Origin of the sequence: Alishewanella jeotgali KCTC 22429, assembly GCF_000245735.1 — a bacterium.
Classification (GTDB): Bacteria; Pseudomonadota; Gammaproteobacteria; order Enterobacterales; family Alteromonadaceae; genus Alishewanella; species Alishewanella jeotgali.
This window is the reverse complement of the sequence record NZ_AHTH01000041.1, coordinates 1-42,182: the sequence shown is the minus strand read 5'-3', so window position 1 is coordinate 42,182 and position 42,182 is coordinate 1. Positions and strand designations below refer to the sequence as shown.

Below are 42,182 nucleotides of genomic sequence, written 5' to 3'. Positions count from 1 at the left end.
CTACTGCGTTATCGCTTGTTCATGTAGAATAACTACACATCACAAGCTCTGCCTTGTATAAACACCAGCCAAACGGCTGCAAAAACAAGAAGCAAATGTCAACACGCCCTAGTGAAAAAAATAACAGGCTGGCAGCTGCAGCCAGCCTGAAGCAAGCAATAGCAAGCATTCGTTTCTGTGACAACCGTGACGACAACCGTGACAAAGAGAACCCGCTGATGAATACACTTCGCCCTGTGCGCCGCGCTTTATTAAGCGTATCTGATAAAACCGGTATTGTAGAATTTGCCAAAGCCCTGGCCGCAATGCAGGTTGAGATCCTGTCTACTGGTGGTACTGCCAAACTGTTGGCCGAGCAAGGTATCGCCGTGATTGAAGTATCAGACTACACCGGTCATCCGGAAATTATGGATGGCCGGGTAAAGACCCTGCACCCGAAAATTCACGGCGGTATTCTGGCGCGCCGCGGCACCGACGAAGCGGTAATGGCAGCCAACCATATTGGCGCTATTGATCTGGTAGTGGTGAACCTGTATCCCTTTGCCAATACGGTCGCTAAACCGGGTTGCACCTTAGCCGATGCGGTAGAAAATATCGATATCGGTGGCCCGACTATGGTACGTGCCGCAGCGAAAAACCATCAGGACGTTACCATTATCGTCAATGCCAGTGATTATCCGAAAGTACTGGCTGAGCTTAACGCTAATAATGGCGCTACCACCTTAGAAACCCGTTTTAGCCTGGCGATCAGCGCCTTTGAGCATACGGCACAGTACGATGGCATGATTGCCAATTACTTTGGTGCCATGTTACCGGCTTATGGCAGCGAAGAAGCCGCCAGCCGTTTCCCACGCACCTTTAACAGCCAGTTTGTGAAAAAACAGGACTTACGTTACGGCGAAAACAGCCACCAGCAAGCCGCATTCTATGTTGATGCCAACGCCACTGAGGCTTGCGTCGCCACCGCGACGCAGCTGCAGGGTAAAGCACTGTCTTACAATAATATCGCCGATACCGATGCGGCGCTGGAATGTGTTAAAGAGTTTGCCGAGCCAGCCTGTGTCATTGTCAAACATGCTAACCCTTGCGGTGTAGCGATTGGCGAGAGTATTTTAGAAGCCTATAACCGCGCTTACAGCACGGATCCGACCTCGGCTTTCGGTGGCATTATTGCCTTTAACCGTGAACTGGATGCGACTACCGCCCAAGAAATTGTTAGCCGTCAGTTTGTCGAAGTGATTATTGCCCCTAGCGCCAGCGCTGAAGCCGTTGCCGTAGTGGCGAGCAAGCCGAATGTCCGCTTATTGGTGTGTGGCGACTTTGCCGCTGCGGCACCGGCGCTGGATATTAAACAGGTTAATGGTGGCATTTTACTGCAAGATCGCGATCAGCACCGCATCAGCGAGTCGGATCTGAAAGTGGTGACCAAACGGCAACCGACAGCGCAAGAACTAAAAGATCTGCTGTTCTGCTGGAAGGTCGCTAAGTTTGTGAAATCCAATGCCATTGTTTATGTGAAAGACAGCATGACCATTGGTGTCGGCGCTGGCCAGATGAGCCGCGTTTACAGCGCAAAAATTGCTGGTATTAAAGCGGCAGACGAGAAACTGGAAGTGAAAGGGTCAGTAATGGCCTCCGATGCCTTCTTCCCGTTCCGCGATGGTATTGATGCCGCTGCCGCTGCCGGTATTACCGCAGTGATTCAGCCAGGTGGCTCAATGCGCGATGCAGAAGTGATTGCCGCCGCCGACGAGCATGGTATGGCGATGGTGTTTACCGGCGTGCGGCATTTCCGCCACTAAGCCTGGGTTTAGATACAAAAATGGCCGCAATTGCGGCCATTTTTATTGCTGTCTCTGTCACTGCAATTCAGCTGCTTGCTTTGCGCGGCACCGGTAATAACGCCAGCTGATAGCCCGACTCACCACCGACTTCCGTCAAAGCCCGGCCGCTGACCAACATCTCTAACTGATGGCCGTTTTGCTTGCGAAAATGCAGGTAGCAGGCACTCAGCTTACCGTATTGCTGAATGGCCGGCAGCACATGCGCCAGAAACAGCACCCGGCTGGCCGGTGGCAATAACTGGTAGATATCCTGCTGTAATAAAAACTGCTCGGAATACCCCAGCCAACTGCGGAGCGGTAAATTGATCGCAAGAATTTTTTGTCTGGCCGATAAGGTCAGAATACCGCACGGCAGCTGATCTAATTCAAACAAGGCCATAACCGAGCTCCCGCATCAGTTGCTGCGCGACTAAATCCGGGTGTGTCAGCTGCGGATAATGACCGCGGGCCGCCAGAGGCACAGCACGAGCCTGCGGCAAATGCGCGACTAAATAGTCAATCGCCTGCTGCGGCACAATCATATCGGCCTGAGTATAGAAAATACTGACCGGTACCGGCACTAATGGCAAACTGGCCCGAATATCAGCATAAAATACCAGGCGGGCAAAATGCCGGCTAAATGCCGGATTGTTGTGCAGGAAACTCTGGGTGAGCTGCTCAGTCACGGCGCTGGGTTCAGTTTGTGCCAACACCTGCGGCGCTAATAGTCCGGCCCAGCCAAACTGATTTTGTGCCATTAGCTGCAGCAGCTGTTCAATATCTGCCGCCTCAAAGCCCCCGAAATAATCCGGCGCTGCATTTTGATAGCGCGCCGAGGGTGTTATCGCCAGAATATGCCGAAAACGCTGTGGCGCCTGAATAGCCGCTAGCATCCCGATAGCACAGCCAATCGAGTGCGCCAACAATGTCACTGCTGACAGCTCCAGCTCAGCCAGCAAAGCCAGCAAATCATCAGCAAAGGCCTGTAACGTGGGATATTCCGCGATCGCCTCTTCACTAACCCGGCTGTTGCCACAACCAGGCAAATCGAGCAACACCAGCTTAACTGGCAACAACTGTAATAGCGGGATTAGCTTCTGCCAGATTTGCTGATCACAACCAAAACCATGCACCAGCACTAAAGTTTGCTCACCGCTGCCCAGCACGCGGACATTTAACTTGTGCATCATCGGAACTAAAGCCTGACCCACACTCATCTACGCCTCCTCCACTACAAGTTATTTGCTGAGTGTAACACAGCCATAGCGCCGCTCCAGCGCAAGTTGTCGCCACACCAAAACTGCTCATTTTTTGATCCAAATCATGCTATCAACACCCGCTACGACTACACTTTTTCTGCTGTTACCGTGCAACTTACTTCAAGGAGATTTATCATGGGCCTGTTATCTCGTCCCCACTTTGATTTTGACTCTCTATTCGATAATTTTTTTGCACCAGCCAATTGGAAAGCCCAAGGCGAAAACTTTTTTAGCCCGAAAGTTGATATTAAAGATAAGCAAGATCACTACCTGATCCAGGCAGAGTTACCTGGAGTCAGTAAAGACGATATTCATATAACGCTGCAAGACGGCGTGCTGTCACTGGAAGCAGAAGTAAAACAGGAAGATAAAGAAGAAAAAGATGGCAAACTTATCCGTCAGGAGAGGCGCTATGGCAGGATCCAACGTAGCTTTACAGTGGGCAATACTGTGCAAGAACATGACATCAGCGCTAGCTTTAAAGATGGTATCCTGACCATCAAGGCACCGAAAAAGGCCGACACCGGCCGCGAGCGCAAACAAATCCGTATCAGTTAAGCCATCGCACTGGGATCGACCACTGCAAGCAGGCGCTGTCCTGCTGTAGGCTAACGCAGCTTAACGAGGCCTTGCGTACCTTTAGCAGTGGTTGCTCAGCGCCAAGCAAAGCACTGATTAACGCCGAGAAGTCCGGTTCATGGCCAACTAACAACACTTGCTGCGGCCAGGTCACGCTGGCCTGCTGCAGTGCGGTTAGCGCCTGATTGGTCGGCGTTTCCAGTGCCAGCCAATCCAGTTCCTCTGCCTGCGGTAACCGGGCCACCTTACTGACAATGGCCGCCGTTTGGCTGGCTCTGGGGTAAGGGCTGCTTAGCACCAACTGCGGTGTCAGGTCGTACTTCAACATAAAGTTAGCCACCTTGCGTGCCTGCAGCCGGCCTTTTTCAATTAAACAGCGGTCAATATCCAGCTGGCCGGGGCGGATCACTTCGGCGGTGGCATGGCGTAAAAAATACAGGGTTTTCATAGCAGGTCCGGGATGCATAACTAAGCGCTATTTAACGCGCTATTAATGACATTTTTATGACGAGGTAGCAATGCGGGCGCTTAATTGCCGGATAAACCCCTCTTTCTCTCTATTATAAGCCAGACGGTCATTGGCAAAACGCTGGGCGGCAGTGCGCTTAAGATCAGCATAGCGTGCCGCTTCATCCGGATGCTGCTGCAGATAGCGGCAAAATGCCAGCTTCTGCCAATGCTCCGAGTCTGGCGTTAGCATATGCAGATGATGGCTGCGCTGACCATCAGCGTTACGTTTAATAAACCACAGGTAATCAATCTGCTGCTCGCCTTTGATCTTCGGCCGCCAAAAGAGCTGATAGCCCTCTGCCGCCATCAGTGGTGCGGCCTGGTCGCGGATCTGCGTCAGACTCGCCACTTCCACTAACAGATCGATAATGGGTTTGGCCGGCATCCCCGGGATGGCAGTACTGCCAAAGTGCTCGATGCGGCCGGAAAAGAATTGCGGCCAGCGTTGTTTTAACCACGCGGCCTCGGCAGCAGCCTGAGCTGGCCAGTCGGGCTGCCAGTCCGACAGCCTCACCGGCTCAGTGCTGGCCTGCCGCCAATACTGGCTCATTTAAAAGATCCCGGATAACGAACGGAGTAAGCCCTGATGTAAAGACGGTTCCGCTTCCTGCCAGGTCAGATTAGCCTTATTGGCAAAACCGAGCAATTTGACCTGGTATTTACGCCGATCTGTCATATTTTCCCACATCTGCTCTAGCTGGCCGCTATCGCCCTGTAGTAACCGATGTTCGCTTTGCTCCAGCACTAACGCCGGTGCCGATGGATCCAGACGCTCTGCCACCTGAATATCCGCCAACAGGGTATAGTACTTGTCTTTGACCATTTGATTTCCGACATATTCAGCACCGGCAATCACAGCGACTGCTGCCAGTACCCGCACTACATCTCGGCCACTAACATCAGTACCTAACTGAGTATCAGCATAAATTACCGCCGGGGTCACACCACGCTGCCGCGGTGCTTTTGGCTCGGGCGGTGCCATACCCGGATGCATAAAGGCTGCAATTTCTTGCTCAGTCATCGCATACTGCTCACGCAACACCTGTTGTGGTGGCTGATTGAGCACAGTACGGATATTTACCTGCAACCAGTACTGCGCCGCTGCCGGAGAATTTACCAGCTGATAGCCGCGCTCGGTTAATAAGGCTGCCACATCGCGCATCAAAGGTTGCTGGTACTCGGCGGCGGTTTGCCGGATATCGAGAAACACCGTGCGCTGCTCTGGTTCCACCGGGTCCAGATAGATGGTCTGACTCATCCGCATCTGTACGTCCAGCTTCCCCTTACTGATCGAGGTATGCATGGCCGTGCAACCAGTAAGCAGCCACAATGCTGGTAGAAGCAGCACCAGCAAACGCATTTAGAACAATCCAGCCAGAGCGCGCGCCAGACCGTCGGTTAATAACGGTGCGGCCTCTTCCCACTTCAGGTTAGCCTGATTGGCTGAGCTGACCACCCGGGTCTGGTATTTACGCATATTGGTCTGTTGGGAAAAAGTACTGCGGGTACTGCCGCTATCACCTTGCAATAACGTATGCTCAGAGCGCTCCTGCACCTTGCCATCAAAGCGCTCCATAATCTGGATATCAGTGATCACGCTGTAGTACACGTCCTGCACCATGGCATCCACTATGGTGCCCACCGCCGCACCGGCTACCGCGGCACCAGCCGTACCCCCTACAGAGCCACCGGTAGAACGATGGATCACCGCCCCTGTTACCGCGCCACCGACGGCACCAGGTCCGGCAGCCAGCGCGCCCTGCGTTTCGCGGGCATTACTACGCCCTACCTGTAGCACATTGGCTTGTAGCCAGTAGTGCGCCCGTGACGGACTGTCAATCACCTGATAACCCCGGCTACGCAGGCTGGCAACCACCTGTGAACGTAAATCAAATTCCGGTTTATCCGAGGTATTGCGGATATCAACAAAGACGGTGCGTTGCTCCGGCTCTACCGGCTCGAGGAAAATTGACGAACTCATCTTGGTTTGCACATCAAGATTACGTTTCGCAACTGAGGTATGCAAAGCACCACAGGCGGTTAAACTGAGCATGGCACTGACGGCCAGCAGTAAGGTAATTTTTCTGATCATGTTTGGGCTCATCCATTCGGGCGGGTTGACTAGTGCTACTTTAGCTTATTCTGACCAGCGAAACTGAATTGGTTCTGAATAAATTAACGACCGCAAAAATATCGTTTAGCTTTACTTTTTTATTGTAGCCGCTACAATACGCGCCGCTCTTTTGATTGTTCTTTATACAGCTCTTTACAAATAAGGTAATCGCTATGCATCCGATGTTAAACATCGCAATCCGTGCTGCGCGCAGCGCAGGTAATGTTATCGCCCGGGCCTGTGGCCAGCTGGACATGGTTCAGAAACTACAGAAAGGCACTAACGACTTCGTCACCAACGTTGATCGTGAAGCTGAACAGGCCATCGTTGCTGTATTAAAGAAATCCTTCCCAACCCACGGTATTGTTGGCGAAGAGCATGGCGATTACGGTAATAATGACAGCGAATTCCAATGGATTATTGATCCGCTGGATGGCACCACCAACTTTATCAAAGGCATCCCGCACTTCGCGGTCTCCATCGCCTTAAAACATCAGGGTAAATTAGACCAGGCCGTGATCTTCGATCCGCTGCGCGGCGAGCTGTTTACTGCTTCACGTGGCCGTGGCGCCCAGTTAAATGGTACCCGCATCCGGGTTAATAATTTACCGGATTTGGAAGGTACTATCCTGGCCACCGGTTTTCCGTTTAAAGCCAAACACCATTTAGACAGCTACAGCAAAATCTTTAACAGCTTCTTTGCCGATTGCGCCGATATGCGCCGTACCGGCTCGGCCGCACTGGATTTAGCCTATGTTGCAGCCGGCCGTTTTGATGGCTTCTGGGAAATCGGCTTAAAGCCATGGGATATCGCTGCCGGTGAACTGATTGTGCGTGAAGCCGGTGGTATGGTATGTGACTTTGCCGGTGGTAATAACCATATGAAGAGCGGCAATATCGTCGCTGCCAGCCCGAAAGTGCTGCAGGCAATGGTTAAAGGCATGCGTCCACATCTGTCAGAGACCCTGGCCAAGTAATAAGCGCCCGTATTGATTTGGAAAATCCGGCTCAGGCCGGATTTTTTTTTGCCGCCATTTCAGGCACACTTGGATACTATTGTCGTGTTGACGCTGGCAGTTTCGTCACATCAGGAGGAATAAATGCAAGAGCAAATGGCGTTGCTAGATAGCTGGTCGGCGGCGCATGGCCAGCTTGCCATGTGGCTGGGGCTAGTTATTTTACTTAGCCTGTCATGGCTGGCTAATTTTATTGTTAAGCATATTCTACTGCGCTCCGTGTTCAAACTGTTAGGCTTGCAAAAGTCCCAGTGCGAACAACGTGGTCTGGATTTTAGCTTTATCAGCCGCCTGGCCAATGTGGTACCGGCGCTGGTGATCTCCACCTTAATTCATAAGATCCCGCTATTACCGACGCTGCTGGTGCAGGTGGTGGTCAATGTTACCAATGCTTTTGTCGTGCTAACCATCGCCATGGCACTGAGTAAGCTGCTGACGCTGGTCAATAGCCTGTACTCAAGGCGCGAAGATGCCAAAAGCAAACCGATTAAGGGTTATATCCAACTGCTGAAGATTGTGATCTATGCGGTGGCGGTGATCCTGATGATTGCCGCACTGTTTGATCGCTCACCGTTAATACTGCTCTCCGGGCTGGGTGCCATGGCGGCAGTACTAATGCTGATCTTTCAGGACACTCTGCTTTCGCTGGTTGCCAGCGTGCAGATCTCCTCCAATGATGTGATCCGGGTCGGTGACTGGGTAGAAATGCCGCAGTTGAACGCCGATGGTGACGTTATCGATATCGCATTGCATACCGTTAAAATCCAGAACTGGGACAGAACCATTACCACCATTCCAACCCGCCGCTTTATGACGGACCCCTTTAAAAACTGGCGCGGTATGCAGCAATCCGGCGGCCGGCGGATTAAACGCAGCTTACAACTGGATCAGCAAAGTGTGCGCTTTTTAACAACTGATGAGATTAACCGCCTGAAACGCTTTCGTTTACTGAAGCAATATCTGGATGAGAAAGAAGCCGAGATCCGTGACTGGAACCAGCAACTGGCGGAGCAAGGTCAGGAGCCGGTGAATACTCGCCGCATTACCAATCTGGGCACGTTCCGCGCTTATGTGCTGCGCTACCTGCAAAGTCACGCCGGCGTACATCAGGGCATGATTCAGATGGTGCGGCAACTGGCACCCTCTGCCGATGGCTTGCCGCTGGAGATCTACTGCTTTACCAATACTACGGCCTGGGTCAATTACGAGGGTATTCAGTCGGATATTTTTGACCACCTGCTGGCGATCCTGCCGGAGTTTGGCTTACAGGTATATCAGCATCCCAGTGGTATGGATATGCGCAGCTGGCAAAATGCACTGAGCGCGCCCTAGGGCGCGTGTCAGGCCAGAGTGCCGCCGGAGCCTACTGCGGCTTGACCAGCGGCAGCTGGCGTTCACACCACTCGCGGTAGCCGCCAGCTAAGCTTAACACCTGCTGATAACCCATTTGCTGCAAGGTTTGTGCTGATAAGGCCGAGCGATAGCCACCGCCGCAGTACAGCACTATCTTCTGTTTTTTATCCGCTACCGTCTGCTCGATATCGCGTTCAATAATGCCCTTACCCAGATGCATCGCCTCTGGCAAGTGGCCTTGCTGCCATTCGTGATCTTCACGAATATCCAGTAGCACATAAGGCTCGCGATGTTGTAACAGCTCGTCAATGCTGATCTCTTTGATCTGGGCTTTGGCCGCCTCAACTAAGGCCAGAAAGCCCGGTGCATGCTGCTTACTCATCTGTTACTCCAAAAAAATGCCAGTCGTTGACTGGCATTTTTAGCATATTTCAGCTGGAATTACAGCAGCGGCTCAGTGCCTTCGCCTTCTTTTTCCGGCGGTGGCGGTGGCAGCATATCTTCGCGGTTCAGACCCAGCTGCACCGCAATACCACTAGCCACGAACACTGACGAGTAGGTACCAATCGCAATACCGAATAACAGAGCAGTAGCAAAATTATGAATTAACGCACCGCCCATAGTGAACAGTACTATTAATACAATAATGGTCGTTAAGGAGGTGACCACCGTCCGGTTCAGGGTTGAGGTGACGGCATCATTCACGGTTTCTTCCGGTGTGGAGTCGCGTAGTTTACGGAAGCTCTCACGAATACGGTCAAAAACCACTATGGTATCGTTAATCGAGTAACCGATAAGTGCCAGAATTGCCGCCAGTACCGTCAGGTCAAACTCCAGTTGCAATAACGAGAACAGACCCAGGGTAATGATCACATCGTGGCCCAGCGCCAGTACTGCGCCCAGCGATAAGCGCCACTCAAAGCGCATACCGACGTACAACAAAATACCCAGTAAGGCGACCAGCATCGCCAGGCCACCCTGCTCGCGCAGTTCAGCACCGACCGAAGGACCAACAAACTCAATCCGGCGCATCTCAATCTGGCTGTCACTGGTTTTCGCCAACGCAGCCATAATCTCGTTTGAGATCCGGCTTTGTTCTACACCGTCCCGGGGGGCGATACGGATCGCCACATCCTGGCTGGAACCAAAGTACTGCACCACCGCATCCGGATAGCCACTTTCAGCCAGCACAGTGCGGATCTGGCTCAGATCGGCGCTTTGGCTAAAGCCCGCTTCAATCACGGTACCACCGGTAAAGTCCAGCCCCCAGTTAATGCCTTTTACTGCCAGTAAACCGAGTGACCCCAGTACCAGCAAGGCCGACAGCATTAATGCCGGCCATTTAAAACGCATAAAGTTGATCGCTTGTTGGAAACGGAAAATTCTCACTGTGCCTCCTTACATCGGCAACGACTGTACACGACGGCCGCCCCAGAACAGATTCACCAGTAAGCGGGTACCCACTACAGCGGTGAAGATTGAGGTTAAAATACCGATGGCCAACGTAATAGCAAAACCTTTCACCGGGCCGGTACCGATACCGAACAGGATCAGCGCGACCAGTAAGGTGGTAATGTTAGAGTCAGCGATAGTCGCGAAGGCCCGGTCGTAACCCTGATGGATCGCCTGCTGCACCGAGCGGCCTTCTGCCAGCTCTTCCCGGATCCGCTCAAAAATTAGCACGTTGGCATCAACCGCCATCCCCACTGTTAATACGATACCTGCCATACCCGGTAAGGTTAGCGTGGCCCCTGGGATCATCGACATAATACCGACGATTAACACCAGGTTCGCGACCAGTGCGACGTTGGCAATCAGACCAAACACCTTGTAGTAGATCACCATAAACACTAACACGACCACCATACCCCACATAATGGCGGTCATACCCAGATCGATATTTTCCTGCCCCAGGCTTGGACCTATGGTGCGTTCTTCAATAATCTGGGTTGGTGCAATCAGCGCACCGGCGCGTAGTAACAGTGCCAGATTCTGTGCTTCGGCCGGATTACCAATACCGGTAATACGGAAACTACGACCCAGGCGGGCCTGAATAGTCGCCGCGTTAATCACTTCTTCCTGCTTGATCAGCACCGGGGTGCCGTCTGCCTGCAGCTCTTCACCCGGCTTATACTCGATAAAGACTGTTGCCATCCGCCGGCCAATCGAATCACGGGTCGCTTGCGACAGCTGGTTACCGCCCTGGGCATCCAGTGAAATATTGACCTGCGGCTGACCATATTCGTCGTAACTGGAACTGGCGTTAGTGATATGCTCGCCAGTAAGCATAATGCGGTTTTCCAGCAAATATGGCTGGCCGTTGCGATCGTAGTACAGACTTGAGCCTGGTGGCAGGCGGCCATTTAGCGCTGCGGCTAAATCGCCCTGGTCATCCACTAAGCGAAACTCCAGCGTAGCGGTTGCCCCCAGAATTTCTTTCGCTTGCGCCGGGTCTTGCACGCCGGGTAGCTGCACGATAATGCGATCCGCACCCTGACGCTGTACCAGCGGCTCAGCCACACCGATTTCGTTTACCCGGTTGCGGATAATAGTAATGTTCTGATTCAGCGCATATTCGCGGATTTCACGGATGCGGTTTTCACTCAGGCTTACATTCAGGCTAAACTCAGCCGCACCATCGGTAAACACATACTCGCGATCCAGACGCGCCAATGCTGCACGGGCAGCGGCAACATCTTCGGCCGAGCGCAGCAAAATTTGTACCTGCCCCCGTTCAGTGTCAGCGGTGACCGAGCGATAACGCACCCGGGCCTCACGTAAATCGGCACGAAACGCCTGCGTCAGATCGTTGATATTCTTATCCAGCGCAGCTTTCATATCGACCGCCATCAGGAAATGCACACCACCGCGCAAGTCCAGACCCAGCTTCATTGGGCTGGCACCGATAGCAGCCAGCCAATCCGGCGTAGTCGGCACCAGGTTTAACGCCGTCACATAATTAACATTGCCCAGTAGCTCAGTGGCAACCTGACGGGCGCGCAACTGATCTTCCGCGCTGGCAAAACGGGCCAATACCTGCCCGGCTTCCAGGGTCACAGCTTTGGGCGTAATGCCTGCACTTACAAAAGATTGCTCTAACTGCTGCCGGGTGGTTTCTGAAACGGCACCACCACGGGTCGCATTAATATTCAGCGCCGGATCTTCCGGGTATAAGTTTGGCATGGCATACACCAGTGCCAACAGCAGCACCCCTACGACCAGGAGGTACCGCCAGAGCGGGTTTTGGTTTAACACTAAAAATTCCTTATCTATCCGAAGCGCAACTCAGCGCTGCAGCCAGTGCCGGGCAGTGGCTGCAGTGCTGTCTTACAGTGACTTTAAGGTGCCTTTGGGTAATACCGCCGCTACCGCTGACTTTTGCACTGTCACTTCAGTGCTGTCATTCAGCGCAATGGCGATAAAATCCTTGTCTTCGGCAATCTTGGTAATACGGCCGACTAAACCACCCTGCGTCAGCACTTCATCACCTTTGCCCAAAGCAGACATCAGGTTACGATGTTCCTTTACCCGCTTGGCTTGTGGCCGGTAAATCAGGAAATAAAAAATCAGACCAAAGGCCAGCAGCATAATGATCAGATCCCAGCCACCACCCTGAGGTGCGGCAGCAGTGTCAGCATAAGCCTGGCTAATAAATAAACTCATTTGTATCCCCTTAGTATTGTAATGCGTTATTGGTTTGTTTCGTCGGCCAGTGCCGGCACCGGCAGGCCGCGTTTGGCATAGAAATCTGCCACAAAGTCGTCCAACTTACCAGCGGCAATAGCTGCCCGCAATCCCTGCATCAGCTTCTGATAATGGTGCAGGTTATGGATGGTATTCAGCCGCGCGCCCAGGATCTCGTTACAACGGTCCAGATGGTGTAAATATGCACGGGAATAATTTTTACAAGTGTAGCAATCACATTCTTTATCCAGAGGCGCCGTATCGTCCTTGTGCTTGGCGTTACGGATCTTGACCACACCGTCAGACACAAACAGATGGCCGTTGCGGGCATTACGGGTTGGCATCACACAATCAAACATGTCCACGCCGCGGCGTACCGCCTCAACAATATCCTCCGGCTTACCCACGCCCATCAGATAGCGTGGCTTATGCGCCGGCATCTTATCGGTAGTGTGATTCAGGATATTGATCATATCGGCTTTCGGCTCACCTACTGACAGGCCACCAATGGCGTAGCCATCAAAGCCAATCTCTTCCAGACCTTGCAGCGAAATATCACGCAGGTGTGGATACATGCCACCCTGAATAATACCAAACAAGGCTGACGGGTTATCGCCATGCGCGTCTTTCGAGCGTTTGGCCCAGCGTAATGATAACTCCATCGACTTACGCGCCTGCGGCTCAGTCGCCGGATAGGGTGTGCATTCATCAAAAATCATCACGATATCGGAGCCAAGCGCGCGCTGCACTTCCATTGAGCGCTCCGGCGTCAGCATAATTTTTTCGCCGTTAAGCGGTGAGCGGAACTTCACACCCTCTTCGGTAATTTTTCTCAGCTCGCCCAGGCTAAATACCTGAAAACCGCCCGAATCGGTCAGGATAGGCTTATGCCAGTGCATAAAGTCATGCAGATCGCCGTGCTTACGGATAATCTCGGTACCCGGACGCAGCATCAGATGGAAGGTGTTGCCCAGACAGATTTGGGCGCCGGTCGCATCCAGCTCTTCCGGCGTCATACCTTTTACGGTGCCGTAGGTCCCTACCGGCATAAAGGCCGGCGTATCCACCACACCCCGCTCAAAAATCAATTGGCCGCGACGGGCTTTGCCATCAGTTGCCAGCAGTTCAAATTTCACGTTCTAACCTCTTCTGGCCGGAAAAACAGTCCGGCCTTAGCTACTCTGTTAGGGCCGGCAGCACAACGCCACCGCCCGGTGTTGCAGTATACCAGAAGACGCGTGCTAACTGATAAACATGGCATCGCCATAGGAGTAAAAGCGATACCGCTCGGCGATCGCCGTCTGATAAGCCGCCATAATATGTTCGCGCTGGCTAAATGCAGAGACCAGCATAATCAGCGTTGATTCCGGCAGGTGGAAATTGGTGATTAACGCATCCACCACCTTAAACTGATAGCCGGGGTAGATAAAGATCGCGGTATCGCCGCTATAAGGGGCGAGGATGCCGCCATGTTGCATCGCTGCTGACTCCAGCGAGCGTACTGAAGTGGTGCCGACTGCCACCACCCGGTTACCACGAGCCTTACAGGCAGCAATGGCATCCACCACCTGCTGCTCAACCTCAAAATATTCGCTGTGCATCTTATGCTCGGTCACGCTATCAACCCGCACCGGTTGAAAGGTGCCAGCCCCGACGTGCAAGGTCACGTACGCAAATTCGATACCTTTTTGCTGTAACGCTGCCAGCAGCGGCTCGTCAAAATGTAACCCGGCAGTCGGCGCCGCCACAGCACCGGGCTTTTGGTTATATACCGTTTGATAGCGTGCCTTATCCGCTTCGGTATCCGGTCGCGCAATATAAGGCGGTAACGGCATATGACCCAGCCGCTCCAGCATAGTCAAAACCGGCTCTACTGACTGGTATTCCAGTTCAAACAAACTGTCATGCCGCGCCACCATCGTTACCCGGGCGTCATTTTCCAGTATCAGCTCAGTGCCAACTTTGGGCGCCTTGCTGGCGCGGATATGCGCCAGAAAACGTGGACCAGACAACATCCGCTCAACTAAAACTTCCACCTTGCCACCCGAGGCTTTCTGGCCAAACAGTCGCGCCGGGATCACGCGGGTATTATTAAACACCAGCAGATCGCCCGGGTTTAGCAGCGCCAGAATATCTTTAAAAATGTGATGTGACAGCGCCCCGCTGTGCTTATTCATACAGAGCAGGCGGCTGGCAGAACGTTCGGCTTGGGGTTCACTGGCGATCAGCTGCTCTGGCAGCTCGAAACTAAAATCTTTTACTAACATAGTGCACTCTCTGGCTTTACCGGCCAATCCGGCGGGCGCTATGGTAGCAGAATTACCGTGCGGCAGCGCGTTTTTGCGTTATGCCGGCCGAGGTTTAAGCTTAGGGCATGTTAACGTTTGCTGCTTGTTTACTTGCCTTCGCGGCATTTGCTTTGCAGCACTTCGGCGATCAGGGCTGTCATTAGCTGGTAACTGCGCGCCTTACTGGAGGTCGGTCGCCAGGCTACGCCAATATCACGGTAGGCATTGCCGGTTGCGGCCGGCTGACTAATCAGTTCGGTGCCTTCCAGTACACCACTGTTAATCGCCATCTGTGGCATAAAGGTGACGCCAAGTTTGTTATTCACCATCTGGGTCAGCGTATGCAGGCTGGTGGCAAAGAACGGATTCACCTTGCGGCTATCTTCCAGCTCACAGGCCTTTACCGCATGCCCGGTTAAACAGTGTTCACGCTCCAGCAGGAAAATACTTTCATCCGGCCACTGGTTAATATCCTGATTAAAGCCACGGTCCTGCCAGTCACGGTGTAGTACCAGATTAAACTGATCCTGTGCCAGTACTTCAGTATGCAGGGCACCGGTTTCATACGGCAGCGCTAATAGCACCATATCCAGCCGGCCTTCACTTAACGCATGCAAGGAATTATCCGAGGTATCCTCGCGCAGTAACAGCTGCAGCTGGGGATAGCGCTCGCGACACAGCGTCATCACTTCGCCCAGCACAAAGGGCGCGATAGTCGGGATACACCCCAGCCGGAACGGTCCGGTCATCGGCTTACCCTGAGAGCGGGCAAAATCTGCCAGCTCTTCGCATTGCTCGATAATATGCCGCGCCTGACGCACCACATCCTCACCCAGCGGGGTAAAAATAAAGGTTTTATGGTCCCGCTCCAGCAATTGCGCATCCATGGTTTCTTCCAAGTTAGCAATAGCAGCACTTAAGGTGGACTGTCCGATATAGCAGGCGTCGGCAGCACGGCCAAAATGCTGATGCTCATGCAGTGCCAGCAAATACTGCAGCTGTTTAATACTAGGCAGGCGTTTCATGCGATATTCCGATTAGTAAGTTGCTAATTCAGAGATTATTGCGATTAAAATACGGCAATTAGCCAACAGAGGCAAGAGGAATCAGGTACAACGTGGAGTAACGACGGGCAGCTGAAATAACAGAAGCGCCCTAAGGCGCTCCTGTGAGGATGCATTGCTGAGAACCAGGCTTAGCTTTTTAGCGGCGCAGCGCCTTCAATCCGTAAGGCCTTTAAACGACGGCCAGAAGCTGACTCGTTAACATTCAGAATATGGTCACCGATCCGCTCCAGCCGGTTTAGCATATCGATAAAGATCACGCCGGCCCGCGGTGCATAATCGCCCTGCTCCAGCCGCAGGTAATGATTATCGCGGAACTGGTCGCGGTACTTATCAATAGCATCTTCACGTAGCAGAGCGTCTTTCATGCTAACTGCGGCCGGATCTCTGGCCACATTATCCTGCATCGTGGTGATGGCAGCTTTTAATGCCTGCATCATCTGCTGCATTTCAGCCGTCGCTGCTTCAGGCCATACCGATTCGGTTTCAACCATCCGCTCGCAGAGTTTCGCTACCTGATAATAGATATCGGCTACCCGCTCCATATCATTTATCGCCGTCTGCATAAAGCGAATGCGCTCGGTCATCCAGTGTTCCAGGTTAGTATGCTCACTGACCCGCACTAAATAATCCGAAATCTCAATTTCCAGTACGTCAGTGGCATCTTCATATTTGCGCACTTTTTCGATCAGTTTCGGCTTGTCGGCAGTGGGATCAAACAGCAACTCAGTCACCGAGTCGTGCATCTTGTCAATCACCGCAGCAAACTGCTGGATCTCTTTTTGTGCCTGAGTAATGGCCAGGCCTGGCGAAGTCATCACACCGGCACTGATATATTGCAGGTGAAACTCTTCATCCTTGCCGCCCCGATCCGGCTGGATATACTCAACAAAGCGCACCAGATACGGAATAAAGGCAAACAGGATAATCACATTCAGCACATTAAAGGAGGTATGGAATAATGACAGGCCAAGCGTCGCATTAGCACGACTTTCCGCACTACCAGCCATCAAGGACACTGGATTTTCGGTAAAGTACTGTACAGTAAAATCAATCGCATGCAATACCGGATAAATCAGTGCCATCATCCATAGCACACCGACCACATTAAAGAAGAAGTGGAAGCGGGCTGCCCGTTTTGCGTGCACGTTTCCGACCAGAGCCGCGATATTAGCGGTAACGGTAGTGCCGATATTCTCACCCAAAATCATCGCCGCCGCGATCGGGAAGGAAATCCAGCCTTCAAAAACCATCACCAGCGTAATTGCCGTTGCTGCAGAGGAGGACTGGGTTAACAGTGTCAGAACAGTACCTACCAAAACAAACAAGATCAATGACCAGTAGCCGTAGTTGGTAAAGGCATCTAAAAAGGCAAAAATTTGCGGGTTACTGTTAATATCCGGCACTGCACCCTTAATAAAATCCAGGCCGATAAACAGAATACCAAAACCGACCATCGCTTCAGCGATATTACGTAAACGGTTATTTTTCGAGAACAAAAAAGCGAAAAAGACACCGATTACCGCTACTGCTATGGTCGTAATTTTAAATTTAAAGCCAAATAGCGCCACCATCCAGGCGGTAATAGTAGTACCGATATTGGCTCCCATTATTACACCTGTAGACTGCACAAAGGTCAGTAAACCGGCGTTAACAAAGGTCACCGCCATTACGGTGGTGGTGGTAGAGGATTGTGTAATAGCGGTCGTAGCAAAACCTGTTACCACGCCGGTCAGGCGGGTGCGGGTCATACCACTTAAAATTCCTTTTAAACGATTACCGGCGATTTTCTGCAAGCCTTCGCTGAAAATCTTCATGCCGAAGATAAAAATCCCTAACGAACCAATAAGTTGCAGGAAATCAAAAAACGAATAATTCATAAATTATGCCCTGAACAGTACCAGACAACTGAAAGTCTCTTGCTCAGACAGGAGCTTTTCAGTTAGCGGGAACCACGTTTTGCAAGGTTGTGTTTCGCCGCGCATTATACTCAAAGCCCACTGTAATAAGAATGAAATATCTCTGAAATATTAGGGGTATCGAAAAAAAGCCTTTTACTTTATAACTTTAGACGCTATTTTTTGAATATTCATCAGCTGAGCACTATTTTCTGGCGCCAGCACAAACAACAATATCGGATACTAACTGAGCAGGGCAGCAAAAACCAAGGTGACAGACTAAGCTTGAGCTGGCCTAAGACAAGGGAACGAGCAGATGATCGACCTACATCAACTTTTTGATATTAGCCCTTTTCGCTGGCAGGAGATCCTTACTGCTATTGCCTGTGGTTTCGTGATTGGACTGGAGCGGCAACTGCGCGGCAAACCTGCCGGGATCCGCACCTCCATCCTTATTGTACTGGGCACTTATGTGTTTATCGCCGCCTCGATGTCGACCAATACCGAAATGACCGATCCATCCCGGATAATTGGCCAGGTAATTACCGGAGTTGGCTTTTTGGGGGCCGGCGTGATGCTAACACGGGATGGTATGGTGTTAGGCGTCACCTCTGCTGCCACTATCTGGATGTTAGCAGCGATCGGAGTTTGTATTGGCATCGGGCAAGACGTTGCGGCCATTAAGCTGTCAGTGCTGTCGGTGGTGATGCTGATTGGTATTGATATACTGGAGAACTCCAGCTCGGCACTGCGCCGGGGGGTTCATCGCAAGTACAGTGAGTGGGCTACCCGTAATGGAGGTCTATTATTTGGCCGCCGCCATGACGATAGCAGCGCAAACCGGCCAGATCCAGATGATCCGCATTAGCCGGGGCAGTTTACTATGACGAGCTGGCATTTAAGATAAGCCAACTCGTCAAAGCTTAGAGTACTTTAATTAATCACCGCGTAGTTGCTCTTCAAGCTTCTCGTGGCTGACATGACGCACTACCTTACCTTTAACAAAGAAGATAATGTATTCAGCTAAGTTCTTGCAGCGATCACCGATCCGCTCCAGCGAGCGTGCTGACCACAATACGTTCATCACTTTTGGAATTGAGCGCGGATCTTCAATCATATAGGTCATCAGCTGCCGGGTGATAGCCTCATATTCGCGGTCAATTTTCTTATCTTCCTTGTGCACCGCTAACGCCGCTTCCACGTCCATCCGGGCGAAGGCATCCAGCACATCGTGTAACATCTGCCCAACATGGCGCCCCATATTTTCCAGATTTACCAGCAAATCCTGCTGATCGCTGTTAAAGGATTCTAAGGCAACCTTAGCAATACGTTTGGTTTCATCGCCGATCCGCTCCAGATCAGAGATGCTTTTTAAAATCGACATAATTAAACGCAGATCACTGGCCGCCGGCTGGCGTTTCGCAATCATCCGGGTACATTCTTTGTCAATCTGAATTTCCCAGTCATCCACTTTCAAATCGTTGGCCATCACTTCCTGAGCCAGGTCGCTGTCGCCATTGGCGATGGCGTTCAGCGCATCAAATAACTGCCGCTCAATCAGACCACCCATTGACATCACATGGTTACGGATCTGCTCCAGTTCTTCGTTAAACTGGCTGGAAATGTGCTTTGATAAGTTCAGTTTATCCATGTGTATCATCCCCTTGTGGTCTGCTTGACCCGGTAACGCTTTAACCAAAGCGGCCGGTGATATAATCTTCCGTTTGCGCTTGCTGCGGATCGGTAAAAATCTTATTGGTGGCATCAAACTCCACCACCCGCCCCATATTCATAAAGGCAGTAAAATCGGACACCCGCGCTGCCTGCTGCATATTATGAGTCACTATCACTATAGTGTAGTGTTGTTTCAGTTCGTAGATCAGTTCTTCAATTTTCAGTGTTGAAATCGGATCCAGTGCCGATGCCGGTTCATCCAGCAGTAACACCTCCGGCTCGATGGCGATAGCGCGGGCGATCACCAGCCGTTGCTGCTGGCCACCCGACAAGGTCAGCGCATTTTCGTAGAGCCGATCTTTTACTTCCTGCCATAAGGCTGCCTTTACCAGCGCCGCCTCGACCAATTCGTCCAGCTGCCGCGGGCTATTCACCCCCTGCAAGCGTAAACCAAAGGCGACATTTTCATACACTGACTGCGGAAACGGATTCGGCTTTTGAAACACTATGCCGACCCGGCGCCGTAACTCAGCCAGGTCTATGCCATCCTGGTAGATATTTAACTGATCCAGCCAGACTTCACCCCGGGTTTCCGTGTCATCCAGCAACTCGTTCATGCGATTAAAACTGCGCAATAAACTTGACTTGCCACAACCGGACGGACCAATCAGTGCTGTCACCTTATGAGTCGGGATCTGCAGGTTGACCTGGTCCAATACCACTTTTCCAGCCAGCCTGACTGATAAATCCTGCACCGAAATTTTCACAACCCACTCCTGTTCAGAGTTTAACAAGCAATCATTACAGTTTTATGACGAGCGCTGCTGTAACTGCCGATAGTGACGGCGTAAGCGCATTGCCAGCAGATTAAGCGCGCCGATCAGCAGCAGTAACACCAGCGCAATAGCAAATACTCTGGGCTCAGCCGCATCCGCATTGGAGCTTTTCAAACCCACATCGTAAATCTGGAAGCCCAAGGTCATAATCTGTTGCTCCAGATGCAAATAGGGCCAGCTGGCGGAGACTGGTAATACTGGCGCATACTTCACGACCCCGACAAAAATCAGCGGCGCAACCTCGCCGGCCGCCCGCGATACTGCCAGGATCAAGCCGGTTAGCATCGCCGGCCGCGCCTGGGGCAAGATCAGTTTGTATAATACCTCAGCTTTGGTTGCACCCAGCGCATAGCCACCCAGCCGCAGACTTTGCGGGATCCGGGATAAGCCTTCTTCAGTGGCGACGATGACTACCGGTAAGGTTAGCAGCGCCAAAGTCAAAGACACCCAAAGTAAGCCGGGGGAGCCAAAGGTTGGTTGTGGCAACTGCCCGGCATAAAACAACTTATCAATACTGCCACCGAGTACATAGACAAAAAATCCCAGGCCAAAGACACCAAACACCACTGAGGGTACGCCGGCCAGATTATGTACGCTGAGCCGGACCAAACGTACCAGCCGGCTATCGCGGGCATACTCATGCAAATAGATGCCGGCCATAATGCCGATAGGTGCTACCAGCAGTGCCATCAACAGTACCGACAGCACAGTGCCCACTATCGCCGGCAGGATACCACCGGCGCTGTTTGCTTCCCGTGGTTCAGTGCTTAAGAATTGCCACCACTGCTTAAGATAAAGCTTTAGCTTGGCCGGCCAACTAAGCTGATTAGTCGGCAGCAGTAACAACAACTGGTTGGCCGCGACATTAAGCTGATGCCCATCGGCCAGCAGCAACTGGTAACCGTCGGCCGTCGCTGCCAGCTGCAACGCATACAGATCCCCCAACTGCTGCTCCCGCACCAGGGTCAGTTGCGGCGGTTGCTGCCATTCGGAAATCTGCGCCTGCCAGAACCAACGATAGCCGCCCTGCCCTGACGGTAAATAGCCTTGTCTTACCAGAATTCGCTCTGCCGGCGCGCTGGCATCCAAACCAGCAGCGGCCAATTGCGCAACCGACACCTGCTGCCGGCTAATCACCTCACCGGCAATCAGCCGGTTTTCGCCAGCTTGCTGATAACGGAATTGCACCAAATCCTGTGGCCAGAATAGTCCCAACCCACGCTGTAGCATCAGCCAGGACAATAACAGTACCAGCAGCAGAATCAGGGCACTGGTGAGTGCTGACAGCCAGAACCAGGCGTTGGTGTGTAGCCGCGGTTTGGTCATCCGTCTAGCCTCTGAAAGTTTCGCCGCAGTCGCTGCCGAAGCAAATCGGCCAGGGTGTTAGCGGTAAAGGTAAACACAAACAGCAGGATAGCAACCAGAAACAGCACCCGGTAATGGCTGCTATCCACTGCGGCTTCCGGTAGCTCGATGGTCAGCGCCGCGGTCAGACTGCGCAGCCCTTCAAACAGATTAAAATTAGTAATCGGCGTATTACCGGTTGCCATCAGAATAATCATGGTCTCGCCAATGGCCCGACTTAAGCCCAACATCACTGCCGCCAGAATACCGGGCACCGACAGCGGCAGGATCACCCGCTGAATAATTTGCCACGGCGTGGCACCGAGCGCTGAAGCGCCCAGCGTCAATGAACGCGGGATCTGGCTCATCACATCAAAGCAAACGCTGTAAACCAGCGGCATCACCGCCAATCCCATCGCCAAACCAACCAGTAGCGCATTACGTTGCTGATAATCAATGCCCTGGCTGTTTAGCCAAAAACGGAAACTGCCATCAAACAGACTCAGTTGCAGCGCATGCCCCAGGTATAGCGCCAGCAAGCCAACAGCTGCCAGTAACGCCAGCAGCAACAGTAATTCCCAGCCGCTGCCCGGTAATTTTTGTAATGACAGCGGCAACCTGGGCCAGAGCCAGCTTAAACCGAATACCAGCAGCGGCAGCAAGCCAAAAAAGCAAAGTAACGCCAGTAAATGTTGCTCCAACGCCGGAGCCAGCCAGATCGCTGCCAAAAAGCCAATAATTACCGTTGGAAACAACGCCAGCAACTCAATCAGCTGACTTAGCCGGCTGCGCAGTGGTTCAGGTAAAAAGCAGCAGGTGTAAAGTGCAGCCAGCACCGCCAGCGGCACCGCCACCAACATCGCATAAAAGGCTGCCTTAAGGGTACCCAGTGTCAAGGGCACCAGTGAGTATTTACCCTGTACCGCGGCACTGGCACTGCCGGTTTGCCAGACATATTCCGGTTGCTGCCAGCCCTCATACCACACTTGCTGCCACAAGGTGCGCCAGGAGATCTCCGGGTGCCGGTTATCGATAAGCCACTGTTGTTGCCCGCTGGCGTTACTGAACAGCAGGCGCTGATTGCCGGGTAAAAAATGCAGCTCACCTGGCTGGGTGTCTACTGCAGCCGGGCCCTGCCATAATGGCTTAGTCAGATTGGCATAAAACAAACTCAGATTACCGGCGCTATCCAGTACCGCAAAACCACTGCGCCCCTGCTCGGCAGCAATGGTCTGGATTGCGGCAGCGCGGCGGCTAAATGGCTTAACCCAGCTTAAACGTAACTGTCCCTGCTGATCTGGCAGTAAAAACCACTGTTTTAGCTGACCACTGCTGTCGCCACTGATCAAACTGCGCTGGCCGGCTAACCAGACTAACGCGGTCAGATCGACAGTGCGATCGGTCAGACTTAAGCGCTGCACGCAGCCTTGTTCCGCTCGCGTCCGATCCAGCAGGCAGGCTTCGCCATGACGGGCGGCTAACAGCAGATAGCGTTGCTGCGGCTCCGATAACACAAAAACCGGTTCAAACTCCGGCAACAGGGCGTGATCCGGCAGCACCACCCTGGGCGTCGTTGCCACCGGCAGCGGTTCGGCTAGCGCCTGCGGCGTACTGATGCTGACCGGTTTAAACAGTGGCAGCACTTCTGAACCCAGGTAAAAGAAGATCGCCAGTAAGGCAACGATAACACTACTGCCGGCACTGGTGATCAGCAAATACCAGAGTCGGTCCAACCAACGCCGGCGGCTAGCCCGCTGCTTATTTGTGGTTAATCGATTGTCCTGCGCTGGTATTGGCGAGTTCTGGCGCGTCATAGCTCCAGCTCCTGCCGGATCGACGCCAGCACTGAGGATGGCACCGGCACCATGCCTTCCGTTGCCAGCAGGGCCTGGCCCTCTGTGGATAATACAAAGCGTAAGAATTCGCGCTCTGCCGCTGGCAGGGCTTTGTCGGGCGCCTTGTTCAGGTAAATATACAGCATACGCGCCAGCGGGTAAGCACCGGAGGCAGCATGTTCGGCCAGCGGTAACACCGCGGCATCTTCAGTTGTTGGGCGCACAGCCAGCCATTTTACCCCGGCGATCTGTTGCCCCACTCCCGAGTAGCCAATGGCATTTATGCTCTGACTCACTGCCCGCACTACAGCCGCAGCCCCTGGCAATTGCTGAACCTGAGAGCGGAAATCGCCGTCACACAGCACTTGCTGGCGGAAAAAAGTGTAGGTTCCCGACGCCTGGTTACGGCCATAAGCCACCACTGGCCGTTGCTGCCAGACACCACTTAAACCGAGCTGTTGCCAGTTCAGAATGGGCGGCGTTGCGGCACACCAGCCATTTTTGGCATAGATCCCTTCCAGCTGCGCCATACTAATGCTGTTTAGCGGATTGTCCTGATGCACATAGATGGCCAGCATATCCAGCGCGACCGGCACTGCGGTTGGCAAATAGCCAAAGCGGCGTTCAAAGCGGGCCAGTTCAGCAGGGATCATCAGACGGCTCATCGGCCCCAGACTGGCAGTGCCTTCACTGAGCGCGACAGCGGCGGTCGCAGAGCCACTGCTCTGAATTTGCAAATTCAGTTGCGGATGACGAGCAACGAAGTGACGGCGCCAGATCATCATCATATTATGCAGCGTATCTGAACCGGCACTGGACAGGGTGCCGCTAAGCGGCGCAGCAGCAGGAGCGGCAGGCTCGCTCAGGTCGTCGCCAGCCAGGCAAGCAACTGACGCCAGCAGCAAGCCACAGCGGATTAGCCCACGCGATATAATCTGAAAAACAGCCATCTTAGAATATCTGCTCCAAAAGTCGCCTTATCTTACCCCAGAGCGCAAAAACCACCTAGGGCGTGTTGACGTTTGCTGCTTGTTTTTGCAGCCGTTTGGCTGGTGTTTATACAAGGCAGAGCTTGTGATGTGTAGTTATTCTACATGAACAAGCGATAACGCAGTAGAAACGCCAGCCAAACACTGCCCGAAGGGTTCGCGCTGGCGACGCTTTGCTCTTTGTGGCCTGCATGGATGCAGGTCAGGGGCGAGAGCAGGACGCGGTAGCTTCTCTCGTCACTTATTTAGAATAACTAAACCGGGTACCGCGTACTGCGCTCCTCGTTTCGCGATCAAAGCGCCGCCAGTGCGAACAAAATCTAAGCAGCAAGCGTCACACGCCCTCAAGCAGTAAATAAAAATTCACAGCTGGCTTTAAAAACAAAAAGTTGCCGCTACACTCTATACAACAATCAGGAACAAAGGCGTTGTCATTCAGAGGAAGCAGTATGAAGCAGTTGGTATTAACTATCATTGGTAAAGATAAGGCCGGCTTAGTTGAACAGTTGTCGCGCGTGATTAACGAGCATAAAGGCAACTGGATGGCCAGCAACCTGAGCCATCTGGCGGGCTTTTTTGCCGGTATAGTGCAGATTGAAGTCGCCGAGCAGGATCTTGATACCCTAACCTCGGCGTTGGCAGGCATCAAAGATCTGGATATCCGGGTGCAGCAAGGTGAAGACAGTACCCTGGACAAAGGTCAGCAGTTACGTTTGGTGATTACCGGCAATGATCGTCCCGGCATTGTCAGAGAACTATCAACTATTCTCAGCCATAAAGGCGCCAATATTGTTGCCTTTGAAAGTAGCAAACAAAGTGCGCCCAACTGGGGCTCGCCATTATTTCATGCCCTGGCCACCATTCAGTTACCGGCTGGCATCGAACGGGATGAAGTGACGGCCGCGCTGGAAGCCATTGCTACTGATATCGTTGTCGATTTGGAGTAAAAAACTGCGCCACGGGAATGCCCTGTCATCGCTCTGTCATAAAACTGACATAGAGTGAAATCCAGGCTGTAAGCAGGAGCACACTATATGGAATCGTCCTCACCACAAACAGCGGCAATCGAATACCCGCTGTTTCCGCGTGAACTCAGTTGGCTGGCGTTTAACGGCCGGGTATTGCAGGAAGCTGCCGACACCCGCAATCCACCGATTGAACGTTTGCGTTTTCTGGGTATTTACTCTAATAACCTCGATGAGTTTTTCCGGGTGCGGGTGGCAGACGTTAAGCGCCGTATCCTGCTGAAGAAATACCAAACCTACGAGCACGAAGATGCTGAGTTGCTACTGATTGAAATCCAGAATCAGGTGCTGCAACTGGGTAAGCAATTTAATAAAATTTATCTCGATATTCAGTTAGAACTGCGCAAGCATAATATTGAGCTGATTGACGACAGTAAGCTAACTGAGCTGCAGTCGGCCTGGGTGCGGGCCTTTTTCAATAATGAAGTAAAGAAGCATATCTCGCCTATCATCCTCTCCAGTACCGATGCCTCGCTGGGTAAAATTCTGGAAGATAACACCACCTATCTGATGGTGGAAATGACCGGTAGCCACAAACCGGAATATGCGATAGTGCAGGTACCGACCGATGAAGTATCACGCTTTATTGAATTGCCACTGCATCTGAATACCCGTAAGAAAAACGGCCATTACCGGCGCCAGATTTTGCTGTTGGACGATATTATCAACCATTGTGTCGCCGATTTATTCCAGGGTTTCTTTGAGTTCGACAGTATTTGCGCCTTCTCACTGAAGCTGACGCGGGATGCGGAATACAATATCAGTGATACGCTGGATCAAAGCTTAATCGACAAGATGTCCAAGGGGATCCGGCAACGGCTGAAGTCAGAACCGACCCGGCTGGTTTACGATGCCGCCATGCCAGAGCAAATGCTGAAGGTGCTGACCAAACAGCTGGGCACCGGCTCAATGGATGCACTGATTGCCGGTAGCCGCTACCGTAACTTTAAAGACTTTATCGGCTTTCCGAATCTGGGACACCAGAGTATGGAATTTCCGCCGCTGCCGCCTTTACCCAGCCCGGACTTTGAGCAGCACCCTACCACCTTCGATGCCATTCGTAACAGTGATATCCTGTTATATTACCCGTACCACAGCTTTGGTTATTTTACTGAGTGGGTACGTCAGGCTTCGTTCGACCCTAAAGTCACCCATATCCGCATCACTATGTACCGGGTCGCCAAACAATCGCGGGTGATCCATGCCTTACTGGATGCGGTGCGCAACGGTAAAAAGGTCACCGTCGTGGTCGAGCTGAAAGCGCGCTTTGACGAAGAAAACAATATCAACTGGGCACGTAAGATGACCGATGCCGGTATTGAAGTGATCTTCGGCCAGACCACACTGAAAATTCACTCCAAGATTTGCTTAATCACCCGGCTGGAAAAGGGCAAGCCGGTGCGCTACGGCCATATTGGCAGCGGCAACTTTAATGAGAAAACCGCCCGTATTTACACCGATATGAGCCTCTTTACCTGCCATCCTGACATCACCGCCGAAATTGAGCAGGTATTTGAGTTTATCCAGTACTCGTACCGGCCCTTTACCTTTAACCATCTTATTGTCTCGCCCACCTGGAGCCGGCCCAAGTTACAACAGCTGATCCAGCGCGAAATAAACTTTGCGACCAGTGGCCGCAAGGCTGAAATCTTTCTGAAGGTCAATAACCTGGTAGACGAAGACATTGTGCAGTTACTGTACAAAGCCAGTCAGGCTGGGGTAAAGATCCGGATGATTATCCGTGGCATGTGCTCACTGGTGCCTGGTATTCCGGGTAAGAGTCAGAATATTAAGGTGCTGAGTATCCTCGACCGCTTTCTGGAGCACGCCCGGGTTTATGTGTTTCACAATGGCGGTGATACTGATCTCTATATCTCATCTGCCGACTGGATGACCCGTAATATCGACCAGCGGGTGGAAGTGGGGGTACCGATCCTGGATGCAAAAATCAAACAAACCGTACTAACCACGCTGGATATTCAGTGGCGGGATAACGTGAAAGCCCGTATTATTGATGCTAAGCAAAGCAATCCATACGTCAAGCGTGGCAATAAACGGAACATCCGTTCGCAGCAAAGTATTTATGAATTCTTTGCCAGCCAGAGCCAACTAACGCAGCAACAGGCAGAACCAGAATTTTGACAAACACCCCACAACAGGACAACGCCGCCAGTGCCTATATGGCGGCAGTGGACCTGGGCTCGAACAGCTTTCATATGGTGATCGCCCGCATAGTGCAGGGCGATATTCAACTGCTACATCGCGAAAAACAAAAGGTACAACTGGCCGAAGGTTTAAACGACGATCTGGTACTAAGTGAAGAGGCCATTGAACGCGGCCTGACGGTATTACGGCAATTTGCCGATACGCTGCAACCCTTCGCGCCGCAATCGGTGCGGGTCATCGCAACCTATACCCTGCGCCGGGCAAAGAATGCAGCAACGTTTTTACGCCGCGCCAAAACCTTATTTCCGTTCCCAATCGAAGTGATTTCCGGGCAGGAAGAAGCCCGCTTTATCTATCAGGGCGTGGCGCATTTTGAACATTTCGATGGCAAGCGTCTGGTAATGGATATCGGTGGCGGTAGTACCGAGTTTGCCATTGGTGAAGGCAGTCAGCCATTACGGCTGGCCAGTCGTAATATGGGTTGTGTCAGCTATGCCAAAACCCATTTCGGGGCCGGAAAAATCAGTAGCCGCCGTTTTCAGCGCGCTATTGTTCAGGCCGAGCAAGAATTAGAACCTATTGTCAGCAGCTTCCGCGCCAGCGGTTGGCAGCAAGCGGTGGGTACCTCAGGCACCATCAAAACCATTCGCGATATTGTGGTCGGGCTGGGCTGGAGTCAGGGAGCGCTGGAGCTGACACAGCTGTTACAGCTAAAAGACTATCTGCAGAAGTTTGACAGCTGTGATGAACTGCAGCTCACCGGCCTAACCGAGGATCGGAAGCTGTTAATCTGCTCCGGCTTAAGTATCCTGATCGCCGCTTTCCAAATGCTGCAAATTGAGCAACTGGTTTACGTCGATGCCGCGCTGCGCGAAGGCGTGCTGTATGAAATGACCGATAGGTTACAGCATCTGGATATCCGGGAGCAGAGTATCCAGAGCCTGGTGCAGCGCTATGCTATCGATCAGGCGCAGGCCGAGCGGGTAAAACAGACCGCCTTGCAGCTGCTGGCACAGGTAAAAGACAGCTGGCAACTGACCGACGAAGCCGCGCTACTGCTCGGCTTTGCCGCCACTGTATACGAAATTGGCTTACAGATTAACTCCTCTGGTGTGCAGAAACACTCGGCCTATATTCTGCAAAACGCTAACCTGCCTGGCTTTAACCAGGAACAGCAACAATTGTTGGCCTGCCTGGTACGGTTTCATCGCCGGAAAATCCGGGCTGATGAAATCCCCTATTTCAGCCTGTATGAATTGCCGCTGGTGATGAACCTGCTGGTACTGCTGCGTTTGGCGGTACTGCTGAATCAGAAACGCCGGGATGAGTTTTTACCCGACTTACAGGCTAGCGCTCGGGTACAGTCATTGCAGCTGCAGCTGCCACTGAGCTGGTTGCAACAACAAACCGTGCTGGCAGCCGATCTGCAGCAGGAGCAGAAAAGCCTGAAGAAAATTGCCTTTAAACTGGACATCCCGGCGCTGCAGGATCTGAACGATGCCCAGCTCAATCAGGACGCGGTCTGATGTGCCGCTGCCCCTGGCTGGACCAAAGTAAGCCAGACTATGTCGCCTACCATGATACGGAATGGGGCGTGCCTGTGCTTGATGATAATACCTTGTTCGAGTATCTGACGCTGGAAGCGGCTCAGGCCGGCCTGAGTTGGTATACAGTACTAAAGAAGCGGCAACATTACCGTCAGGCCTTTGCGGGTTTTGATCCGGTGCAAGTCGCCGCCTTTACTGAGCAGGACGCCGCGCGTTTATTGCAAAACCCGGGCTTGATCCGCAACCGCCTAAAAATTGCCGCCGCCATCAATAACGCCGCCCGTTTTCTGGAAGTGCAGCAGGAGTTTGGCAGCTTTGCCCGTTATCAGTGGCAATTTGTCAATTATCAGCCGCTGTTAAATCAACGCCAGACCCTGGCCGATTATCCGGCGCGCACGGCCGAGTCCGATGCGTTTAGCGCTGATTTAAAACGCCGCGGCTTTAAGTTTGTTGGCTCGACCATTATTTACGCCCATATGCAGGCCTGTGGTATGGTCAATGACCACAGTATTGATTGTTTCCGCTACCCGCAGCTGATACAACAGGTCGCTAGTCTGGACCTGCGCTCAGCCCTCGGCCTTACTTCACCTTAAATTTAGCGCGCTTTTTCGGCGTCTGAGCACCCAGCACCAATTCGGGTGGCAAGGCAAAGGAAAAGGTACTGCCTTGGCCGGGTTCAGAGAAAATCAGCAGCTGGCTGTTATGGCGGGATAACACATGTTTGACAATCGATAAGCCAAGGCCGGTACCGCCGGTATTGCGCGCCCGAGCCTGATCAACGCGATAAAAGCGTTCCGTTAAGCGTTTTAAATGCTGCGGCGCTATGCCCTCGCCATTATCGGTGACGGTAAAGAGTGCGCGCTGGCCATCACGCTGCCAGCTAACCTGGATCACGCCGCCCGGCGGCGTATATTTAATGGCATTGGTCACCAGATTAGAGAAGGCACTGCGTAGCTCCTCTGGCGCACCGGTCACTTTAAGCTCAGGATCAATCTCAAACTGCAGGCTATGTTGCTTATCACGGTTCAGCGTCTCCGCTTCCTGCTGGATCAGTGCCAGCATCGCCGGTACATCCACTTCCTGATCAAATTGCACCCGGGCCGCGGCTTCAATCCGTGACAGCGTCAATAGTTGCTGCACCAGACTATCCATGCGCCGCGTTTGTTCCAGCATCACGCCATGGGCCTTTTGCCAGATCGGTGCTGCCGGCTGGGCACTGCCATCCATCATTTCCAGATAGCCCTGCAGCACCGTCAGCGGCGTGCGCAATTCGTGCGAGACATTGGCGACAAAGTCTTTGCGGATCTGTTCCAGCTGCTTCAACTGGGTAATATCGCGGACAATCAACAGAAACTGCGCCTTGCCATAAGGCATCATTTTACATTCCAGCATAATGCTGGACGTGGTCGGTGACATCACTTCCAGCGGCTGCTGAAAGTTGCGCTGCTTCAGATACTGATGAAACTCCGGTGAGCGGATCAGGTTATCAATCCGCTGTCCTTCGTCGCTGGGCCAACGCAGACCAACCAGCAGCTGGGCTAACTTATTACACCAGATAATATTCCAGTCTTCATTCAGCACCACCACGGCCTCCGGCAGTGCTTCCGCGCCATCACGAAAGCGCCGTACCAGAGTGCGTAATTCTTTGCGTTTACGCCGCTCCCGCCGCTGCTGGAAATAAATGCCGTCGAAGATTTGCTGCCAGCTGCCATCACCAGCCGGTGGCGTCAGTTTACGATCGCGCCACAGCCACTTATCAAGCAGAAAGATATGTTTGTATTGCCACAGCAGGTGGCCGAGGGTCATTAGCAACAATGCCAATAACAGATGACCAAACAACAGGCCGACAAAGGCGGCGGCACCATAATACAGCGACACCTTGGCCAGGATCTGTCGCTTTGACAGCAACAGGCGCATCAGAGATTACTTCGCAGAGAAGCGGTAACCAGAGCCGCGTACCGTTTGCACCAGCCGGTCATGGCCACTGGGCGAAATGGCTTTGCGTAAGCGGCGGATATGCACATCAACGGTCCGATCCTCAACGTAGACATTGGTACCCCAGACATGATCCAATAATTGCTCGCGGCTGTAAACCCGTTCCGGATGCGTCATAAAGAAATGTAATAAGCGGAATTCTGTCGGCCCCATATCCAGAGCTTGATCGGCAGCACTGACCCGGTGTGATACCGGATCCAGTTTTAAACCCTGAACTTCGATCACATCGTCCAGGCTGGTCGGCGCCACGCGGCGGATCACCGCTTTAATCCGCGCCATTAGCTCTTTCGGTGAGAAAGGCTTGGTCACATAATCATCAGCGCCCACTTCCAGACCGCGCACCTTGTCTTCTTCTTCGCCACGGGCGGTGATCATAATAATCGGTATATTACGGGTTACTTCGTGCTGCTTAATTTTTTTGGCGATTTGGATACCACTGCCGCCAGGCAACATCCAATCTAACAACACTAAATCAGGATAGGGTTCAACCAATTGATTGAGCGCCGCATCAAAGCTGTCGGCGGTGTAAGGCTGATAGCCGTTTTGCTCAAGTACAAAACACAGCATATCGCGGATTGGGGCTTCATCTTCAACAACCAGTATTCGTCTTGACATAGTTCGCTAGCCTGTTAATAAAACTTTGCCCTATTATCAAAGCATAATATGACAGTTTTATGAAAACCGCGAATAAAGCCGCCAGAAACAGCTGAATAATCAGTAGTTATCTGCTGCCTATAAACAAAAAAACCCCGCCAACGGCCTGTCTCTTATACACAAATCCCCCGGTTTTTACTGGGGGATTTTTTGAACTCTCCGCACGCTTTCCGATCAGATCTTTCACTTAATCTAAAGGTGAATACTGATGAACAATGCACAATGGGCAAAAAGTACTTTTGGTCAGGCCGACTTAGGGGATCCCCGCCGAACCACACGTCTGGTAAAGTTAGCGGAAACCTTAGCAAACGATCCAGGAAAGCCATTCGTGTCTATTACACAATCCCCCGCCGATATGGAAGGCGCTTATCGTTTTATCCGTAATGAGCACGTCAATGCTGACGCGATAGCAAAAGCAGGCTATCTGGTCACAGCAGCGCAAGCCGCCAAACATAATTTATTACTGGCTTTAGAGGATACCACTGCCATCACTTACAGCCATCGTTCCGTGCGAGATGAGCTTGGTCATGTCAATCAAGGAAATAACTATCGGGGCATACTTGCGCACAGCGTTTTGTTATTCGCTCCTGAGCAACAAGAGCTTGTTGGATTAATTGAACAATCCCGCTGGACACGGGATATCAGCACGCGCGGAAAGAAACATGTGCGAACACAAACACCTTATGAAGAGAAAGAAAGCTTCAAGTGGCAGTCTGCTTCGGTCAATCTATCGGCACGATTAGGCGCTAAAATGGCCGATGTGATATCCGTCTGCGACCGCGAAGCTGATATCTATGAGTACTTGCAGTATAAGCTCTCAAAGCAACATCGCTTCGTGGTTCGTTCCATGCAGAGTCGCCATATTGAGCAGTCTGAACAGAAGCTCTACGACTATGCTGCAGGTCTTGAAAGCGCCGGACAAAAGCAAATCCATATAGCGCAAAAAGGTGGACGTAAAGCACGTACAGCAACAGTAGACATTGTCTTTGCGCCAGTCACGTTGCAAGTGCCGGCAAATAAGCGTGGCGAATCACTATCGCTTTATTATGTCGGGTGCGAAGAGCGAGCCGATGACAAAAACGCGTTAAATTGGCATTTGCTGACTACCGAACCAGTCCAGAGCAAAGCAGATGCACTGAACATCATCCGTTATTACGAGCATCGCTGGTTAGTAGAAGAATATCACAAAGCCTGGAAAACGGATGGTACAGATATTGAGAATGCCCGCTTACAAAGTAAAGATAACATTGAGCGGCTTGTGACCATCAGCGCCTTTATTGCTGTAAGAATAGTGCAGCTGAAGTTTGCGCGCGAACAACCAGACGAGATAAGTTGTGAACAGGTGCTGTCGCCAAAAGCCTGGAAATTGTTATGGATAAAACGGGTCAGCAGGACCTTACCTGACACCGTCCCCTCGATGAAGTGGGCTTATACCGAGCTTGCAAAGCTCGGTGGGTGGAAAGATACAAAACAAACCGGCAAGGCCTCGGTCAAGGTATTGTGGCAAGGATGGTTCAAACTACAAACCATCCTTGAAGGTTATGACCTAGCAAAGTCTCTTGAGGCTGACTTGTGATCAAGAGACAGGCCAACGGCGGGGTAAGATAATGCTAGGGCTTGTTGACGTTTGCTGGTTAGATTTTGTTCGTCTGGCGGTGTTTTGATCGCGAAACGAGGAGTGCGGTTTAGTTATTCTAAATAAACGACGAGTGACAAAGAGCAAAGCGCCGCCAGACGAACCCTTCGGGCAGCGTGTGGCTGGCATTTCTACTGCGTTATCGCTTGTTCATGTAGAATAACTACACATCACAAGCTCTGCCTTGTATAAATACCAGCCACTCAGCTGCAAAAACAACCAGCAAACGTCAACAAGCCCTACTGAACAGCAGATTAGAAATTGTACACCACGCCCAGTGACAGCGCTTTAGCGTCCTGACCAGTAACGGTATTCAGCTGGGTATCACGGCCACCGGCAGTAACGCGGAAGTTTGCATTGTCGTCATTTGACGTCACGGCATAAGCTGCATACAGCGTTAAAGCACGCCCGAAGTTACGATCAACACCAAACACAAACATATTGGCACCTGATTCGGCTACGTCATTCTTACCGGCAACATAGTACTGGCCACGCAGAGTGTAATCACCCATCTTGTAGCTGGTACCCAGACCGTAAACATTGCGGTCACCGCCAGGTACATCGCTGGCAGTTTGATACATACCTGAAACGCGCAGATCTGAGGTCAGGTCATAGTACAGACCAACCCGAACCGCGTTTGGATCTAAACCGTTAGCACCTTCAAAGGTCTCGTAAGCCACAGCTGCATAGAAGCCTTTTACTTCGTAGGCTACTGACATGCTGTAAGATTCCTGAATGTTGTCTACAGTAGCGCCAGTGTTGTTATGTGGCGTGTAGTGGAAATCAAATACGAAGTCACCAAATTTTGGTGAAGTATAGGCCACGCCGTTTCTGTAACGCTCGTCAAAGACGTTACCGATGTTAGCGTTGGTTGCGCCAGCAGTAGAAGTACGGGTCAGGTTACGGATATCACCTACGCGGTCACCGAACATATCCACTTTACCACGCACGTTTTTCAGTGGGGTGTCAAACTGACCGATACGCACAGTACCAAAACCGCCTTTTAAGCCGACGAAAGAATCGCGTGAAGCCCAGTTACCTGAACCTTCGTCAAAACGGATATTCTGTTCAATTTGCATAAAGGCTTCTAAACCGCCATCCAGCTCATGCTTGGCACGGAAACCTAAACGGCTGGAGTTGCTTGATACGTTAGTACCGCTGTCTACACCGTTATCCAGTGAATCAACTGACAGGTGAGCGCGGCCGTAGATCTGTACCGTGTTAGCCAGAGCCGGGGTCGCCATTACTGAACACAGTGCGGCGGCAACTAAACTTAATTTGATGGTTTTCATGGAACTCTCCTGATTAGCTTTTTATTGGTATGCTGAACACGGGACTTATTATCAGTAACAAAGATGTCAGTAATGTGGCTCTTGCATGAAGATTTTATGACAAAGGCCGGATAACCGGCCTTTGGAGATAGCGAGATAAAACAAAAACTTAACCGTAACGACCGGTAATATAGTCTTCGGTTCTTTTCTGTGTCGGGTTGGTGAAGACGTCGTTGGTGCCACCAATTTCAATCAGATTACCCAGGTGGAAGAACGCAGTACGGTCTGATACCCGCGCCGCCTGTTGCATATTGTGCGTCACAATCACGATAGTAAAGTTCTGCTTTAACTCGGTGATCAGCTCTTCGATAATCGAGGTCGCAATAGGATCCAGCGCTGAACACGGCTCATCCATTAAAATCACTTCCGGGCTGACCGCGATAGTGCGGGCGATACACAGACGCTGCTGCTGACCACCTGACAAACCGGTACCCGGTTGATTTAAACGATCTTTAACTTCATCCCATAAACCGGCACGGCGCAGACTGGACTCAACCACATCATCCAGATCCGATTTTTTGCTGGCCAAGCCATGTAACTTCGGGCCATAAGCAATATTTTCATAAATCGACTTCGGGAAAGGGTTAGGCTTTTGGAACACCATACCGACCTGAGCCCGCAGCTGCACCACATCCAGTGACGGCGCATAAATATCCTGGCCATCCAGTGCAATTTCTCCGGTTACCCGGCAGCTGTCGATAGTGTCGTTCATCCGGTTTAAACAGCGTAAAAAGGTCGATTTACCACAGCCTGACGGGCCGATAAAGGCAATCACTTCATTCTCCACAATATCCATATCCACGCCGTGGATGGCCTGGTTGCTGCCGTAAAATACTTTGACATCACGGGCCGTCATTTTAATTTTTTGGCCGGCTTCATTAACTTTTGCAGTAGTCATACTTAATTCCTGTATTCAAAAACGGTTAGGCGGGCCAACTGTTACCAACGCACTTCAAAACGACGACGTAACCAGATTGCCAGACCATTTAAGGTCAGCATTAATCCCAGTAACACAATAATGGCGGCTGAAGTTCTGGCTTCAAAGAAATTCCGCAGCTCATTACCCTGCCATAAATAAATCTGTACCGGTAGCGCCGTAGACTGTTCCATCGCGCTGGACGGCACTGAAGCGACGAAGGATTTCATGCCAATTAGCAGTAAAGGTGCACTTTCACCCAGCGCCTGGGCGACACCGATAATGGCACCGGTGAGGATGCCCGGAATCGCCAGCGGTAACACATGGTGAAATACCGCCTGAGTTTTTGACGCCCCCAGGCCTAAAGCTGCCTGACGAATTGACGGCGGAATAGCTTTTAACGTCGAGCGGGTCGCAATAATCACCGTGGGTAAGGTCATCAAACTCAATACCAGGCCACCAACAAAGGGGGCTGACATCGGCAGATTAAACCAGCCGATAAAGATCGAGGCACCCAGTAAACCAAATACAATAGAAGGTACTGCAGCCAGGTTGTTAATATTCACTTCCACCAAATCGGTAAACTTATTTTTCGGTGCAAATTCTTCCAGATAAATCGCAGCTGCCACGCCCATTGGCACCGCCAGCAGGATCACTATCAGCATCATATACAGCGAGCCCATAAAGGCACCGGCCAGGCCGGCCGAGGCCAGTGAGCTGCGTGAATCAGGGTTCATAAACAGGGCCCAGCTAAAGCGATTCTGAATCACGCCTTCCGCTTTCAGACTTTCAACCCACTCCCGCATCTTTGGACTTAACTGCTGCTTCTCATCCGGTAAGCTGCGATCGATATTGCCTTTTAACCAGACATCAATATTGGCATCGGTTAATAAAAACAGCTTTTGGGTTTGCCCGATAATAGCGGGGTTAGCAATAACTCTATCCCGCAGCGCAAAACGCTCGCCTGAGGTCACAATACGCGCCAAATCCCGCCGATGCTGCGCGCCGTCCGGAATCACCTTTAGCAGGGCATCCTGAATTAAGCGGTTAAAATTGACCATCCCGACTTCAGAGCGCCAGGCCAGATGCCGTTGCTCAAAAGCCTGTGGCGATTCGCCGGCCTGCAGCACCGGTTGTTCACTGATCTTGACCACTGCCGGGTCAAAGTGGATCTCCAGCTCAATACCATGCTGCCAGAACGCCGGTAAGCCTTTAGAGAAGATATTGATAAAGAGTAAGGCGACTAACAGTAAGCTGATGCCTACCGCCGTCATACCGGCAAAACGAAATAGCTTTTCCTGACGGTGCCTTTTCTTTAATGAGCGCACTACCTGCTGCTGTACCGGGCTGGCGCTATAAGTTGAAGACGCAGAAGTCTGCACAGTTTTCATAAGCTATTACTCGTATTGTTCACGGTATTTACGGACGATCACCAAAGCGACGATATTCAGTAACAGGGTAATCACAAACAAGGTTAAACCGAGCGCAAAGGCCACTAATGATTGCGGGCTGGCAAAATCATTATCACCTGTTAACTGGTTCACAATAGTTACGGTTACCGTCGATACGGCTTCAAAGGGGTTCGCAGTTAACGACGGGCTGTTACCTGCCGCCAGCACTACTATCATAGTTTCACCAATGGCGCGGCTGGCTGCCAGTAATACGGCGCCAACGATCCCAGGCAATGCTGCAGGTAGTACTACCTTGCGGATAGTTTCGGACTTAGTCGCACCCAAACCTAAGGAGCCGTCGCGCAGCGCTTTGGGTACCTGAGTAATAATGTCATCAGATAATGAGGAGATAAAAGGGATAATCATAATTCCCATTACCACACCGGCAGTCAGGGCAGAGGTAGCGCGGATGGTAAGTCCCAGCATCTGCCCCAAATCGGCTAAATAGGGCCCTACCACCACTAAAGCAAAGAAGCCATAGACAATGGTCGGGATACCGGCCAATACCTCGATAATAGGTTTTACGGTGTCACGCACCTTTTTCGGCGCATACTCGGCCATATAGATAGCCACCATTAAACCCAGTGGAATCGCCACTAATAACGCAATACCGGCGACCAGCATAGTGCCTGATAACAATGGTAATAAACCAAAGCTGCCCTGACTCCCGGTCAGGGAGCCGTCGGCAACACCAGCGGTGGAGAAACGCGGATTCCAGGTGGTACCAAAAAAGAAATCAGTGGGCTTAATAAAGCTAAAAAACTTCAGCGTTTCGCCAACCATCGACAAGACGATACCGATAGTGGTTAAAATCGCAATGGTTGAACAGATCAGTAAGGTCGCCATTAAGGCTTTCTCGACCTGATGGCGGGCACGTAATGATGGCCGGATCTTCTGATAACTGACAAGTAGCCCTAGTGCACCAACAATAAACATCAGCGCCAGCAGTAACAAACCGCTTTTTTGCTGTAACGCGCCAAGATAGTTTGCGGCATTGATTTCCCAATCGGCTGCTTCGCTTAATACTGCAAAGTTGGTTGCCAGGTTACTGATGCGACGCATTAATACCTGTGCCTGCTCACCACTATTCAACACTTCAGTCGGTAAAGAGGCTAACACCAGTTGCTGGATCACCGCTGGCGATAGCCAACTCCACAGCAGCATAATAAAGAATGGCGGTAGTACCGCCCAAAGCCCAACCATCATGCCGTAATGATGTGGCCGCGAGTGCAGGCTGGCACTATTCTGACCACCAGCCAGTTTACGGCTACGCTGCATGCCCAGCTGATAGGCTACAGCCAGCAATACCAGCAAAATAATTATAAGTGACAAGTTATTCATCAGTGCTCCGCTACTGATTGCCAGATAATCCACTGATACTAGCTTAAAGTATCAAGATTGCACTTTTATGACAAAGTGGCGTAAACGAAAAAGGCGCCCTAAGGCGCCTTAGCGTAATATCAGATATTACAGAGATTTTTTGCTGCGGATAGTTTGCAGAACTTCAGCGCGCTCAGCATCAGCCAGTGGGATCAGGCCTGCAGCTTCCAGTGGGCTACCAAAACCTGAAGTCGCTTCAGAAACGTGGAACTCAGCATATTCCTGCAGACCTGGGATCACGCCGATATGCTGGCCTTTTACATAGAAAAACAGCGGGCGAGATACCGGGTAAGTACCAGCGATAATGTTATCGATAGTTGGTACGATACCGCTTACGGTAGCCACTTTAATACGGTCACGGTTGCTTTCATAGAAGCTTAAACCGAATACACCGACTGCGTCTTTCTGAGCCTGTAAGCGGGCCAGAGTTTCAGTGTAGTCGCCAGCGATTTCAACTACGCGGCCGTCAGTACGCATTGCTAAACAGAAGTTATTCTGGTCAGCAGATGGCATGGCTTTTACTTCTGGCAGCGTCTTACAACCGTCCAGAATCACTTTCTCTTCGTATACTTCACGGGTACCGTGGTTTGAGCCAGGGATAGCTAACAGAATCGCCTGATCTGGCAGTGACTTGTCGATTTGTGACCAGCGTGTGTAAGGGTTAGCGACCATCTGGCCATTTTGTGGTACCTGAGCGGCCTGAGCCAGGAATACGTGCACCGGCTGCAGAGCAAAAGTACCGGCATCAATGCGTGAAGCAAAGACGATACCATCATAGCCGATCTTCACTTCGATAACTTCAGTCACACCATTGGCTTTACAGCTGTCCAGCTCGGCAGGACGGATAGCGCGTGATGAGTTAGCGATATCAATAGTGTTAGTACCAACACCCTGACAGAATTGACGTAAACCACCGCCAGAGCCACCTGAGCCAACAACCGGCGTTTTGAACTGAGCAAAGCTGTTACCAAACTCTTCAGCAGCGATAGAAGAGAATGGCAGTACAGTTGATGAACCGGCGATTTGAATAGTATCGCGGGTAGCTTGTGCCTGAGCGGCAAAGCTCAGTGATACGGCAGTGGCCAGAACCAGTTTAGTTAAGTTTTTGATTTTCATTTAATCATTCCTCAAAGTGGACGTTTCAATTTGTACGGGCTTAGTCTGCTTGCTTTTTATTTCAGCAATATGACAATAGAAAATTTTTTCTTAGTTAGTGCGAAATTGTTGCCAGCCACGCTCTAACTCTGCCGCCAGCGCGGTGAGTTCTTCTGCCGCCTGCGACGACTGACTGGCGCCCTGATGCAATTGCTGGCTGGCCTGATGCATGGCCGCAATACCTGACACAAAGCGGCCGGCGGTTTGCTGCTGCTCATTACCTGCCAAACTAATTTGCTGATTAATATCACTGAGTGTCGCAACCTCAGCTGCCAGCTGCCGGAATTGCTGCTCGGTTGCCCTGGCCTGCTCGACACTGTCTTTCGCTTGTACATCGGCCTGGGCAATGCTGGAGCAAGCACTATCCGCTTGTTGTTGCAGGGTGCTAATCATCTGCCGGATCGATTCAGTGGCCTGCTTGGTATTGGCGGAAAGGGTACGTACTTCATCGGCAACCACTGAGAAGCCGCGACCGGCCTCACCGGCGCGTGCCGCCTCAATGGCCGCATTTAACGCCAGTAAGTTGGTTTGCTCCGAGATCTTGCCGATAACTTCCAGCACACCGGAGATCTTGCCGGAGTCTTGCTGTAATTGTTGCATCAGCCTGGCGGCGGCGGCCATTTGCTGCGCCAACTGTTCGGCGCTGTGCATACTCTTCTGGCTTACCTGCTGGCCCTGCTGACACAGAGCGCTGGCATTCTGACTGACCTGATTGGCCGAGCCGGTATGGCTGGCCACCCGATCCAGTGCCTGCATCATCTCACTGACCGCGTCAGATAATTGATCCGCTAACCGGGCTTGGTCCGCAGCACCGCTATTCACCTGATCGCTAATGCCGGACACCTGCGTCGCCTGACTGCTCAGCTCCCGCGCACTGCCACCTAGTTGTTGCAGCAGGCCAGCAAAGCGCTGCAGCATTAAATTTAGTGCCCGGGCCGCTTCGGCAATCTCATCACGGCCACGTTCATCGGCGCGTAAGGTTAAATCGGCTTGCTGTTCCAGTTGTAACAACAGATCACGCAGCCGGGTCAGCGGCTTATTCACCGCACGGCGGGTTTGCCAGATCAGCAATAACACAAAGGCGGTTAGCAAGGCGCCGCCCACCAGATACACCAACAGCATCTGCCCGGTTAGCTGCTCAGAGGCATCCCGTACCTCAGCCGCAGCATCGATTTGCTGCTGAATAAACTGCTCAGCCAGAGTAGCAAAAGGGGCAATCTGCTGTTTAAATTCGTTATTAATGCTGGAGTCATTCAAAATTTTGATTAGCAGCGCATCATCGCCGACAAAACCAATCCAGTCCTGATAGTGTTTAACGGCTTTGGCAAAGGCTGCATCCAAAGCAGCAAAGGCCTCTTCATCCGCCGGCGATTTTATCGTGCGCTGCTCGCTAAAACCTTGCCATTGCGTGGCGGCTTCAGCCAGTAGCGCCTGCACGCTGCTACGGGTCGCCTCGGCCGAAGACCAGCCGGATTTATATTGCTGCACCTCGCTAAGCGCCTGCTGTTGCAGAATTTTTTGGCTTTGCATAACACCAGACAGGATCGCCAGGTGTTCATGATACAGGCGTTGAAACAGCTGGTCCTTGCTGTTAGCGGCCTGAAAAGATGCCACCAAAACCAGCAGCAATAAACCCAGGGGTACCAGTCCCAACAGCAGCACCCGGCTGGCGATGGTAGAGAAATTAAGCATAGTGAGGACCTGCATCGGAGTGAAACTGGCGGCAACTTAGCAGCTAAGTGTGTACTTTTTATGACAGCAGCAATGCTTACGCAGGGATCCACGGCGGTAAGCGTAAAGTATATACTAGCTGCTACGCCTGCCTGACCGTCAAAACGTCAGGCAATTAACCAAGGATTTCCTATGCATAAACCCATTATCGTCATCACCGGTGCCGCGCAGCGTGTCGGCCTGACACTGGCGTTAGACCTACAACAGGCCGGTTATCAGGTGGTGGCCAGCTACCGTAGTGAGCGACCGGGCCTGGCACAACTTAAAGCCGCCGGCGTGCTAACCTATCAATGCGATCTGACCGATCTAAATAGCCTGGCGGATTTTATCAGCCAGCTGCAGCAGCTTGGTCCACTGCGGGCGCTGATCCATAATGCCTCGGACTGGCGCAAGGATCCGCCGGCAACGGCAGACTCCTTGTTGGCGCAACTGCAAGCAGAAGCAGAAAGCTTTGATTATTTGCAGCAAATTCATGCCCGTACGCCCTACTTGCTTAACCGTGCGCTGCAGCCACAACTGCAGCTCAGTGAGCAGGCCGATATTATTCAGCTGAGCGATTTTGTGGCCAGTGTTGGCAGTAGCAAACATATTGCCTATGCAGCGTCCAAGGCCGCGCTAGAGAACCTGACCCTGTCTTTTGCCCGGCAATTTGCACCAAAGATTAAAGTTAATACCATAGCGCCGGCGCTACTGATGTTTAATGCCGGTGATGCCGAGGAATATAAACAGCAGGCTTTGCAAAAGTCGTTGTTACAGTGTGAACCTGGGGCACAGGAAGTGGTAACAGCAGTACGCTATATTCTGGACAGCCGCTATCTGACCGGACGGGTACTGGCGCTGGATGGCGGTCGGCATTTAAATTTACCCTGAGTTTCGCGTAAACCCCAACGCAACACTGAAGTTTAGACGCGGCGCAATCGAGTAGGAGGC

Annotated in this window: 38 protein-coding genes; 11 read left to right on the top strand and 27 right to left on the bottom strand. The window is 51.9% G+C overall.

The window, feature by feature from the left end; all coding sequences use genetic code 11:
* Positions 1-218: 218 nt before the first annotated feature.
* Positions 219-1,802 (top strand): bifunctional phosphoribosylaminoimidazolecarboxamide formyltransferase/IMP cyclohydrolase, encoded by a 1,584-nt coding sequence (purH, locus tag AJE_RS12690; protein WP_008951202.1) that lies wholly within the window; start codon positions 219-221, stop codon positions 1,800-1,802.
* Positions 1,803-1,869: 67 nt separating this feature from the next.
* On the opposite strand, the gene AJE_RS12685 is transcribed toward purH, so the two are convergent.
* On the bottom strand, positions 1,870-2,223 hold the full coding sequence (locus AJE_RS12685; protein WP_008951201.1) for a PAS domain-containing protein: 354 nt from the start codon (positions 2,221-2,223) through the stop codon (positions 1,870-1,872).
* Positions 2,210-3,040: an alpha/beta fold hydrolase gene (locus AJE_RS12680; protein WP_008951200.1), complete on the bottom strand. Its 831-nt coding sequence runs from the start codon at positions 3,038-3,040 to the stop codon at positions 2,210-2,212. Before AJE_RS12680 ends, AJE_RS12685 begins: the two co-directional genes overlap by 14 nt.
* A 177-nt stretch (positions 3,041-3,217) precedes the next feature.
* On the opposite strand from AJE_RS12680, the gene AJE_RS12675 reads away from it, so the two are divergent.
* A complete protein-coding gene (locus tag AJE_RS12675; RefSeq protein ID WP_008951199.1) occupies positions 3,218-3,640 on the top strand; it encodes an Hsp20/alpha crystallin family protein in 423 nt (140 codons plus the stop codon).
* On the opposite strand, the gene AJE_RS12670 is transcribed toward AJE_RS12675, so the two are convergent.
* The 4 genes from AJE_RS12670 to AJE_RS12655 are packed head-to-tail and all read right to left on the bottom strand — an operon-like array spanning position 3,633 to position 6,263.
* Positions 3,633-4,109 (bottom strand): SixA phosphatase family protein, encoded by a 477-nt coding sequence (locus AJE_RS12670; protein WP_008951198.1) that lies wholly within the window; start codon positions 4,107-4,109, stop codon positions 3,633-3,635. The two genes, AJE_RS12675 and AJE_RS12670, sit on opposite strands and share 8 nt — an antisense overlap.
* A gap of 54 nt (positions 4,110-4,163) precedes the next feature.
* A complete protein-coding gene (locus AJE_RS12665) occupies positions 4,164-4,721 on the bottom strand; it encodes a GrpB family protein (RefSeq protein ID WP_008951197.1) in 558 nt (185 codons plus the stop codon).
* Positions 4,722-5,531, bottom strand: coding sequence for a complement resistance protein TraT (gene traT, locus AJE_RS12660; RefSeq protein WP_008951196.1), 810 nt, complete (start codon positions 5,529-5,531; stop codon positions 4,722-4,724).
* A complete protein-coding gene (locus AJE_RS12655; RefSeq protein WP_008951195.1) occupies positions 5,532-6,263 on the bottom strand; it encodes a complement resistance protein TraT in 732 nt (243 codons plus the stop codon).
* 194 nt (positions 6,264-6,457) lie between these two features.
* Between AJE_RS12655 and suhB the strand changes: the two genes are divergently transcribed.
* Positions 6,458-7,261, top strand: a complete 804-nt coding sequence (gene suhB, locus AJE_RS12650) for an inositol-1-monophosphatase (RefSeq protein ID WP_008951194.1) — start codon at positions 6,458-6,460, stop codon at positions 7,259-7,261.
* A 123-nt stretch (positions 7,262-7,384) separates the two neighbouring features.
* On the top strand, positions 7,385-8,632 hold the full coding sequence (locus AJE_RS12645) for a mechanosensitive ion channel family protein (RefSeq protein WP_008951193.1): 1,248 nt from the start codon (positions 7,385-7,387) through the stop codon (positions 8,630-8,632).
* Between the two features lie 31 nt (positions 8,633-8,663).
* Here AJE_RS12645 and AJE_RS12640 read toward each other — a convergent pair whose 3' ends face one another.
* From AJE_RS12640 to AJE_RS12605, 8 genes are all read right to left on the bottom strand, one after another.
* On the bottom strand, positions 8,664-9,035 hold the full coding sequence (locus AJE_RS12640) for a rhodanese-like domain-containing protein (RefSeq protein ID WP_008951192.1): 372 nt from the start codon (positions 9,033-9,035) through the stop codon (positions 8,664-8,666).
* A gap of 59 nt (positions 9,036-9,094) precedes the next feature.
* Positions 9,095-10,042, bottom strand: coding sequence for a protein translocase subunit SecF (gene secF, locus AJE_RS12635; protein ID WP_008951191.1), 948 nt, complete (start codon positions 10,040-10,042; stop codon positions 9,095-9,097).
* A gap of 9 nt (positions 10,043-10,051) precedes the next feature.
* Entirely contained in the window at positions 10,052-11,908 is a 1,857-nt protein-coding gene (secD, locus tag AJE_RS12630) for a protein translocase subunit SecD (protein ID WP_008951190.1), read from the bottom strand.
* A 72-nt stretch (positions 11,909-11,980) separates the two neighbouring features.
* The gene (gene yajC / locus AJE_RS12625; protein WP_008607039.1) at positions 11,981-12,316 is read right to left on the bottom strand and encodes a preprotein translocase subunit YajC; all 336 of its coding nucleotides are present in this window, start codon (positions 12,314-12,316) and stop codon (positions 11,981-11,983) included.
* A 26-nt stretch (positions 12,317-12,342) separates the two neighbouring features.
* Complete coding sequence (gene tgt / locus AJE_RS12620; protein ID WP_008951189.1) at positions 12,343-13,473, bottom strand: tRNA guanosine(34) transglycosylase Tgt; 1,131 nt, start codon at positions 13,471-13,473, stop codon at positions 12,343-12,345.
* Between the two features lie 105 nt (positions 13,474-13,578).
* Entirely contained in the window at positions 13,579-14,604 is a 1,026-nt protein-coding gene (queA, locus tag AJE_RS12615; RefSeq protein WP_008951188.1) for a tRNA preQ1(34) S-adenosylmethionine ribosyltransferase-isomerase QueA, read from the bottom strand.
* Positions 14,605-14,732: 128 nt separating this feature from the next.
* Positions 14,733-15,650, bottom strand: coding sequence for a hydrogen peroxide-inducible genes activator (locus AJE_RS12610; protein ID WP_008607034.1), 918 nt, complete (start codon positions 15,648-15,650; stop codon positions 14,733-14,735).
* Between the two features lie 170 nt (positions 15,651-15,820).
* Positions 15,821-17,569, bottom strand: a complete 1,749-nt coding sequence (locus AJE_RS12605) for a Na/Pi cotransporter family protein (RefSeq protein ID WP_008951187.1) — start codon at positions 17,567-17,569, stop codon at positions 15,821-15,823.
* 334 nt (positions 17,570-17,903) lie between these two features.
* Between AJE_RS12605 and AJE_RS12600 the strand changes: the two genes are divergently transcribed.
* Positions 17,904-18,455, top strand: a complete 552-nt coding sequence (locus AJE_RS12600) for an MgtC/SapB family protein (protein ID WP_008607030.1) — start codon at positions 17,904-17,906, stop codon at positions 18,453-18,455.
* A gap of 69 nt (positions 18,456-18,524) precedes the next feature.
* On the opposite strand, the gene phoU is transcribed toward AJE_RS12600, so the two are convergent.
* Genes phoU through AJE_RS12575 form a run of 5 tightly spaced genes read right to left on the bottom strand, consistent with a single transcriptional unit; the run spans position 18,525 to position 24,226 of the window.
* The gene (gene phoU / locus AJE_RS12595; RefSeq protein ID WP_008607029.1) at positions 18,525-19,238 is read right to left on the bottom strand and encodes a phosphate signaling complex protein PhoU; all 714 of its coding nucleotides are present in this window, start codon (positions 19,236-19,238) and stop codon (positions 18,525-18,527) included.
* Between the two features lie 40 nt (positions 19,239-19,278).
* Entirely contained in the window at positions 19,279-20,028 is a 750-nt protein-coding gene (gene pstB / locus AJE_RS12590) for a phosphate ABC transporter ATP-binding protein PstB (protein WP_008607026.1), read from the bottom strand.
* Positions 20,029-20,070: 42 nt separating this feature from the next.
* Entirely contained in the window at positions 20,071-21,423 is a 1,353-nt protein-coding gene (gene pstA / locus AJE_RS12585; RefSeq protein WP_008951186.1) for a phosphate ABC transporter permease PstA, read from the bottom strand.
* Positions 21,420-23,255: an ABC transporter permease subunit gene (locus tag AJE_RS12580; RefSeq protein ID WP_008951185.1), complete on the bottom strand. Its 1,836-nt coding sequence runs from the start codon at positions 23,253-23,255 to the stop codon at positions 21,420-21,422. Before AJE_RS12580 ends, pstA (AJE_RS12585) begins: the two co-directional genes overlap by 4 nt.
* On the bottom strand, positions 23,252-24,226 hold the full coding sequence (locus AJE_RS12575) for a PstS family phosphate ABC transporter substrate-binding protein (protein WP_008951184.1): 975 nt from the start codon (positions 24,224-24,226) through the stop codon (positions 23,252-23,254). Before AJE_RS12575 ends, AJE_RS12580 begins: the two co-directional genes overlap by 4 nt.
* A gap of 488 nt (positions 24,227-24,714) precedes the next feature.
* On the opposite strand from AJE_RS12575, the gene AJE_RS12570 reads away from it, so the two are divergent.
* The 4 genes from AJE_RS12570 to AJE_RS12555 all read left to right on the top strand — a co-directional run bounded on the left by AJE_RS12570 (position 24,715) and on the right by AJE_RS12555 (position 29,596).
* On the top strand, positions 24,715-25,212 hold the full coding sequence (locus tag AJE_RS12570) for a glycine cleavage system transcriptional repressor (RefSeq protein ID WP_008951183.1): 498 nt from the start codon (positions 24,715-24,717) through the stop codon (positions 25,210-25,212).
* A gap of 87 nt (positions 25,213-25,299) precedes the next feature.
* A complete protein-coding gene (gene ppk1, locus AJE_RS12565; protein ID WP_008951182.1) occupies positions 25,300-27,432 on the top strand; it encodes a polyphosphate kinase 1 in 2,133 nt (710 codons plus the stop codon).
* On the top strand, positions 27,429-28,982 hold the full coding sequence (locus AJE_RS12560; RefSeq protein WP_008951181.1) for a Ppx/GppA phosphatase family protein: 1,554 nt from the start codon (positions 27,429-27,431) through the stop codon (positions 28,980-28,982). The genes ppk1 and AJE_RS12560 overlap by 4 nt, the downstream gene beginning before the upstream one ends.
* A complete protein-coding gene (locus AJE_RS12555; protein ID WP_008951180.1) occupies positions 28,982-29,596 on the top strand; it encodes a DNA-3-methyladenine glycosylase I in 615 nt (204 codons plus the stop codon). Before AJE_RS12560 ends, AJE_RS12555 begins: the two co-directional genes overlap by 1 nt.
* Here AJE_RS12555 and phoR read toward each other — a convergent pair.
* Positions 29,583-30,920: a phosphate regulon sensor histidine kinase PhoR gene (gene phoR, locus AJE_RS12550; RefSeq protein ID WP_008951179.1), complete on the bottom strand. Its 1,338-nt coding sequence runs from the start codon at positions 30,918-30,920 to the stop codon at positions 29,583-29,585. The genes AJE_RS12555 and phoR overlap by 14 nt on opposite strands.
* Before the next feature lie 6 nt (positions 30,921-30,926).
* Complete coding sequence (gene phoB / locus AJE_RS12545; protein WP_008951178.1) at positions 30,927-31,613, bottom strand: phosphate regulon transcriptional regulator PhoB; 687 nt, start codon at positions 31,611-31,613, stop codon at positions 30,927-30,929.
* Between the two features lie 247 nt (positions 31,614-31,860).
* Between phoB and AJE_RS12540 the strand changes: the two genes are divergently transcribed.
* Entirely contained in the window at positions 31,861-33,228 is a 1,368-nt protein-coding gene (locus AJE_RS12540; RefSeq protein ID WP_008949889.1) for an IS4 family transposase, read from the top strand.
* 314 nt (positions 33,229-33,542) lie between these two features.
* Here the strand turns inward: AJE_RS12540 and AJE_RS12535 are convergent, their stop codons facing one another.
* The 6 genes from AJE_RS12535 to AJE_RS12510 form a co-directional block, all read right to left on the bottom strand.
* Complete coding sequence (locus AJE_RS12535; protein ID WP_008951177.1) at positions 33,543-34,580, bottom strand: porin; 1,038 nt, start codon at positions 34,578-34,580, stop codon at positions 33,543-33,545.
* A gap of 148 nt (positions 34,581-34,728) precedes the next feature.
* Complete coding sequence (gene pstB, locus AJE_RS12530; protein WP_008607008.1) at positions 34,729-35,517, bottom strand: phosphate ABC transporter ATP-binding protein PstB; 789 nt, start codon at positions 35,515-35,517, stop codon at positions 34,729-34,731.
* A 41-nt stretch (positions 35,518-35,558) separates the two neighbouring features.
* Positions 35,559-36,926 (bottom strand): phosphate ABC transporter permease PstA, encoded by a 1,368-nt coding sequence (gene pstA, locus AJE_RS12525; protein ID WP_008951176.1) that lies wholly within the window; start codon positions 36,924-36,926, stop codon positions 35,559-35,561.
* 6 nt (positions 36,927-36,932) lie between these two features.
* Positions 36,933-38,327: a phosphate ABC transporter permease subunit PstC gene (gene pstC, locus AJE_RS12520; RefSeq protein WP_008951175.1), complete on the bottom strand. Its 1,395-nt coding sequence runs from the start codon at positions 38,325-38,327 to the stop codon at positions 36,933-36,935.
* A 126-nt stretch (positions 38,328-38,453) separates the two neighbouring features.
* Positions 38,454-39,482, bottom strand: a complete 1,029-nt coding sequence (locus AJE_RS12515; protein ID WP_008607000.1) for a substrate-binding domain-containing protein — start codon at positions 39,480-39,482, stop codon at positions 38,454-38,456.
* A gap of 90 nt (positions 39,483-39,572) precedes the next feature.
* Positions 39,573-41,213: a methyl-accepting chemotaxis protein gene (locus tag AJE_RS12510; RefSeq protein WP_008951174.1), complete on the bottom strand. Its 1,641-nt coding sequence runs from the start codon at positions 41,211-41,213 to the stop codon at positions 39,573-39,575.
* Positions 41,214-41,384: 171 nt separating this feature from the next.
* Between AJE_RS12510 and folM the strand changes: the two genes are divergently transcribed.
* The gene (gene folM / locus AJE_RS12505; protein ID WP_008951173.1) at positions 41,385-42,122 is read left to right on the top strand and encodes a dihydromonapterin reductase; all 738 of its coding nucleotides are present in this window, start codon (positions 41,385-41,387) and stop codon (positions 42,120-42,122) included.
* The last annotated feature ends 60 nt before the right edge of the window (positions 42,123-42,182 follow it).

Coding starts and splice junctions, on each gene's coding strand:
- purH (WP_008951202.1), top strand. CDS start 219: ATGAATACACTTCGCCCTGTGCGCCGCGCTTTATTAAGCGTATCTGAT.
- AJE_RS12685 (WP_008951201.1), bottom strand. CDS start 2,223: ATGGCCTTGTTTGAATTAGATCAGCTGCCGTGCGGTATTCTGACCTTA.
- AJE_RS12680 (WP_008951200.1), bottom strand. CDS start 3,040: ATGAGTGTGGGTCAGGCTTTAGTTCCGATGATGCACAAGTTAAATGTC.
- AJE_RS12675 (WP_008951199.1), top strand. CDS start 3,218: ATGGGCCTGTTATCTCGTCCCCACTTTGATTTTGACTCTCTATTCGAT.
- AJE_RS12670 (WP_008951198.1), bottom strand. CDS start 4,109: ATGAAAACCCTGTATTTTTTACGCCATGCCACCGCCGAAGTGATCCGC.
- AJE_RS12665 (WP_008951197.1), bottom strand. CDS start 4,721: ATGAGCCAGTATTGGCGGCAGGCCAGCACTGAGCCGGTGAGGCTGTCG.
- traT (WP_008951196.1), bottom strand. CDS start 5,531: ATGCGTTTGCTGGTGCTGCTTCTACCAGCATTGTGGCTGCTTACTGGT.
- AJE_RS12655 (WP_008951195.1), bottom strand. CDS start 6,263: ATGATCAGAAAAATTACCTTACTGCTGGCCGTCAGTGCCATGCTCAGT.
- suhB (WP_008951194.1), top strand. CDS start 6,458: ATGCATCCGATGTTAAACATCGCAATCCGTGCTGCGCGCAGCGCAGGT.
- AJE_RS12645 (WP_008951193.1), top strand. CDS start 7,385: ATGCAAGAGCAAATGGCGTTGCTAGATAGCTGGTCGGCGGCGCATGGC.
- AJE_RS12640 (WP_008951192.1), bottom strand. CDS start 9,035: ATGAGTAAGCAGCATGCACCGGGCTTTCTGGCCTTAGTTGAGGCGGCC.
- yajC (WP_008607039.1), bottom strand. CDS start 12,316: ATGAGTTTATTTATTAGCCAGGCTTATGCTGACACTGCTGCCGCACCT.
- queA (WP_008951188.1), bottom strand. CDS start 14,604: ATGTTAGTAAAAGATTTTAGTTTCGAGCTGCCAGAGCAGCTGATCGCC.
- AJE_RS12610 (WP_008607034.1), bottom strand. CDS start 15,650: ATGAAACGCCTGCCTAGTATTAAACAGCTGCAGTATTTGCTGGCACTG.
- AJE_RS12605 (WP_008951187.1), bottom strand. CDS start 17,569: ATGAATTATTCGTTTTTTGATTTCCTGCAACTTATTGGTTCGTTAGGG.
- AJE_RS12600 (WP_008607030.1), top strand. CDS start 17,904: ATGATCGACCTACATCAACTTTTTGATATTAGCCCTTTTCGCTGGCAG.
- phoU (WP_008607029.1), bottom strand. CDS start 19,238: ATGGATAAACTGAACTTATCAAAGCACATTTCCAGCCAGTTTAACGAA.
- pstA (WP_008951186.1), bottom strand. CDS start 21,423: ATGACCAAACCGCGGCTACACACCAACGCCTGGTTCTGGCTGTCAGCA.
- AJE_RS12580 (WP_008951185.1), bottom strand. CDS start 23,255: ATGACGCGCCAGAACTCGCCAATACCAGCGCAGGACAATCGATTAACC.
- AJE_RS12575 (WP_008951184.1), bottom strand. CDS start 24,226: ATGGCTGTTTTTCAGATTATATCGCGTGGGCTAATCCGCTGTGGCTTG.
- AJE_RS12570 (WP_008951183.1), top strand. CDS start 24,715: ATGAAGCAGTTGGTATTAACTATCATTGGTAAAGATAAGGCCGGCTTA.
- ppk1 (WP_008951182.1), top strand. CDS start 25,300: ATGGAATCGTCCTCACCACAAACAGCGGCAATCGAATACCCGCTGTTT.
- AJE_RS12555 (WP_008951180.1), top strand. CDS start 28,982: ATGTGCCGCTGCCCCTGGCTGGACCAAAGTAAGCCAGACTATGTCGCC.
- phoR (WP_008951179.1), bottom strand. CDS start 30,920: ATGCGCCTGTTGCTGTCAAAGCGACAGATCCTGGCCAAGGTGTCGCTG.
- phoB (WP_008951178.1), bottom strand. CDS start 31,613: ATGTCAAGACGAATACTGGTTGTTGAAGATGAAGCCCCAATCCGCGAT.
- AJE_RS12540 (WP_008949889.1), top strand. CDS start 31,861: ATGAACAATGCACAATGGGCAAAAAGTACTTTTGGTCAGGCCGACTTA.
- AJE_RS12535 (WP_008951177.1), bottom strand. CDS start 34,580: ATGAAAACCATCAAATTAAGTTTAGTTGCCGCCGCACTGTGTTCAGTA.
- pstB (WP_008607008.1), bottom strand. CDS start 35,517: ATGACTACTGCAAAAGTTAATGAAGCCGGCCAAAAAATTAAAATGACG.
- pstA (WP_008951176.1), bottom strand. CDS start 36,926: ATGAAAACTGTGCAGACTTCTGCGTCTTCAACTTATAGCGCCAGCCCG.
- pstC (WP_008951175.1), bottom strand. CDS start 38,327: ATGAATAACTTGTCACTTATAATTATTTTGCTGGTATTGCTGGCTGTA.
- AJE_RS12515 (WP_008607000.1), bottom strand. CDS start 39,482: ATGAAAATCAAAAACTTAACTAAACTGGTTCTGGCCACTGCCGTATCA.
- AJE_RS12510 (WP_008951174.1), bottom strand. CDS start 41,213: ATGCTTAATTTCTCTACCATCGCCAGCCGGGTGCTGCTGTTGGGACTG.
- folM (WP_008951173.1), top strand. CDS start 41,385: ATGCATAAACCCATTATCGTCATCACCGGTGCCGCGCAGCGTGTCGGC.